This is a genomic window from Novosphingobium sp. TCA1 (assembly GCF_009811895.1).
Taxonomy (GTDB): domain Bacteria; phylum Pseudomonadota; class Alphaproteobacteria; order Sphingomonadales; family Sphingomonadaceae; genus Novosphingobium; species Novosphingobium panipatense_A.
Genome location: NZ_BLJH01000008.1, coordinates 1 through 57,671, shown reverse-complemented (window position 1 = coordinate 57,671; position 57,671 = coordinate 1). Strand labels below are relative to the sequence as shown.

The window sequence follows — 57,671 nt, the reverse complement described above, 5'->3', positions numbered from 1 at the left end:
TGTCGCGTCTCGCCAAAACTGTATCTCAGCCCTTATACCGCTCGCCGGATGGCCTGTCCTATTTGCGCTGCGAGGGAGCAACCCGCCACAAAGTGTTGGAAAGGTCGTCTGCCACCAGCAGAGCGCCGCCGATCGGATCATACGTCACACCGACCGGTCGTCCGCGGGCATGACCTGCCTTGAGGAAACCTGTCAGAAAATCCTGAGGCTTGCCCGATGGCCGTCCCCCGGCGAACGGCACCCACACCACCTTGTACCCCGACAGATCCTGGCGGTTCCAACTGCCATGCTCGCCGACGAAGGCACCCTGCTGGTAACCACCCCCCAGTCCCGGTCCTGTAACGAATGACAACCCCAGCGCAGCGACATGAGACCCCAGCGCGTAGTCCGGCGTGATCGCCTTGCGCACCATGTCTGGCCGTTGGGGATGGACGCGCGGATCGACGTTCTTGCCCCAATAGCTGTAAGGCCAGCCGTAAAATCCGCCGTCGCGTATCGACGTGAGGTAATCGGGAACCAACTGCGGCCCCAGCTCGTCGCGCTCGTTGGCGACCGCCCAGAGCTGTCCTCCTACCGGATCGACCACAAGCGCAGTAGGATTGCGCACGCCCGAGGCATAAGTACGGCGCGCGCCTGTCTCGCGGTCGATTTCCCAGATAACGGCGCGGTCCTCTTCGACATCGAGCCCGCGCTCACCGACATTGCTGTTCGACCCGATGCCCACATAGAGCTTCGATCCATCGGCAGAGGCGGTCATCGCCTTGGTCCAATGGTGGTTGATCCGCGAAGGCAGCTTCACGAGTTCCTGCCCGGGACCGTCGGCCCGGGTCATGCCGTCGCGATAAGGGAAACGGATGATCGCGTCCTGGTTCGCCACGTAGATGTTGCCGCCGACATAAGCCAGGCCATAGGGCGCGTTGAGGCCGGTCGCGAATTCCGTGCGCAGTTCTGCCTTCCCGTCACCGTCGGCGTCCCTCAGGAGAGTCACGCGGTTGCCGCCTTTCACGGACGTCTTGCCCATCGATCTGATATAGCCGGCGATGACATCCTTTGGCCGAAGGGTCGGCGCATCTTGTCCGCCCATGCCTTCGGCCACCAGAATGTCGCCGTTCGGCAGCACGAGGACCTGGCGCGGCACTGCGAGCCCGGTCGCCATGGCCGTCACGGTGAAACCGGCGGGCGCTTTGGGCGCCTCTCCGTTCCAGCCCTTGGGTGTCGCGATTTTCATGGGCGGCAGCAGCGTCTGGCGTTGCTCGGGCAAATCCGGCTTGGAACCTGTCTGGTCAAGACCCGGATCGCTTTTGCCGCAGGATGCGAGCATGAACGCGCAAATGCTTGCGGCGAGCAGACCTGTCTTCATCGGACTGCCCCCACTGCCGTATCGCCTGATCGGGACCAGGCGGTCCAACCGGCCGCGAGCGCCAGTGCCGCGCTGACGGCGGACAATACCAGCCCCGGCATTCCCACCGAGGCCCAGCCGTCATGGCTATGCTGGAAGGCATTCAGCAAACCTGCGATCCACGCGGCGGCCAACAACAACGGGGAAGCCAAACGGCCAGGGCGCCGTGCCGCCCTGCCGCGCCAGAGAACCAACAGATCCCACAACAGCGCAAGACCGCCCGGGATCAGCGCTCCGACAATGAGCCAGGCCGAAAAGTTGGTCCACTGGATCTGCGAGGTCTTCAGGTAAGTGACGTCGGTCAGGAACGCACAGGGAAACAGAGCAACCGGAAAGGACAGCAGGAGAGAGTGCAGCGGCCGCAGAGGAGATCGTGCCGTCCGGGCGGTTATGGTTGCACTGGGCAATCGGGATCTCCTCGACGAGAAAAACGATGTCTCCGCAATGCCTGGCAATCCCGATTGTTTCCTGCCGACCGCACCGGGGCTCAGGGAATCCTTTTGCCCCGGCCAAAGAAGAAGCCAAGAACCAGGATCACGACCGCGACGAGCAGGAATACCTTTGCAAAGCTGGCCGACAGGCCAGCAACGCCGCCGAAGCCGAGCAGCGCCGCGATAAGTGCAACAACAGCGAAAATGATGGCCCAGCGAAACATGGGTTTCTCCCTAGGTACCGACGCTGCGTCGACCTTTTCGAGCAGCTCGGGTCTAGAACATCCGTTCTGGCCCTATGTTCCGCATATCCTGCAAAGACAGGCGGCAAGAACATGCCTGCTCATCGAGAGGCAAACCGTCACGCCCCGGCAGGCGTACCCGCATCCTGATCGGGCGGGAGGGCGATGGGCGTAGCGGCGCAGATGGTGCGCAGCGCCTGTTTCAGCCCCTCCTCCACGGTCGGGTGGTAGAAAGGCATGTTCAGAAGCTGCGTCGCGGTGAGGCCGCCCTGCACCGCCCAGGCCAGCATATGCGCCAGATGCTCGCCCGCAGGCGCGATCAGGTCGGCACCGATCAGCCTGCCGTCGGGCGCTGCGGCATAGAGGGTCAGGATCCCGCGATTGAGCCCGTCAACGCGCGCTCGGCCCTGGTCGGAGAAGTCTGCTGAACCGGTTACGGCCCCCTCCTTTTCCGCCTTGCCGATCGTAGCCAGCACCGGCTCGGTAAACGTGATCGCAAAGGGCGTATTGCGCTCGACAGGGATCGGCGCGGGAAAGGCGGCTGCGTTGCGCCCGGCGATGGCGCCCTCGTGCGAGGCTTCGTGCAGAAGCGGCAGGTCCGCCGCCGCGTCTCCCGCCATGAAGACAGAACTTTCCCCGCAGCGCATCGTGGTGCGCTCGTAGCGGGGGACGCCATGATCGTCGAGGTCAAGCCCGGCCTTGTCGAGATCGAGCCCGCCCAGCTGCGGCTTTCGCCCGACCGCGACGAGGACCTTGTCGAACAATGCCTCGCCCTCGCTCGCTCCTCTCCAGCTCAGGCGCACGCCATGGTCCGACGCATGCGGTGTGACGTCAACACCGAGATGCAGGGCGAGATCGTCCTCCATGACTTCGCGCAGCGCACCGTGGACTTTGTCGCAGCGAACCTTGGCCATGCGCGCGCCCTTGTCGAACAGCGCCACTTCGACGCCGAGGTGGGCAAAGGCCTGTGCCAGTTCTAGGCCGATGGCGCCCGAGCCGACCACGGCAAGGCGCCGGGGCAGGTCCTCCAGATCGAAAACCGTGTCGCTGGTGAGCGCAGCCGCGCCCAGCGCCGCGAAAGGCTCCGGCAGGATCGGCGCAGAACCGGTCGCGATGACGATCGTGCGCGCTTCCACCTTCCGCCCGTCGTCAAGAAGGAGGCGTCCCGGCCCCTCGAAACGGGCGCGGGCACGGATCGCCACGTCCTTCGGCAGCCGCGCGATGGCCTCGCGCGTCAGGCGGGCGAACCTGTCGCGCTCAGTCCGCACACGCCGCAGCACCGCAGGACCGTCTATCCGTACGCCCTCCACCTCGATCCCGAACAAGCCCGCCCGTTCGATGCGTGCGGCTTCCCGGCTTGCGGCGATCAGCAGCTTGGAGGGCATGCAGCCCACCCGCGCGCACGTGGTCCCGTTGAAATCGGGATCGATCAGCAGGGTGGAAGCCCCGTTCTTGCGCGCGGCGCGCTCGGCCGCGAGACCGGCAGTGCCCCCGCCGATCACCGCGACGTCGGTCTTCAGGACAAGTGTGCTGGCTGGATTGTCGTTCATGGTCTGGTGTTTCCGCTAGAATGGAGAGAGCGCGTCCGGCATCAGCCGTGGCGCGCGCGGTGACGGCCTAGTGTCCCCGCCGCAGCGGAGAGCGCATGCGTCACCTCGTTGCGCCAACCGCCGGGGCGGAGGCGGCGCACGGCCGAATGCGCGGCGCAGACGATCGGCGTTGCTGCCCAGTCGCGCGCAAGATCGCCGGCCCATGCGGCAAAATCGTCGGCGGCGCCGGGACGGTGCTGCAATGCCTTTCCCAGCATCGGATGAAAGCGCAGCCGCGACTGGGGCAGGACACGGCCGAGCAAGCCGGGCGCGGCCAGCACCATCAGCGTATCGTCGACATGGACGATGCCGCTCTCCCGGTGCCGGACGAGGACGGAAGCAGCATGGACGCTGTCGTCTCCGGTCACGAGATCGAGCCCGGCAGGAACGGAGAAGTCTAGTCCCTCGAACCGGGCCTGCGTGGCGGCGTCCTCTATCGGGGCGTCTTCCCAGGGAAGTTCGGGCGCCTGCTCGCGGTGCCGCCGGGTTCCGAACAGCCGCGCGCGGGGGGCCAGTTCGTGGGCTGCATTGCAATGCAGGGTGTGGAAGGGGTGGACGTTGACGATCGCGTCGATGGCTTCGCCGTTTCCGGTCAGCTTCAGCAGTGCATCGCGGTCGGCGCCGGACACGCCGTAGCTGTCGATCAGGGTGAAGCGCCCATCGGGCCTGCGCATCAGCGACATGTGGGTGCCGAAATCGAGGATCCCTGCCACCTTGAACGAACCGCGGAAATTCCAGAAATTCTCGGCAAGCTGCTGCATGTTCGGCCTGGCTCCGCCGTTGAGAGCGGATGACGATCCGCCGGGGATGCGAGTGCAAACCGCCGGAGCTGCCAACGTTCCTGCCAAAAATCCCGCAGACGGGCAGAATTCGCAAGACGCGCGGCGAACTGCGATCGATCCGGGCCGGAACGCCGCGCCGAAGTGCAACTCGTACCGGATGCCGCCGTTGTCATTTCAAGACCTTCGAACCACAGGAGCTTTCATGGCCGACCGGCTCACGATGCAGGATCCCCGCAGCCAGTACCCCAAGCCCCCCTTCCCTGAGCAGCCGCAACCCCGCCCCGGCATTGCCGGCAAGCTGGAGCCAAGGCCCGATCACGGCGAGGAAAGCTATGTCGGCGCGGGCAAGCTCGTGGGGCGCAAGGCGCTCGTCACCGGAGGCGATTCCGGCATCGGGCGCGCCGCCGCGATCGCCTATGCCCGCGAGGGCGCCGACGTTGCCATCGCCTATCTGTCGAGCGAGGAAGAGGATGCGCGCGAAGTCATCGCCCTGATCGAGGCGGCGGGGCGCAAGGCGGTGGCATTGCCCGGAGACGTGAGCGAGGAAAGCTGGAGCCGCCAACTGGTCGAGGACGCGGTAAAAGGGCTTGGCGGTCTCGACACCCTCGTCATCAATGCGGGGCGCCAGCAATTCCGCGAGAATGTGAGCGAAGTCTCGTCCGAGGATTTCGACAAGACGCTCAAGACCAACCTCTATGCAATGCATTGGATCACCCAGGCGGCGGTGCCGCACCTGCCGGTGGGCGCCTCGGTCATCACCACGGCATCGGTGCAGGCTTACGAGCCTTCGGACATCCTGCTCGACTATGCCACGACCAAGGCGGGCATCGTCGCCTATACCAAGGCGCTCGCCAAGCAGCTGATGAAGAAAGGCATTCGCGCCAATGTTGTGGCGCCGGGGCCGTTCTGGACGGTGCTTCAGGCCAGCGGCGGGCAGCCGCAGGAGAAAGTCGCCCATTTCGGTGAGCACAGCCGCTTCGGCCGCCCCGGCCAGCCCGTGGAGATCGCACCGGTCTATGTCCTGCTCGCCTCGCAGGAAGGCAGCTACATTACCGGCGAAGTCTACGGCGTTACCGGCGGAGCGGGCATCGCTTAGCCCGCAATCGCCCGGAGATGCGGGAATTTCAGAGCAACTTGTCGAGCGTAATCGGCAAGTCGCGAACCCGTTTCCCCGTGGCGTTATAGATGGCATTTGCGACCGCGGCTGCCGTGCCGGTAATACCGATCTCACCGATGCCGCGAGCGCCCATCGGCGTGTGCGGATCGGGGATGTCGGTCCAGATCACGTCGATCTCCGGCACGTCCATGTGAACCGGCACATGATATTCGGAAAGGCTGGGGTTCATCACCCGGCCATTGCGCTCGTCAACCTGGGTTTCCTCCATGAGTGCAAGGCCAAGGCCCATGATGATGCCGCCGCGGAACTGGCTTGCCGCGGTCTTGGGATTGAGGATGCGCCCGCAGTCGAACGATCCGAGGAAGCGCGTGACCCTCGGTTCGCCGGTAATCGCATTGACTTTCACTTCGCAGAACATCGCGGCATGGCTGTGCATCGACCAGTGCATGAGTTCGAGCGGTAATGGACCTTCGCCTGTCACTTCGATGGAAGCGCGCCCGGCGCGGGCAAGGATGGAGGCATAAGTCTCATGTCGCTCCGGCTCGTCCCGTACGCACAGGCCTGCGTCACGACATGCGACATCATCGGGTTTGACCCCCGCGAGGGGAGAATCGTTGCCGACGATATCAAGCAGTTCCTTGATGAGCAGGCGATGCGCGGCAATCACCGCGGCGCCGATGGCGGCGGTCTGCTGCGATCCTCCCGCAAGCACGGTGCCGGGAAGCCTGGAGTCCCCGTAGTGAAAATCAACCGCGTCGATCGGCAGGCCAAGACGTTCTGCGGTTACCTGCACTTGCGCGGTAGCCGTGCCCATGCCCATTTCATGCGCGGCAATCCCTACGCTGGCGCCGCGTGGTGTCAGGGTCAGCCGCGCCGCACCTCCCGGCATGCGATAATAGGGGTACGTGCCCGTAGCGCAGCCCATACCGACCAGCCATTCGCCCTCCCGCCTGCTGCCCGCCATCGGACTGCGCCGCGACCACCCGAACGCTTCTGCGCCCGCGCGCCAGGCATCGACGATCCGGCGCGAGGAGAACGGCAACCCGCTCAGCGGATCGACATCGGGCTCGTTGCGAATGCGCAGTTCGATGGGATCGAGGGCCAACGCTTCGGCCAATTCGTCCATGGCGGATTCCAGGGCGAAAGTTCCCACGGATTCACCCGGGGCGCGCATGAAGGTGTTGGCCAGCAAGTCCAACTCGACGCTATGGACATCGAGTTCGATCGCTTCGGCAGCATAAGCACTACGAGACGCGAGAATGAAAGGCTCCGGCATCACGTTCGAGGGGGTCTTCGCCGTCAGGCCGCGATGGATCAGAGCCTTCAGCCTGCCATCCGCATCCGCGCCCAGGCTCACCTGCTGCTCGGTAAGCGAACGGCCTCCGACCAGCCGGTAGACGCCTTCGCGTGAGAGGACTAGCCTTACGGGGCGTCCGCAAAGCTTCGCCGCCGCAGCAGCCAGGACATGGTGTTGCCACATGCACTTGCCGCCGAAGCCGCCACCGACATATGGCGAAGTAACGAGGACCTTGTCCTCGGGGATGCCGAAGATCTGCCCAAGCGACCAGGCCGTATGGCTGACCAGCTGGGAGGCATCATGAAGGCGCAGGGCACCGTCCTGCCATGCCACCGTTACGGCGTGCAGTTCGATGGCGTTGTGATTATGGCGCGGAGTTCGATATGTGGCATCGATGCGGATGGCAGAAGCGCTCAAGGCAGCCTCTGCCTTGCCCTTCTCGTCATGCAGCGGTTCACCCATGAATTCCGAAGGCCGGGCATGGGAACGAGCTTCGTCGAAGGCGGTAATAGCGGGCTCGGTCTCGTATGTCGCTTCGATCAGGGACGCAGCGTGGTTGGCCTGTTCCTGCGTCTCCGCGAGCACGACGGCTACCGGCTGACCGTTCCAGTGGATCCGGTCGTCCTGCATCACCGGCAGATTGTCTCCGCCCGCTGCCTTGGGGTTCGACATGAAGACGGGCGGCGGTGACAAGCGGGGGGCATTGTGGTGCGTCATCACTTCGACCACGCCCTGAGCCGCCTGCGCACGCGCCGTATCCAGATTGACGATGCGCCCCTTGGCGATGGTACTGAAGACGATGGCCGCGAAGACCATGCGCTCCATGGGAAACTCGGCGGCGAACCGGGCCGTGCCCGAGACTTTCAGCGGGCCGTCGATCCGGGATACCGCGCGGCCGACATGGCCGTGCTGACGGCCCATCAGTGGATCGGGTACGCCCCCCGGCACCCAGGCGTCGGGCGCCAGCGCGACAGCCTTGGCCATCAGCCCCTGCGCGGCACCCTGGATGAGACCCTTGGCATCCTTGGCAATGCTCATGGCCGTTCTCCTGTGAGTTCCTCGAGCACCGCAATGATCGTGCGGCGTGCCAGTTCGATCTTGAAGCCGTTGTCTCTCAGCGCACATGCCTCCGCCAGTTCGGCGTCTGCGGCAGCCGCGAAAGCAGCCCTGTCGGCAGCGCCGCCGCGCAGGATGTCCTCGGCACGGCGCGCACGCCAGGGACGGTGAGCCACCCCGCCGAGCGCAAGACGTACGTCGCGAACCCGCCCGCTCTCGACCTGCACCGCGCCTGCCACGGAGACCAGGGCGAAAGCGTAGCTCGAACGATCGCGAACCTTGCGATAAGTCGAGCGGGGCAATGCAGGGGGCAGCGCGATTGCGGTAATCAGTTCGTCCGGTTCGAGCATCGTCTCGATGTCGGGCCGATCGCCGGGCAGGCGGTGCAGATCCGCCACCGCTATCTGTCGTTCACCTTGCGACGTGCGGGTGAGGACAACGGCATCAAGCGCCGCCAGCGCCACGGCCATGTCCGAAGGATGTACCGCGACGCAGGCGCCAGAGGCGCCGAGGATCGCGTGGTTGCGATTGAAGCCTTCGCGTGCATCACAGCCTTGGCCCGGATGCCGTTTGTTGCAGCGCGAACCCTCCTCATCGTAGAAATAGGCACAGCGCGTGCGCTGAAGCAGGTTGCCGCCCGTGGTCGCCATGTTTCGGATCTGGGCGCTGGCGCCGGAGAGAATTGCGCGGGCAAGCACCGGATAGCGCTTTCGCACCACCGGATGCGCCGCGACGGCGGTGTTGCGCGTGGCGGCACCGATCAGCACGCCGCCGCCGCGGGATTCCTCGATCCCATTGGCAAGACCCGAAACGTCGACAAGCGCTTCCGGGCGCTCGATGGTCTCGCGCATCAGATCGACGAGATTGGTGCCGCCGCCAAGAAACCTTGCTCCGGCCTGAGCCTGAAGCACGGCGTCCTGCGCGTCGGCGGCACGCGCGTAGCGCAGCGGGGTCATTCCGCAGCCTCCGCTTCAGGCAGAGCCGCGAAGGTTGCAGCGATCGCCTCGACGATCCCGTTGTGCGCGCCGCAGCGACACAAGTTGCCGCTCATCCTTTCGCGTATTTCCTCGGCGCAGAACGGCATTGTCGGCGCGTCGAGATCATCGGTGACATGGCTGGGCACGCCGCGGCGGATTTCTTCGGCCATGCCGATCGCCGAGCAGATCTGGCCCGGCGTGCAATAGCCGCACTGAAAGCCGTCATGCTCGATGAAGGCCTGCTGCAACTGGTGCAATTCGGTGGCCGTGCCGACGCCCTCGATCGTGGTGACGGAACGTCCATCGTACTGAACCGCCAGCGCGAGGCACGACAGGATGCGCTCTCCGTCAGCCAGCACCGTGCAGGCCCCGCAAGCGCCCTGATCGCAGCCTTTCTTCGTACCGTGAAGATGAAGGCCGTCACGCAGGAAATCCAGCAGGGAAACACGGGGATCCAAGGGAACTTCGGCAGGCAATCCGTTTATGATCATGCTCATTGCGCAGACCTCCCGGTACGGGCGAATTCTTTCAATCGATGTTGCGGGTAACGCCAGGACCCGCCCTGAGTGCCCGCTCCAAGCCACAGTGGTGCCGCCGTCAGCCGAAACGATGGAAAGGCCCGGGCCACGGATGCCGAGGCGGCGGCAATCGCAGTTTCTAACAGAGCATAACGGGCATTTTTGCTCGCCCTTTGCCAAGTCGGCAGGCCACAGCCACCGCAAAAGCAGAGCCATCCATGCGCAGGCCCTACCAAACCAATATTCTGAGTATTCTCGGGTTCGGCGCAGCCCTTTTGGTCGCGGCGACTGGCCTGCCACCCATCGCGCAGGCACGAACGTCCGCCTCCGATATTCCCGCGACTTTCGTTCCGCCTGCGATCGAGCGCGACTATCGGCGCCGTACTTACGAGATCCCTATGCGTGACGGCGTCCTGCTGCACACGGTCGTCATCGTCCCGAAAGGACTGACGTCGGCGCCGATGCTGCTCGACCGCACGCCTTATGGCGCCGACGCGATGACGACGCAGCAGGACGGCCCAAAACTCGGCGATATCCTGTTCCCCAGCTATGCCGACCTGGCGCGGCACGGCTACATCATTGTGGTGCAAGACGTTCGCGGCAAGTTCGCGTCCGGCGGCGATTACATAGTCAACCGGCCTTTGCGCGGCCCGCTGAACCCGGCGCGGACCGACCATTCGACCGATGCCTGGGACACGATCGACTGGCTGGTGCGGCATATCTCCGAAACCAACGGACGGGTCGCCACGATCGGCGGCAGCTACGATGGTTTCACCGCACTGATGAGCCTCGTCGATCCGCATCCGGCACTCAGGGCTTCAGTGCCGATGAACCCGATGGTCGACACCTGGAAAGGCGACGACTGGTTCCACAACGGCGCTTTCCGTCAGGAGATGCTGAGCTACATCTACAACCAGACGGCAGACAAGCACTCGGCCGCGCGCTGGCCAGTCACAGCGCGGGACGATTACGACGCGTATCTGCGATACGGCTCGGCAGGGGCACTGGCCGGCGCCATGGGCATGGAGCAGCTGGCGTTCTGGAACCGGCTTGCGGCGCACCCGGACTACGACGCTTACTGGCAGGGTCAGGCGCTCGACCGCATTCTGGCGCGCAAGCCGCTGACAGTGCCGACCATGCTCGTGGATGGGCTCTGGGATCAGGAAGACAATTACGGCGCACCCGCCGTCTATCAGGCGGTAAAAGCCGAGGCCCGCGAAGTGCATCTGGTGCTGGGCCCGTGGTATCATGGGCAGCAGAACGGCTCGGGCGCCCGGCTTGGCCCGCTCGACTGGGGCCAGCGCACTGGCGAATGGTTTCGCGCACATGTCCTGATTCCTTTCCTCGACGAACACCTCAAGGACGGTGCGCCGCAAGCCGATATCGCGCGGGTCGTCGCCTTCGCCAGCGGAGACAACCGTTGGGAGAACCTGCCCGACTGGCCCGTAGCGGGAGGCGGTTCGCTTCCGCTGTATCTCGGTACCGGCGGCAGGCTGTCTATCGGCGGGCAGGAGGTGTCGTTCGGCTATGACGAGTACGTCAGCGATCCGGCCAAGCCGGTGCCCTATCGCCCGCAGCCGGACCTTTCCATCTACGGCCCGGATTCGAACTGGGATACCTGGCTGGTGGACGACCAGCGGTTCGCTGCGTCACGCCCCGATGTCCTGACATACACGTCGCCCGTGCTCACGGCACCCAAGCATATTGCCGGTCGACCGGTCGCCCGTCTCTATGCCTCTACCTCCGGCAGCGATGCGGATTGGGTGGTCAAGCTGATAGACGTCTACCCGGACGCCATGCCCGAGCAGCCTGCCATGGGCGGCTACCAGTTGCCGATCTCCATGAACATCCTGCGAGGACGCTATCGAAACGATCCCGCGCGTCCCCAACCGATCACCCCGGGCCGGGTCGAACGCTACGATATCGTCCTGCCCGATGCGAACCATGTCTTCCTGCCGGGGCACCGGATCATGGTGCAGATCCAGTCGAGCTGGTTCCCGCTCTACGACCGAAATCCGCAGAGCTACGTCGCCAACGTGTTCCGCGCCGCGCCCGGGGATTACGTCAAGGCCACGCAGCGCCTGTTCCATGCACCCGATGCGCGCAGCGCGGTTCTGCTGCCACTCGCCGCAGGTTCCTGATGCTGTTCATCCCTTCCCTTTGAAAGACCAACTTCCCATGAAACAGGACATTGCATTCACGAGCGCCGGCATGACGATTGCCGCGTGTCTTTACACATCGAAACTGCCGAACGGGCGCACGCTCATCCTCGGGCATCCCGGTAGTTCCACGAAGGAACAATCGCCGGCGCTCTATGCCCGCAAGCTGTGCGAACAGGGCTTTCATGTGCTGACGTTCGATGCCGCTCATCAGGGCGCCAGCGGAGGAGAACCGCGTGGATTGGAAGACCCCGCCCAGCGTGTGGAGGATTTCAAGGCGGCCCTGTCATGGCTGCGGATCCGGCCCGACCTGTCGCCGGAACGGATCGGCGTTCTCGGCATTTGCGCGTCGGGCGGCTATGTCATTCAAGCCGCGGCCGGGGATCGGCGCATTGGCGCGGTGGCGACAGTCGCGGCAGTGGACGTTGGCCGACAAATTCGCGTTGGCGGCGATGGGCAACAGGATTCCGCCGTCCTCGACGCATTGCTCGCCAGCGCCGCGCAGGCCCGTTCCGAGGCGGCACGAAACGGCGAGATCGGCGCATTCCCGATCTTCCCTGCCGACGAAGCCGCGGCACGCGCCGGCGGAGAACACGTCTTCGAAGGCTGGCACTATTACTGTACGCCGCGCGGCGACCACCCGCGCGCGGCCAAGACGCTCACTTGGGACAGTATCGACAGGATGGCGACATTCGACGCCTTCCGTTTCATTGGCATGATCGCGCCGCGCCCGCTGCTTATGATCACCGCTGAAAGGGCGGTGACGGCGTGGATGACACACGAAGCCTTCGATCAGGCAAAGGAACCCAAACGCCTTCACACGATCGAAGGCGCCACACATGTCGATCTCTATGACCAGAAGCGCCCGGTAGAAGAGGTAGTCTCCGTTATTTCGGACTTCTTCACGAGATGGCTTTAACCGTCAAACAACATGATGACGCAGTTCTAGGACTGACACATCTCCCAGGTTAATTCCAGCTTACTACAACTTCAGCCGTACCCCGGCAAGAAAAGCGCGGCAGATAGGGTCGTCGCTGAGTGCGAAACCGTCGCGCAGGCCTGCTCGTGTGCCGTTGCCTGAATAAGCGCCGGCCGGTGGTTTGGCGTCGAAGAGATTCGTGACGTTCACGTAGAATTCGGCCTTGCCGGTAGTGGTGCCAAAGTCGGCTCCGGTGTCGAAGGTCAGGGTCAGGTTGGTGGTGGCGAAGGAGCGGATGTGGTTGCCTGCCCAGACCTGCGTGGGATCGCCGCCCAGCTTCATTGCGCTGCGCCACCGCTCGAGCACATCCACGCTGAAGTGCTCGGCGGGTTGGAAATGTGCGAAACCGCTGATGCGCCAGGCCGGTCCGGCGGAAAGTCCCAGAGGGCCGAAGGCGACGCCGCCCTGATCGATCGTGGTCGTACCGGGCTGGCGATAGTAGACATGCGGCTGCCATGCCGTCAGCACGCGGAAGGAGGCAGGACGCTCGAAGAGGCTGGTGGTATAGTTGCCCTCCACATCGACGCCCCAGGTCTCCACTTCGGCGAGGTTCATGTAGAGCGTGTACCAGGCCGTCACTGCATTGGCCGCGCTCGTGTCGGTAAAGCCGTTCGGGCGTTCCTGCAGCGCACAATAGATCGAGGTGCCGCCACTGGCGTAGCAGGCCTGCTGGTAGGCCGTCGTGGACCCTGCGATCTGCGTCACCGCGTCGCTGATGGTGATGTGGTAGGCATCCACGGCGATACTGGCCCGCGAAGACGGGCTCCAGACGATGCCGCCGGTCAAGGTATTGGCGATTTCCGCCTTCAGGTCGGGGTTGGACAGGTCCGTCTGCTGGACGCGCGGGCTCTGGCCGGTGAGCAGGTCGGTCGGGTTGACCGGGATCGAATTCGGCGGCGCGAAAAGTTCGTAAAGCGTAGGCGCGCGAATGTCCCTCGATCGCGTGCCGCGTATCCGCAGGGTATCGGTCAGGTGCCAGTCGAGGCCCAGCTTCCAGGTCCAATACGTGCCGCTGGTGTTGTAATGTGTGTAGCGCGCAGCACCGTTGACGTTCAGCGATTGAACGAAGGGCACATCCTTGAGCAATGGTATGTCGGCCTCGACCGCGATCTCCCTCACGGTCTGGCTCACCGTGTCGGTGCTGGCCAGGCTGTTGGTCCAGAGTTTGGAACCGACGGCGCAATTGTACCGCAGTCCGGTGCAGTCGGCGAGCGCCCCCGGTTCACCGTCGCTGGTTGCCGAGAAGCCGACCTTGCGCCATTCGGCCGAAAGCGCCACATTGAGCGGACCTGCCCAGGTATCGACGGGAGAACCCGCCACGCTGCCGGATATGTCGTTCATGCGAGTCTGCGCGCGGTAGTGCGTGCTGGGCATGACATAGGCCAGCGCATCGGCGCTCGCGGCCCCGGCGCCGAAGGGGTTGAGCGGAACGCAGCCCGGATAGCGGCCCGGATCGGTCAGGCTGACGCGGCAGACCACATTGCCGGTGGCAGGGTCCGTAACGGCATCCAGCGCGGCGGCGAGGTTCTGCGAATTGACGTTGTTGTTCAGTGTGGTCTTGAGCGTGGTCACGCCCCAGACGTAATCGAGGTTCCAGTCGAAGCTGCCGAGCTTGCCGTTGAGGCCCGCGTTCGCAGTCCACTGCTCGGTATGCGAGACCGGATTGAGCCGCGGCGTATCGTTGCCGAACAGCTCGCTGAATGTGAAGGTCTGCTGTCCCGCCGCCAGCATCTGGTCGCGATAGACTTGCGGCAGGTAAGGGTTGCTGGCCAACATCGTCACGCCGGAAAGCCTTAGCGGATCCGCGTAGTTCTGGTTGGTCTTGATGTCACCGGCGACTTGCGCATGGAAATGCACGCTGTCGGTCACGTCGAAATCGAACCGGCCGAAGATCTGGTTGAATTCCAGCGGAGAAACCAGCGAGGAATCGTAATAACCGCCGTCCCCACCGATCTGGACGCCGCTGGTTCCGGTGGCCGTACCGTTCACGAACGGCCGCAGAGTGCCGTCCGGGTTGAAAACCTGTCCTCTAAGCACGCCGTTGGTGATGAGGCCGCCGAAAGGCGTCGTCGCCTGCCGGACGTCGTGTTGCAGGACATAGGGATTGGCGGCTGTGCCCGCCCCGGTCACGCCGATGCTGTCGAGGTAGGCGCGCTTGCTGCGATAGTCGATGCCGCCTTCCTTGCGGTATTCGTAGCTTGCCTCGATATGGCCGCGTCCACCGAACAGGTCGGTGCCGGCGGCAATGCCGATGTCGTATTGCGAAGCGTCGCCGCGCTGCGAGATGCCGGAACTGGCCTGCATCTTGAGCCCTTCGAACTTCTTGTCGATGATGTAGTTCACCACGCCACTGACGGCGTCCGACCCGTAGACGGCCGACACACCCCCGGTCACCGTATCGACGCGCTGCACCAGCATTTGCGGAATGATATCGACATCGACCACACCGTTGAGCAGCGTCGGCGGCACCCGCAGTCCGTCCATCAGCACCAGGGTGCGGGTCGGGCCGAGATTGCGCAAGTTGAGCTGGTTGGCCGAGCCATTGCCCGCACCGCCGCTGCCGGTGGAAGTGGGGTTGCTGGTGCGTCCGCGTGCCCCTGCAAAGACCGGCAGCGTGTTGAGCGCATCGGCCAGCGTGCCGGGCTGGACTGCCAGCATCGTCGAAGGCTGGATCACGGTCACCGGAGAGGGCATGCTATCGCCGTTGCGAACAGCGCGCGATCCGGTGACGATGATATCGGCCGCGCTGACCTCGTTCGGGCTGACCTCGTCCGGGCTGCCTTCGGTGCGGCCCGCCGTATCCTGCGCGAAGACTTGCGGCGCGATACACGCCAGACTTGCGCCGCACAGCCACGCGGAAATCCTGCCGACTTTCGACATCCTCGTTCTCTCCCAGTTTCTAGCGATGTTCTACGGCGGCCAACCGGGGACCGCTTTACGGATACGTCGAAGTTCCGGGACGATGCCTAGATATATTTATTTCAATTCTGTAATCGGATTGTTTCTGGAGGTGATAACAATAGGGTCGGCGGCACAATCGCATCGCAAACCTATCGCCCGACCCCCGGCTTCGATAGGCCTGAACGGATCGCTTGCCATAGGGAGGCCAGTCGCAGCCGAGCGACATGACGAGCGCCGAACGGCAAGGACTGGATGATATCATGAGCGATACCTCTCTCGGCCGCAGCGCCTTTTCCTATCGCAACTTCCGCCTGTTCTGGATCGCGCGCAAGGCCTCCATGCTATCGCAGAGCAGCCTGGTCATCGCGCTGGGCTGGCTCGTCTACGATGTCGCGCGGCGATCGATGGACGTCCGGGAAGCGGCTCTCCAGCTTGGGCTGATCGGGCTCGTGCAGTTCGTGCCAATGTTCGTGCTGACGCCGCTGACCGGCTGGATGGCGGATCGTTACGACCGAAAGCTCATGGCCGGCTGGTCCTGTGTGGCACAGCTTGCGGGAGCGGCTTTCCTGGCCTGGCTGGTCCATGACGGCCGGGGAACCCTGATCCTCTACTTCATGATCGCCACGCTCACCGGGATCACCCGCGCCGTCTATCGTCCCGCCATCACGGCCCTTGCCCCCAATACGGTGCCCCGCGCCCTGCTGCCTCGCGCGGTCGCCGCCAACGCAGTCGCGGGTCGCATCGGTGCCATCCTCGGGCCGGTACTGGGCGGCTACGCCTATGCCGCGGCGCCCTATCTGGCTTTCGCGCTAAGCGCAGCGCTCTTGCTGCTCTCGTCTTGCGCGCTCTTCGCCATGCGGGGGATGGAACGACAGCCGTTCGACCGCAATCGTCATCCACTCCGGCAGATGATGGACGGGCTCACGTTCGTCATCCGCCACAAGCTGGTGCTCGGTGCGATCAGCCTCGATCTCATCGCCGTGCTGCTGGGCGGCGCAACCGCGCTGCTCCCCGTCTATGCCCGCGACATTCTCCATGTCGGCCCGGCAGGTCTCGGCAATTTGCGGGCAGCGCCCGCCATCGGCGCGCTGGCCTCTGGTCTCTGGCTTTCGTGGCGGCCGCTCCAGGGACAAGTGGGCGTGAAGATGCTCGCCTCCGTCGCGATTTTCGGCATCGCCACGATCGCCTTCGGCTTGTCCCGGTCACTGCCGCTCTCGCTCGCCTGCATGGCGATTCTGGGCGCGGCCGACATGATCTCGGTCTATGTACGCCAGTCGCTGATGCAGATTGCCACGCCGGACGAGATGCGCGGCAGGGTCGGGGCTATCTCCTCGCTGTTCGTTTCGGCCTCGAACGAACTGGGCGAAGCGGAAAGCGGCTTCCTCGCCGCCGCGATCGGACCGGTCATGGCAGTGGTGCTGGGCGGAGTGGGCACGCTGGCCGTGGTCGCCCTCTGGGCCCGGTGGTTCCCCGCCTTGCGCAAGGCCGACAGCTTCGACCACGAGCCCGCCCGCTGAACGAAAAAAGGGGCCGCGCTGTTCGCGCGGCCCCTTTTTGTGTCACACCCGACGGCATCAGGCGCCCAGGCTTGCCGTCACCTCGTCGAATAGCGCGTCGACAGTGATCTTGTGGGGGATGATCTTCTGCTCGAAGGCCCAGTCGATGGCCAATTCGATCCCCTTGCGATTGGCCTCAAGGCCGACGGGCGGGAACGGATCGGGCAAACCGCCTTCGGTAAGATCGCGGCTCTCCACCACCATGCGGTAGAGTTCACGCACCACGTCGGGGCGGTTCTTCGTCAGGTCCTGATGCACCACGAACATGTGATTGATCGGCACCACGCCCTCGCGCGCGAACCAGTCCTTGGCGGCGTTGAAGGGATCGGGGATCAGCCGTTCCACGCGCGGATCCTTGGGCAGATCGACGCCCTGAAGCGTGGCCACCAGTTCACCGTCCAGCATCATCTGGCCGATGTCCGAACCCTTGGGCAGGCGCACGCAGTTCGCCGGATCGGTGTATTCGAGGAGGTGGCCGTCGCCCACGGTCATCCACGTCACCTTGTCGAGATCGACGCCGTATTCATGCTGCAGCACACCGCGCACCCAGAGGCCGGTGGTCTGCGCATACGTCCGCACGCCGACCTGCTTGCCTTCGATATCCTTGGGATCGAGATGGCCCAGCTCGCGATTGAAGCCCGCGCAGTGGTGCTGGAAACGGCCCGAGATCGGCACCGGCAGCAGCACGAAGGGCTTGCCGTAGATCTTCGCCTGCAGGCAGGTGACGATCGCCAGTTCGCCGCAATCGAAGGCGTTCTCACGCAGCATGGCCTTGAAGCCATTGTGCGCCTTTTCCGGCCCGCAGAAATCGAGCGCAACGATATCGGAAGAGACGCGCCCGTCCTTCAGCGCCTTGGTTTGCGGATAGTCCTGTACGTTGGCCTTTAACGTCAGCACTTCGGTCATGGTCATGGTTTTCCTTCTCCCGATCAGTAGAGCTTGACTTCGATCAGGCAGGGGCCGTCCATCTCCGTGGAGCGGGCCATCGCCTTGTGGAAGTCCTCGGCATTGTCGACCTGCACGCCGGGCACGCCCATGGACTTCGCCATGGCGACCCAGTCGATGGTGGGACGGTCGATATCGATCATCGCCATGGCCTGCGGGCCGGGCTGCTGGCCCGCTCCCATATTCGTGTATTCGGCCTTGAGGATCGCGTACTGGTTGTTCGCGAAGATGATCGTGGTGATCGGCAGCCCTTCGCGCGCCTGCGTCCAGAGCGACTGGATCGTGTACATGGCCGAACCATCGCCCACCATGCAGAAGGTCCGCCGATCCGGGCAGGCCATTGCGGCGCCGGTGGCGACGGGGGTGCCGTAGCCGATCGAACCGCCCATGTTGTTGATCAGGTCGTGCGGACGCGCGCCCATCGTCAGGCCCATGGTCTGGCGGCCGGTGGTCAGCGATTCGTCGACGAGGATCGCGTTGTCCGGCAGCGCGGCGGAAAGGGCCTGCGCGATGCTTTCGGGATTGAGCGCGCCACTGGGCGCCGCAGCCTCGATCCGTTCCTGCACCAGCGGCGCGGCGCCCTTCAGGCCCAGCGCATCGATCAGCATTTCGAGGCCGAGGGCGCTGTCCTCATCATCCGCGACCAGCGAGTGGACCACCGTGCCCGGCGCCTTCAGCAGGCTGGGTTTGCCCGGATAGGCGAAGAACGCGACCGGCTCCTTGGTCTCCAGCGTGACGATGTGCTTGAAGTCCTTGAGGAAGGCCTGCCCCAGCGGCACCGCGTAGGGAATGCGCTCCAGCGGCGTGCGTCCCGCGCCGCGCTCGATCCGCGCGGTGAAGAACTGCGAGCCGAGGCGGCAACCCGTTCCGGCCGCAACCACGCCGGCGAGGTCCAGCGCACGGCCGCGCGTGGCCTTGTTGCCGAGGATCAGCAAGGTGGGTTCGCCCGAGCGGAGCACCTTGGCCACTTCATCCACGCGCGCCTGATCGGGCGCGGGACGGGCGCGGGTCAGGCCCTGCGGCACGACCGGGGTGCCCGCGTCCTTCCACGCAGTGTCGCCCGGCAGGATCAGCGTGGCGATCTGGCCGGGGTGCTCGCTGGCCTTGGCGCAGGCGGTGGCCGTATCCCAGGCGATGGTCGTCGCGGATTCGGCGCGGCGCACCCAGTGGCTGAGCGGGCGGGCCAGCCCTTCGATGTCAGAGGTCAGCGGCGGATCGTACTTCAGGTGCGATGCCGAATGCTCGCCGACGATGTTGACCATGCCGGACGAGGCGCGCTTGGCGTTGTGGATGTTGGACAGGCCGTTGGCGAGGCCCGGCCCCAGATGCAGCAGGGTCGATGCCGGCACGTCCTTCATCCGGTACCAGCCATCCGCCGCGCCGGTGCAGACGCCTTCGTAAAGGCACAGCACCGACTTCATGCGCGGATTGTCGAGCGCCGCCAGGAAGTGCATTTCCGAGGTGCCGGGGTTCGCGAAGCAAACCTCCACACCGTTGTCGACCAGCGTGTTGACGAGGGTTTCTGCGCCATTGGCCATGGTCAGTATCCCGCCAGTTCGCGGCCCTGACCGACCACGCCGTAGCTGCGCGTCGGCGCGGACATCAGGAAGCGGTAACCTTCGCCGATCAGGCGCTCGACATTCTTGGCATTGGTGTGCGGGTTGCCGACGACGACGTTGTGCTTCTTGCAGACCTCGACGATCTTGTTCATCGCGCTGACCACTTCGGGGTGATCGTACTGGCGCGGGTAGCCGAGTGCCTGCGAAAGATCGCCCTCACCGATCAGCACCAGGCCGATACCGGGAACGTTGGCGAGAATGTCGTCGAGGTTCTCGATCGCTTCGGGGCTCTCGCACATCATGCCCACCAGCAGTTCGCCATGCGGGGCCAGCGGCCAGACGTCGGCCTTGGCATAGTATTCCGGCTGCGACAGGCCCCAGTAGCGCGCGGCCGTGGCCGGACCGTCGCCGCGAATGCCCTTGGGCTCGTAGAGCGCGGCGCCGGTCGGCTTCGCATAGCGGGCGGAGGCGACCATGTTGTAGGCCTGCTCCACGGTCGAGACGTGCGGCGTGATCACGCCATAGACGCCGCGGTCCAGCACCTGCTTGGCCTGGAACTGATTCATCTCGCCGCCATTGGCCGGAATGCGCGCGATGGGCGTGACCGACGGCGCGACCGAGCCGCTTTCGGCGATCTTCTTGCGATTGAGCATGTACTGCAGCGCGTCGCCCAGCGCGGCGACGTCGTAGGGATTGTGCTCCATCTCGAAGACGATGCCGTCATAGGGGGCATCGGTCAGTTCCTGCGCGGTCAGCTTGTCGACCTTCGAGAAGCAGGTGAAAGCGGGCTTGCCGGCTTCGAGAGCGCGGATGATGCCGTTGAGGCGCGTCTGGGTCATTGCTTGGATCTTTCCTTTCGGGCTTGCTCTGCCCGTACCTCTTCCCGGACGGTCGCACCCGATTGATCCGGCGACCGCCGCCATAGAAAAAACCGGCCCGCCTTCAGGAAAGACGGGCCGGTTCGAATTTACTCTTCAGGCTGCCAGTACATGAAGCCCATGCCCTCGCCCGTGCCGGCCTCCGTGCGCCAGCACGGCACGTAGTCCACCAAGGTCATCTTCGCGCCGGTGTGCTGGAGCGCCATCATCACGATCGAGTAGATCTTCACCTCGCTCGTACCGGATTGGTAGTAGCCGTCCGGGATCGCCGCGAGGCCCTCGTAGTCATAGCTCGCCAGCTTCTCCATCACGTCGCGGTCGAACGCCTCGTCATTGACGAAGTGCGACAGGCCGCCGCTGGCGATCACCGCCACGCGGACGTCTTCCGGCCATGCCTCGATCGCCTCGCGCAGTACGCGGCCGAACTCGATGCAGCGCGCCATCGAGGGCTGCGTCGGCGGGTAGAACAGGTTGAACAGCACCGGCACATGGCGCGGCACATCGTCACCCATGATCTGGTGGTAGACGAAGCTATAGGCATGCGGGACCACCGGATAGTCCGGCGCGTAGCCCTGCCGCGATTCCATCCAGCTGTTCTGCGGCCACTTCTGCAGATCGTTGAGGTCGAAGTTCTGTTCCTGGAACGTCTTGATCAGATAGGTCGCGAAGTCTGGGTAGGCCTGATGCACGACATGATGGTCGGGCGCATAGACCGGGCGCTGCGGCGGGCCGTTGTGCACGTCCTCGCCGGTGTAGATGGTGATCGAGGGCGACTGGTCGGGCCAGATTTCCTTCTGGTCCTTGCCCAGCACGATGGCGACATCGACATGCGCGCGCTTGTAGGCCTCCGCCATCTCGTCCAGCGCCGCGCGGCAGCGGGTGGCACGCTCGGTGCGTTCCTCAAGCGTCAGGAACGGGGCGAAAGCGGCGCCGCGCTCGGCTTCCAATTCCGGGTAGGTCCAGGTGCGGTTGCGGTACCAGAGTTCCGGGTTCTTGCGGTCGCGATCGCCGTTTTTCAGCCAGTCCTCGGGGGCCTGACCCAGCATCCCACTGTGCGGAACGGCCATGCCGAATACGATCTGCGCCATTGCATCCTCTTTCAGTCAAAATCTGTTGCGAACCTGTCGCAGAACTAGGGAGCCGCCGCCCACACGGCCAATCCAATCTACGCTCCGGGTGATGCAACCCGCCCCCACGGGTCGGCATCCCCCGGATGCGCAGCTCACTCGCCTGCTGCGAGCGAAATCTTCGGTGCCCACTCGGGGCGCAGCACCAGCCAGGTGGTCAGCGCGCCGATCACGAGGAAGACGAAGATCACCATCATCGGCAGATCGTAGCTGCCCGAGACATGAAGCAACCAGCCCGAAAGGCTCGCCGCGACGCCGCCGGCAAGGCTGGTCGCCACCTGCTGCACGCCGGTGACAAGGCCCACGGCAGGCGCCGGGATCAGCGTCAGGCGGCAGAGCGCAAGGTTGTTGGCCGTGGCAAGGCCCAGGAACGAGAGCGAGAACACGTTCCAGAACAGCGCCGCGTTCAGCGAGTCCGCCTTGGCGCCCAGCAGCACCGTGCAGGCACCGACGAAACCGGCGATGACAAAGGCCTTGCGCACGAACACCGGATCCCCGCCGCGCGCGATCATCTTGTCCGCCAGCCATCCGGCAATGACCGCGACGATGGCGATGCCGGCAAAGCTGAAGAAGGTGAACAGGCCGGATTTCTCAAGGCTCAGCCCGCGCTCCTCGACCAGATAGCTGGGCATCCAGGTCATGCAGAAGAAGGTGAAGTAGCCGTAGCAGAAGTTCACCACCAGCGTGCCCCAGACCAGCGGGCTGGACAGGATGCTGGCGAAAGTTACGGACGAGGCCTTGCGCCTGATCGCCGCCATATCCTCGCGGCGCGGCAGGTCGTTCTTGACCAGGAACATCCACGGCAACAGCCAGACCAGGCCGACCACGCCGGTGGCGATGAACATCACCCGCCAGTCGTAGGCGGTGATCAGCCATGCGGCGATCGGCGCGCCGATGGCAGGGCCGAACTTGTTGCCCATCGCGAAGATACCGACGGCGGTGCCGCTCTGCCCTTCCTTGAAGTTGTTGCGGATCCAGCGATAGCTGGCGGGCATCACCACCGCCTCCGCCGCGCCGACGATCACGCGCATCAGCACCAGCGCAAACAGCGTCGAGATCAGGCCGGTCACCGCCGTTGCCAGACACCAGAGCACGAAGCAGATCGTGTAAGGCGTCTTCACGCCGTAACGGTCGACGATCCATCCGGCCGGAATCTGGATCAGGCCATAGGACCAGAAGAACGCCGCATTCACCCAGCCCCGGTCGATATCGGTCATGCCGAAGTGCTGGATGAACGGCGCATCCGCGAGAGCCGACGAGATGCTGGTGCGGTCGACGAAGGCGATCATCACGCCCAGCGCCAGCAGCAGCAGCACCGCCCAGGCGGCCGCGCTTGCCGGCGCGGCTGTACTCGCCGCCCTGCCTGCCCCGCCCCGTTCGAGTGCCTTGTCCATCTCGTCTCTCTCCACTTTATGTCACCTGTTTTCGCGAACGGTTTTTCAGTCGTCCAGAGCCGGGTAGAGTTTCTGCGCAGTCTTCGCGAAAATCCATTCGCGGTTGGCGTCGGTCAGGCAGGCAAGGCGGCTTTCGGCAGTCGCCTTGATCTCGGCCAGCGTGCCGGGCGAGGTCGGATAGTTCGAACCCCAGGCCATGCGCTGCGCGCCGAACACCTCCACCAGCTTCGGGAACAGCGTCTCGGGCGTGGCCTCGCCCTTCGTCGAATCGCCCATGATGCGCGGCGTCAGCTTCAGATAGATGCTCTCGATCGGCGCAAGGTCGAACAGGCTCTGTGCATTCGCGTAAGGCGCGCCATCGGTCACATCGGGACGCCCGAGATGGTCGAGGATGATCGGCACGTTCGGGAAGCGGCTGGCCAGCGCGGTTACGGCGGCAAGGCCGACCGGGCCGGTCTGGATGCACATGGTCAGGCCGAGGTCGCCCAGCAGTTCCCACGCCGGATAGGCGCGCGGATCGTCGAGTTCGCTGGGATCGAATTCCTTGGTCGACCCGCCGGTGAAGACGCGCAGGCCCTTGAGGCCCTTGTCCACCCACGAGCGGATGGTGTCGACGGCGTCGGGCGCCAGTACGTCCACCGAACCCACGGCGATCAGGCGGTCGGCATAGCGGTTGCAGGCGTCGACCACGTAGCTGTTATCGAAGCCGTAGGTGGTGGACGAATGGACAACGGCGGCCTTGGCAACGCAGGCTTCATCCATTGAGGCGATCAGGGTCTCTACGGTGCTCGGCCGCTCCTGCGACCAGTCGGACCGTTTTCCGAACAGCGGCGCCGGGGGATAGGCTCCTTCGTCGTCGGAAATGACGTGGGGATGGATATCGACAAACTTGGACGTCATGCACCTGTCTCCGCTGCCGGAAGCGTGCATCGCGCTGCCGGGGCTCTGTTCTGGTTGCTGTCAGTGTGCGGGGTGGACGGCGGCGGCGGGAGTTGATTGTCAGCCGTGAGGCATAACTTCCGCCGCTGCCAAATTCGTCATCCCGGACTTGATCCGGGATCGCTGGCCGAACCGCGCCTTGCTCGCGAGTAAGCGCCTAAAGAATTGCCAGCGGTCTCGGATCAAGTCCGGGACGACGGTATTGTCAAAGTCCCTTGGCCTTCAGCCGCGCGTCGAGGCGCGGATAGACCTTGCGGGCATTGCCTTCGTAGATCGCGAAACGGTCGTCATCCGACAGCGCCTCGCAGGCATCGACGTAGCGCTTGGTGTCGTCGAAATAGTGGCCGGTGTTGGGATCAGTGCCGCGCACCGCGCCGATCATTTCCGAACCGAACAGCACGTTCGAAGTCGGCACCACCTTGGTCAGCAGTTCGACGCCGGGATGGTGATAGACGCAGGTGTCAAAGTAGATGTTGTCCAGCAGCCCTTCCAGCGGACGGTCCATCATCTCCAGCGACATGCCGCGATAGCGGCCCCAGTGATACGGCACCGCGCCGCCGCCGTGCGGAATCACAAGGCGCAGCGTCGGGAAGTCCTTGAACAGATCGCTCTGCAGGATCTGCATGAACACCGAAGTATCGGCGTTCAGATAGTGCGCGCCGGTGCCGTGGAAGTTCGGATTGCACGATGCGGCAACGTGGACCATGCCCGGCACGTCCAGATCGCACATCGCCTCGAACAGCGGATACCATTCCTTATCGGTGAAGGGCTTGCCGGTCCAGTATCCGCCGGTGGGGTCGGGGTTCACGTTGACGCCCACGAAGCCCAGCTCCTCCACCACGCGGCGAAGCTCGGGGATCGAGTTTTTCGGCGGGGCGCCCGGGCTCTGCGGCAGCATGGCAACCGGCACGAAGTTGTCCGGGTACATCTCGGTAACGCGGTAGACGAGGTCGTTGGAGACGCTCGCCCACTCAAGGCTGGTGCGCTCGTTGCCGAGGTGGTGGCTCATCAGGCCGGCGATCGGCGAGAACAGGGTGAGGTCGCTGCCGCGCTCCTGCTGGAGCCTCAGCTGGCCGCCCTCGATGCCTTCGCGGATCTGGTCGTCACTGACATGGGCGTCGGCAACGAGCGGCGCATTCGCCACATCGTCCGCCGCCGCGACTTGCGCGCTGCGCCATTCGCGGAAGTGCTTGGGGACCGTCGTGAAGTGACCGTGACAGTCGATAATCATCGTATTCTCCGTGGAATTCAGCAGGCAATCACGAGTGGGCGTCTCCCTTCGTCATTGCGAGGGCCGTAAGGCCCGTGGCAATCCAGTGCGACCCAAACCGCCCTGGATTGCTTCGCTACGCTCGCATTGACGAAACAGATGGATGCCCCTATGGGCTATGGGTTCAAACGCGAACCGGCGCCTTGGCGGGATCGACGAACAGCTCTTCCATCGTCATGCGGCGCGGCGTCAGGCCCTGCTTGAAGGCGGTCTGCTCCAGCGCCTCGATGGTCGCGCGGTTTTCCTCGATGCCATAGGGCAGCGGGTCGGCGCCGACGATGTCCTGCAGCGCGCGGTACTTTTCCGCACCCTTGCCGGTCGCCTCGCCCGAGTTGAGCTTGGCCAGCCACTCGTCCTTGGCGCGGGTGAAGGCATCGTTCAGCGAACGCGCGATCCACGGGTGCTGCTCAAGGATCTCGTCCTTGACAACGATGGTGCCGTGCATCGGATAGACGCCGGTGCGGGCATAGTATTCCGCCTCGGCCTCGGCCGCATTGGGGATCAGGTCGACATACATGCTGGTGTCGACTTCCTGCCAGCCGCCGGTCGGCGCACCGGTGCGGCCGATACCGGCAGCAGCTTCGACGCCGGCCTGAATCTGGTCGCTGTCCATCATGTCCGCCAGCGACACATCTTCGGGGGTGTGCTGCACATTGGCGGGAAGCTGCAGCTGGGTCACGTGCTCCTCATCATCGACGATCCAGGTAACCTTGTCGTTATCCATGCCGTATTCGTCGATGAAGACCTGGCGGATCCACACGCCGGTGGTCACCGAATAGGCGCGCACGCCGACTTTCTTGCCTTCAAGGTCCTTGGGGTGGCGGATGCCCGAATCCGGCTTCACCAGCATCCCGCCGTGGTGGAAGCGGCGGACCACGAAGATCGGCAGCGCCTTGAACGGGCGGCCATAGGCGCGGGCGATGATGTAGGTGGTGGGCGCCAGTTCGCAGACGTCGAACTCAAGATCGCGGACCATGCGGCGGAATGCGCCGATCTGGGGCTTCACCGTCACGAATTCGGCGTCGACGCCTTCGATCTCGATGCTGCCGTCGCGGATCGCGGCGGTGTGCGGATGGTCGGCAATCGCCAACTTCAGGCGGACTTTCTGGCTCAAGGTCGCTCTCCTCGGGAATGAGTAAAAACGGCTTTCGGCGTTTGCTGCAACGTCCGATGCCGGTTGACCCGCGAAAAGCGCCCTGCCCGGTTCCAAGTCAACGCGGCCCCCATCCGAACCGGTCGGCGCGAGCGCACAACTTATAGAGGTCCAGCCTCTCCACCGCCCGCCAAGCGATAGAATCTATGCCGCCAGCGCTATAAATCCAGCGCCGCGCGCAATAGGTTCGTAGGCAGGACTGTCGCAGGATGCCGCAACGCGGACTCCTCCATCGCGATGGCGGTTCACCAGGATAACGACTGTATTCCCGCAACTTTTCGCTGAGTCTGCAATCGGTCGATCGCCCAAACTCCCCGCATCATGTCGCAACCGCGAAGGCTGGGGTGATAGCCAGGCCCGTTGCGGACCCGATAAATTTCGCGCTAGGTCTGGAGTGGAGAGAGGACCTGAACATGGCCAACGAAACGAGACACAAGACCCCGGGTGCCGAGCGCGCCCAGAGCCTGAGCTTCCGCCAGCTTCGCCTGTTCGAAGCGATCGGCGATCTCAAGAGCGTGCGCCGCGCGTCGGAGGCATGCAGCCTGTCGCAGCCGGCCGTCACCCAGGCGCTGGCCAAGATGGAAGCGCAGCTTGGCGCCACGCTGGTCGACCGGCGCGCCAGCGGCAGCTATCTCAACGAATTCGGCATGGTGTTCCATGCCCGCGTGAAGCGCTTCTTCGAACAGACCGAGCGCGCCGTGATCGAGATCGGCGCCGCTATGAATGCGGATGGCGCCCGCGCCATCGTCAACCGCCTCACCCGGTCGCAACTACGCACCCTGGTCGGCGTGATGGAACACGGATCGTTCGAACTCGCGAGCGAGAGCTTCGACATTTCCGCCGCCTCGCTCCAGCGCGCCGCGCGCGATTTACAAGGCAACCTGCGCGTCTCGCTGTTCTACCGAACGGCAGCGGGGATGCTGGTCAGCCCGCAAGGCATGAAGCTGGGCTCGATGGTCAAGCTTGCACTGCAGGAGATCGAGTGGGGCGTGATGGAGATCGATTCCGCGCTGGACGGCACGGCCACACCAGTGGTGATCGGCGCCATGCCCTTCGGCGGCAGTGTGCTGCTCGCCTCGGTGCTCGACCGTTTCCTCGAACGCCACCCCAGCGCCGATATTCGGATCATGAACGAGAGCGCCGTGGAGATGACCAAGTGCCTGAGGGCAGGCGAGGTCGATTTCGTCGTCGGCCTGCTTCCGGCGGAAACACCGGCCGAACTCGTCTGCGAGCCGCTGATCGAAACGCCTTACGCCGTCGTCGCACGGCAGGGCCATCCCCTGACCCGTGCGGGCAAGGTCACGGTGGAGGAGCTCATCGCCTACGACTGGATTACCGGCACGCCCGGCTCCAGCCGCCGCGCCTGCTTCGATCGCATCTTCGCGGGCACGAAAGGGCCGCAAACCCATGTCGCCACTTGCGCCCTGCCCGTCATTCGCCATCTGCTCAAGGGCAGTGACCGCCTGACGCTGATGACGTCCTACGAGATCAGCTTCGAGGACGGCCTGCGCGCCCTGCACTGCGGCCCGATCGATCCGGTGCCCGCCATCGGCATCACCACGCGGGCGGACTGGATGCCGACGCCTGTGCAATCCGCTTTCATCGATGTTATTCGCACGCACGTTTGCGCGCCGCCGCCGCTGCTCCGGCAAGCGGGCTGAACCCCGCCCTGTTCAAAAAACGGGGAGGATGCCGCTACGGCATCCTCCCCGAAGTCCGTCCCGTCAAGGGAGAGCTGTCAGAGCAGGGACTTGTCGATGTAGAGCGGCATCGAGTCCTCCCACTTGCTGTCGGTCAGCAGGCGCTGGTTTCCGCCATCGGCATCCATCACGTAGATCTGGCCGTACTGCTGGAAAGTATTGTCGTAGAGCGCTGCCTCGTCCCGGAAGCCATGCTCCGAACCCGACCACATGATGCGCCCGTCCGGCGACCAGACCGCATGGCCGTCACTTGCCTTGCTCTTGGTAAGCTGGCGATAGTCCGAACCGTCGGGGCGGATCGTGCAGACCTGATAGTCCTTGTCGTCCACCTTGCGGGTGAAGACGATACGCTGGCCGTCGGGCGACCAGCCGGGCAGATTGTCGAGATCCTCGGTCAGCACGCGGACCTGCTTCGTTTCCAGGTTCATGATCCTGAGCCCGCGCTCTTCGCTCTGCCCCCAGACGCGGTAGACGATGTCCTTGCCGTCATGGGAAATGCTCGGAAAGCCGGAATGGACGGTGCCGTCGGTCAGAACTTCCAGATCCGTGCCATCCTTGCGCACCCGTACCACCACGGCCTTGGCATAGCTGCGCTCGGCGAACCAGGTGCCGACACCGAAGGCCAGCCATTCCCCGTCCGGCGACCAGCAAGGCTGGAACGCACCCGCAAGGCCCTTCTTCACCATCTCGGGATTGAGGCCGGACCTGCTGTTGTCGAATACGACCCGGCGCTGCGACCCGTCAGGCCTGCATGTCATGATCGAGGACGTGCCGGTCTGCTTCTCGGTAAAGGCCAGCATGCCCTGGTTGGAGAGGATCGGGAACACATCCATGAAGCGATAGTCGTACTCCGGGTCCCAGCTATAGAGCGGCTTGTCGAGCGCGCGCACCGGTCGGAATGCCTGGACTTCGTAGATCAGGGACTTTCCGTCGGCAGTCCAGTGCGGCGAGCGCAGGCCCGCGCGCTTGAAGCCGGGACGGTCTGACGTGTAGGCCACGCCCTCGCCCGGGCCGCCCTTGACGACATAGCCGATCTCATCCTGCGTGACATATTGCGGCGAGACCTTGAGCCCGGCGCCCTGCGTGTGCTCGATCCGCGTTCCGGTCTCGACATCGACCGAGATGATCTGCGATTCCACGCGGCCGATCCATTCGGGACGGCGTGCGCCCCAAGTGGCCTCGGTGGTCAGCTCGTAGAAGACGATTCGCTTGCCGTCGGGCGACCACGATGGCGAACCCTGGCACCAGTTCTTGCGCGAGCAGACTTTGGCGAAGCCGGTACCGTCGGGCCGGATCTTGTAGATCGAGAGTTCCTGGGTGTGCTCCCAACCGCGATTCTCGTCGTGCCCGCGCCAGCTTGTGTCGCGGTCGCTGGAGAAAGCGATCCACTTGCCGTCGGGCGACCAGGCGGGGCGGAAATAGCAGTCCGGGCTGTCCGGGTCGCCCTTCACGTCGCCGATCCCGGTGAGCTGGCGCACTTTGCCGCTGGCCAGATCCATCACCCAAATATTGGCCTTGTAGCCGCCGCGAGTGGACACGAAGGCCAGGGACTTGCCGTCCGGCGAAATGGCGGCGGCATCGTCCACGCAGGAACCGTCGGCCACGGCCTTGATCCCCGTGCCGTCCCCCTTGGCGACGAACAGGCTGGAATTGCCGTCGCCCAGCCGTTCGGAAGTGAAGGCGATCCGCGAACCATCGCGCGAGAGGCGCGCGTTGTAGTCGTAAGCGCTCTCGGCCAGCACCTTGCGCTCGCCCGTGCCGTCCAGAGCGGCAACATGCAGTTCGGACACCGAAGGGGCGATGCGGTTCATCATCATCACGCCTTTCTTGGCGGGCCCTGCCTTTGCCGATACCGGCCTGGCGATCCCGACCTGGCTGAGCAGCACCGATGCGGGAACGACCGCCAGGAAATCTCTACGCTTCACTCTTGTCTCTCCCTGCCAATCCCGGGCCCGCATTCATGGAAGCGCGTTTTCCCGGTACGGACTTTCCGGCCCGTTTCCCGTGCAGGCATTCTCATTAGAAGAGGCGCAGAGCCATTGCACGAGCGGCATCGCCGAAATTATCGGCCCGGTTCGAGTGCCTATATCCGCTGCCCCACCTTCCCGGACTACATCGAGGCCGTACCGCCCCTGCCGACGAAACGGCAGATGATCGGCGGTGGGGGAAATTCACCGGCTCGCCAAAAGGCCGGAACCTGGGAGGAAGACCGTGACGAACATTCCGACATCCGTGAGCCCGGCGCTGCGCCACGCGCTGCTGGCAGGCGCCGCCGCGATGGCCTGCACGCCGCAGTTCGCCCTGGCGCAATCGACGGACCGGGGCGGTGTCGAAGAGATCATCGTCACAGCCCAGAAGCGCGACGAATCCGCACAGGACGTGCCGATTGCCATTACCGCCCTGGGCAGCGATCAGTTGAAGAGCGCAGGCGTGACCAGCACGGTCGACCTCAAGGCGGCCGTCCCCGCGCTCAACATCACGACCGGCACCGGCGGCATCGGCCTGCCCCGCATTCGCGGCATCGGGGCCACCGGCCAAGGCCCGGGCATCGAGAACCCGGTCGCGGTCTATGTCGATGGCGTCTACTACGGCGCCTCGTTCGGCATTCTCCAGAACTTCTTCGATACCGACCAGGTGACCGTCCTCAAGGGACCGCAAGGCACGCTGTTCGGCCGCAATGCCACCGGCGGCCTGATCCAGATGTCCACGCGAGGGCCCGACTTCGACTGGAACGGCAAGGCGGAGATCGGCTACGGAAATTACGATACGGTCCATTCGGCAGCCTATGTTTCCGGCGGCCTGACCGATACCGTGGCGATCAGCCTTTCCGGGCAGTACGACAACCAGCAGGACGGCTTCGGCAAGAACCTGTTCACCGGCAACGACATCCAGACCAACACGTCCTGGGCCGGTCGTGCCAAGCTGCTGTGGAAGCCGAGCGCGCTTACCAAGGTCACGCTGGCTGGCGACTTCAACGGTCGCAACTCGGCGGCGCCCGCCTTCCGCAACTTCACCACGAACGCGCTCGGCCAGAACGTGCCCGCGCAGATCGAGGCGCTCGGCGGGGATCCGCACCGCGATATCCTGGCCGATGTCGATCCCTACATGACCACCCGGGCCTGGGGCACCAGCCTGACCGTCGAACAGGACTTCGGCAGCGTCTCGCTCAAGAGCATCACCGCCTACCGGCACTCGAAGTTCAACTACAATTTCGATCCCGACGGTACGACGGTCAAGCGCATCGAGGTGGACAACCACCTCTACGACAAGCAGTTCACCCAGGAAGTAAACCTCGTCTCCGAAGGCGAAGGCCCGTTCAAGTGGGTGCTCGGCGGCTTCTACATGCACGGCAATGCCGGTAACGACGGCTCGCGCACGACCGGACTCTTCACCTTCGGCAACAACGGCTATGTCGAGGACTACAATTCGATCAAGCTCGACAGTTTCGCCGGTTTCGCGGAAGGAACCTACAGTTTCGGCGAGAACACGCACCTCATCGCCGGTATCCGCTACACCAGCGACAAGCGCAGCCTCTCCGCCTACGATGTCTCGTTCAACGGCAATGTCCCCCCGGCCGGGCTGACCACGATCAGCGACACCATCAACGAGGGCAAGACTTTCAACAAGGTCACCTGGCGGCTATCGCTCGACCACCGCTTCTCGCCGGAACTGCTGGCCTATGCCAGCTACAACCGCGGTTTCCGCTCGGGCACTTTCATCACCCAGTCGGACCCGATCGTGCTGCTTCAGCCGGAACTGGTGGACGCTTATGAAGTGGGCATCAAGTCCGACCTGTTCGGTCGCCGCGTGCGCTTCAATCTCTCAGGCTACTTCTACGACGAGAAGAACATCCAGGTCATGCAGGTGATTTCGGGCGCGCAGACCGTCTACAACGCGGACGGCGCCCACATCTACGGTATCGACGCCGACCTGACCTGGCGCGTGACCAGCGACTTGCGCCTGTTCGGCGGCTTCAACTGGACCCACGCCCGCTACACCGACTTCGATACGGCGATCATTACCACGCCCTATCCGCTGCCTGCCGGCTTCACGATCCCGACCGGCCAGACCTGCCTCGGCACCAATGGCAACCCCTATGCGCAGCTTGGCGGCAATTGCCTGCTGATCGGCGATGCCTCGGGCAACAAGCTCCAGAACACGCCCAGCTTCACGGCATCGATCGGCGGGGCCTACGATCTGGAAACCGGCATCGGCAAGTTCACCCTCGCGGGTAATTACTACTACAATTCGGGTTTCGTCGGTTCGCCGGATGAGCGGGTAAAGCAAGGCGCGTACAACACTGCAGACGCGTCGCTGACCTGGCGCTCGGCCAGCGACAACCTCTTCATCCGCCTCTGGGGCAAGAACCTGACGAACGAATTCTACTGGAGCCAGATCGGCGCCTCGAACAGCGGCGACAACGGCACTTACGCAGCGCCGCGCACGTATGGCGTAACCGCTGGCTTCGACTTCTGACAGAAGGACCATCGACGAGAGGACCCCGCCCGGCGGACTTGCCGGGCGGGTTTGTTGCGTCCGGCAAGGCCGTCTCGATCAGGTGTCCTGCTTCAGCGCATTCAGTTCCTTGCGAACTTCCATGTACTTGGGCAGCACGCTGCCGGCATAGGCCGCGAAGACCGGCAGGCGTGCGCTATCGAGCCCCGCTTCGGCGGCATAGTGGGCGATGATGGCGTCCGAATCCTTCATGAACCGGCCCGGCTCGTATTGCACGGTCGGGAAAGTGACCTTGTCGAAATGCAGCGCCAGTTCCGCGCGGATCGCGGCTTCCGCATCGTCACCCTGGGTGAAGATGCGCTGCTCGAAACGATCGAGAAGCCCAGCCTCCAGCAGGAATATCCGCAACTTCAGGCAATGCGGGCAAGTGGACTTGAGGTAAAGCACGGGACGGAAGGGGTCGGTCATGGGAACTGTCCTTTCAGCGATCCGTAAACGCTACCGAGGTCGGCTTGCCAAGGTCCAGTCGCTTGTCCGTGGCCGTCAGGAGACCGCTGGCGCTGTCCACTGCAAAGACAGAGAGGTTGTTTGAACCCTGGTTCGCCACAACCAGCCACCGGCCGCTTCCGTTCAGCGCAAAACTCCACGGCACCAGGCCGCCGCAATCGATGGCCTGCAACAAGCGCAACTCACCGTCAGATGCGACGGAATAGACCTGGATTCGGTTCGCCGCGCGGTTTCCCGCATAAAGAAACCGGCCGTCCCGAGACACCGCCAGTTCGGAGCCGCTGGGCGCTCCGGTAAAATCCGCCGCATCGAGAGCCGCATGGGAGAGTTCGGTCAGCGATCCCTTCCTCGCGTCCCATGCGTAGCTGAAGACCGTGCCGCCCATCTCGGTCATCAGAAAGGCCTGCCGCCCATTCGGCGCGAAGACGATATGGCGCGGCCCGGAACCGGGAGGAAGCGCCGCGAAAGGTGGGTTCGCCGGCGTCAGCATATCGCTGCCCCGCCCGAGCTTATAGACATAGACGCGGTCGGTCCCGAGATCGGGCGAGAGCAGATATTGCCCCGACGGATCGAGCGTTACGCCATGAGCATGAGGCCCTTTCTGGCGGCGATGCGGACCGGCGCCTTCATGGGCTGCAACGCTCCCGGCTTCGGTCGCGAGCCTGCCGCTCGCATCTACCGAAACCGCCGCGACCGTGCCGCTGCCATAATTGGCGACGAACACCGCTCCGCCACCGGGCGCCAGCGCGAGATGCGTCGGACCGCCTCCCCCGGAATCGGCGCGTTCACCCGGCGTCAAAGCGCCGCTGAACTCATCGTAGGTGAAGCTCAGAACCGAGCCGTGACCGGTTCCATCGTTGCCAACCTCGCTGACGGCGAAAAGGCGCTTGTGAACCTTGTCGGCAAGAACCCAGGTGGGTCTTTCGACCTGCGCAACCACACCTAACGATGTCAGCGCGCCGCTGGCCTCATCGAGCTTCACGGCCACAACGCCAGCGTCAGGCCCGCTACCCTGATTGCCGACATAGGCCAGCCTCTGCACGCCGGTCGCGGGTGCCGTCTGGCATCCGGTCAAAGCCAGGGTAACGCTTGCCAACAACAGCCAGGACCTGGGGTACATCGCATCTCTCCGTCGGTTTCCCGATATCTAGGCGCATCCCTCCCCGCCGGACCATGGTGCGGGGCGGATCTGATAGAGCCTTGCGCACAATCTATAGACCTGCCGCCCCATCGACATAAGCGATTGCCCGTCAATCGATCGGATACACCTTCCTGCCTCGCGGCTTCCATCGCCTCCCCCAAACCCCGGCTCCTGGAATCCGCATATCGGCAAGGTTGTCGTCACGATCCAGAAAAGGCGAATTCGGATGGCTGTGCGTTGGAGTGAAGCAAGAAAGGTGTCGTCGGAACAGACGAAGGAGCCCAAACCCGCTACTTGTGAACGCTTCGCCGACTATAGCCGGTCCATCTTCAGCCACCTGCGGTCACCGGACCAGGCACGCTGAAAAGCCGCATCGGCGGCAGCAGCCTCCGCCTTGCGGCCAAGCGCGCGCTCGGAAGCGGCAAGGCCGTATAGCGCCCAGCCATTCCCCGGCGACTGGACAAGCGCAGTGTTGAACGCGGTTCGGGCCTCCTCGAAGCGCCCCATCTGATAGAGCGCAGCACCCAGCGATTGCTGGACGGGATAATACCAGAAAGGAGGCTCCATGTACGGGATGCCTTCTTCTATCGCGATCGCCTCCCGGTAATGCGCCGCAGCTTCGGCAGGGCGCCCGCTCGCTTGTGCCCAGCGAGCATGCGCCACGCGTTCCGCGATCCGCAGCAGGTCAGGCGCCGGCACGCCCTGGTCGACCATGCCCTTCATCGCGCCGCTTTCGCCGAGTGCGCGCAAGGCCGCAAGCGCACCATCGAAGCCGGTCCGGTCATGCTGCCGCGCAAAGGCGATCGCGCGTGCATAATGGCGCATGGCGGTTGCATAGGGGAGCCGAGCATCCGGCTCCCGCATTGCCAGTACTTCCTCCGGCCGTGCGAACTGTGCGGCGGCGAAGTAAGGTGCGGCGCTGATTGCCTGGATCCACGCAATTCTGGCGCTGGTCTCTGGATCGAGTAGCTGCTCGAGTCGCTTTGCCTCACGCGTTGCCGTTTCCAGGTCGCCCGCCATTTGTGCGGAGGTGACGATGAAATGGACGTTATGCGGATAATATCCGTAGCGAACCAATCCCCTGTCGCCGCTGGTCCTGATCCATTCCTCGTCGGCGCGCGCGGCAGCGACATTGACGCGTATGGAGTCCTTCCACCGTCCGATCCGGTGATAGATGTGCGCCGGCATGTGGACGAGATGGCCGGATTTCGGCGCTAGCGGCGCGGCAAGCCTGTCTGCGGCGGACTCCGCGCGCTTCGGATCTGGCCCGTTCTCCATCAGGTGAATGTAGAGATGGGGCGCTTGCGGGTGGTCCGGGCTGCGCGCGAGGACCGTCTCCACCAGCCCGACGGCCTCGCCGATCCGGGGGTTCGGCGTTCGCCGATCGGTCTGCCAGTAATCCCACGGCCGGGTATCCATCACGGCTTCGGCGGCGAGCAGCGCGATATCGTCATGAGCGGGAAAAGCCCTTGCCACGGCCAGCATGGCATCGGCGTAGGCAGCGTCCAGTGCCGCACGTTCGACCTTGGAATCCGCGGAATAGCGCCGCAGCATTGCCGCTGTCAGCGCCTGTTCCAGCCCGGTGCTGCCGAAGGCCAGGCTGTCGGCACGACGCGCCAGTTCGACTGCGCGCGCGTTCACGCCTTCCTCCATCGGCGCGTTGATATTGGGGCCGTGGACCAGCGCCTCGCCCCAAAAACACAGGGCACAAGCGGGATCGAGCCGTTGCGCCTCCCGAAACGACGCGCCCGCCGCCGCGTGGTTGAAACCATAGGCGAACGACAGGCCCTGGTTGAAATAGCGCTGCGCCTGAGGACTCTTGGTCGTTATGCGAAAATGGACTTGGCCCAACTGATCGAATAGCGGGGGGACTGCCATAGGCATTGCCTGCACGACAGCCGCCGCGGTCATCAGCCTGGCGCGCATCGAGCCGCTTTCCCTATTCCCGCCGCAAATGCTTGCAAGCCTCAGTGTCGGATCGAGAAAGGTCAGAAGCTTTGGCGGATAGCTTGCCGAAGACGCGGGGCCGACGCCCATCAGTATTCCCACGACGATCAGTTGCGCCAGGGAGCGTATCATCGTTCTCATCACCACCTCCATTCCAGAGCCGGTTGAGAATGCACCATAGCATGATCTGCTCACGGCGTCAGGGCGCTATCCCAGCTTTGAGCGAAGTAGATTAGCCGGAGCCGGAGCCGGCGCACGCGCTCGGTGACTTAGCCATCCGTCGACAAGGTAAGGCTCTCCCACTCATCGATTTCGCTTTCCATTTGCGTCAATCGGTCACGCACAAGGCGCAAGGCATCGCTTCCCAACAGCAACTGCGGTGGCGGAGCATCTGCATCGATCAGGCTAAGGACAGCCTTGGCAAGACGGGCGGGATCGCCAACCTGCTTGCCGTTCTTCTCCTCCCGCGCGGCCCGTATAGGGTCGAACTGTGTGTCGTAATCGGCGATCGCGCGCGGGCTCCTCACCATCGATCGCCCCGCCCAATCGGTGCGGAAGGATCCCGGGCATAGGGTCGTCACGCGGACACCAAATGGTGCCATTTCGGCGCGCATCACTTCCGAGATGCCCTGGAGCGCAAACTTGCTCCCGCAATAATAGGCGATTCCCGGCATCGTTATCATCCCTCCCATGGACGTCACGTTGACGATGAAGCCGCCCCGGCGTTTGCGAAAGCGTGGCAGAAATGCCTTGGCAACTGCCACTGCTCCAAAGACATTGACGTCGAACTGGCGGCGCATTTCCTCGAGCGGGGATTCCTCGAGGACGCCTTCATGGCCATACCCTGCATTGTTGATGAGGACGTCGATCGGACCATGTTCGCTATCGGCACGATCGACGATGCCGGCAACGGCATCGAACTGCGTGACATCGCACAGGACGGTGACCACCTCGGGCAGGCGCTCGGTCAAACGTGCCCTGACCTCCTCGGATCGGACCGTGCCGATAACCCGGTGGCCCGCATCGAGAGCCGCCTTGGCGATGGCGAAACCGAAACCCGAATTGGCACCGGTTATGAAAAAAGTGTGTCGCGACATGACCTTGCTCCAACGGGTTGGATTTACGCCTTGTCAAATGCTACAATCGCCCCGACACGAAAACGGCAATTTCTCTGATTTCCTTGCTCAATCCTATCACGCCATCCCCTGAACTGGCTCCCCTCGTTGAACTGGCGGCCAAGCTCGCACCACTTCACGGGTATAATTCGACCAACCTTCCCGGCGTTCGCATATTGCGCTCGGAGGCCATGCTTGAGGATGTGCCCGTGCTCTACCGCCCCGGAGCGGTCTTTGTGCTGCAAGGATCGAAGCAGGGCTTTCTCGACGGCGACGTGTATCGCTACGATGCCGACCACTACCTTGCCGTCTCGGTCCCCGTGCCATTCCGCATGGCCTCGCAGGCGGCCCCCGATTGTCCTTTGCTCGCCATCTATTTCGATTTCGACCGCCACCTCGCTGCAGAGATTGCCGCCGTGATGGTCAAACCGGACAACTCGCACAGCCGCGAGCAGGCCCGCAGTCTCGTCTCGAGCCCGATGGAGGCGCCCATTCGTGATGTCCTGCAACGGCTGCTGGTGGCGCTTCGCACCCCGGAGGAAAGCACCATCCTGGGGCCAGGCCTGATTTGCGAATTGCATCTTCGGGTGCTGATGGGACCGCAAGGCGGGCCGCTAATGGCTGCGCTGCTGCGCGAGGGCGCTTCGGACCGGATCGTGAAGAGCCTGTCTGTGATCCGCGAAAGCTATCACGAGAAGCTCACCGTTCCCGCACTGGCCCAGGCCGCTGGAATGAGCGTGCCTTCGTACCACGCTGGATTCAAGGCACTCACCGGAAGTTCGCCGATGCAGTATATCAAGGCTATGCGTTTGCACGAGGCTCGCCTGATGATCGCCCGACGCGAAGCGCCTATCGCGACGGTCGCGATGCAGGTTGGCTACGCCAGTCCGGCGCATTTCAGCCGCGATTTCAAACGTCATTTCCATCGCCATCCAAGCGATGAGGCCCTTTGGCTGCGCCAGCACATCGGTGACGCTTCGTAAGGGCGGGTGACGGCCACAGACCTTTCCGGCCACTAAGCCTCGCATAATCTTCCCTGTTACGGCCTCTAATACGGGAGAGCCGGATGGTCCGCCGCGCCAGGCGACAGTCCATCCGGCCAGGGGATCGACGGTCAGATCTGCGCTTGACCGCCATCGACAAAGAGTTCGACGCCGTTGACGAAGCTGGCGTCATCGGAAGCGAGGAACAGCACGGCTTTGGCGATCTCCTCGGGCTGGCCGACCCTGCCCGCCGGGATCAGGTTGGCGAGATAGTCCTTCGTCCCCTGCGCCTGCTCGCCGCCGCCGAAAAGATGATCGAGACCAGCGGTTTCCGTAACGCCGGGACTGATGGCGTTCACGCGAATGTGCCGATCCTTCAGATCGAGGATCCAGTTCCGGGCGAAGTTGCGCACCGCCGCCTTGGTCGCGGAATAGACGCTGAAGGCAGGCGTGCCCGAAATGCTGGTGGTCGAGCTTGTCAGGATGATCGAGGCCCCGTCCTTCAAGAGCGGTAACGCCTTTTGCACCGTGAAAAGGACCCCCTTCACATTGGTGTCGAAGGTGCTCTGATAATGCGCCTCGGTGATTGAACCGAGCGGGAGCATCTCACCGCCGCCCGCATTGGCGAACACGACGTCGATCTGCGCATGCTGCTGCTGGACGGTATCGTAAAGCCGGTCGATATCGGCCAGATTGGCCATATCGCCCTGTACGCCCGTGATCCGGCAGCCGATCGCCTTGACGGCAGCATCAAGTGCCTCCTGCCGCCGCCCGCTGATAAATACCGAGGCTCCGGCGTCCGCGAATGCCTTGGCCGTCGCCAGACCGATGCCGCTTGTGCCGCCGGTCACGACCACCACCTTGTTGTTGAACTTGTCCGTCATCGTCTGTCTCCTTCGGGTTTTCGGCGAAGCGCCGTTGCCCGTACGAGATGCATCCAGAACGATGATGCATGTAGTCGGCAAATATGGCACTCAGCGTTCCATTGGAGGAACGATGATGAGAGTCGATCTGAATGACTATGCCTATTTCGCCGAGGTCGTGGCTCATGGCGGTTTTGCAGCGGCGGGGCGCGCCCTGCGGGAGCCCAAATCCAAGCTGAGCCGCCGCATCGCAGGGCTGGAGGAGCGTCTCGGTCTCCGTCTGATCGAGCGGTCGAGCCGACGTTTCCGCGTGACGGATACGGGGCTTGCCTTCTACGAGCGGTGTCGGGCCATATTGGCCGAGGCGGAGCAGGCCGAGGCACTGGTCCTGCAAGCGCAGGCGGAACCCCATGGCCGTATCCGCTTCAGTTGTCCCACCGGCATGATCGAGCCGATATCGGGCCTGATATCTTCTTTCCTCGCCCGCTATCCCAAGGTGCGATTGCAGCTTGTGGCAACCGACCGGCCAGTAGACCTGATCGAAGAGCGGATCGATCTGGCCCTGCGGGTGCGCGCCGCACTGACCAGCGATGCTTCCCTCACCATGCGGTCGCTCGGCAGATCAACCCGTATTCTCGTTGCCTGTCCTCAGTTGGCAAGCCAGGTTACGGACGTGGCCCAACTCGCGACACTTCCCACACTTGCGACGCACGACGCCGCAGACGATCTCGAATGGCATCTGGAGACCGAGGACGGCCGCACACATGTCATTCGGGTCGAGCCTCGGATGGGATGCACCGATATGGCCGCAGTGCGCAACGCGGCTGTGGCCGGACTCGGCATCGCGATCCTGCCCGACCATGTCTGCCGCGACGCTCTACGCGCCGGCAAGCTTGTCCATGTGCTGCCTGCCTGGCGCGGGGTTCAGGGAATCGTGCATCTGGTCTTCACCACACGTCGGGGGCTGCCTCCAGCCGTGCGTGCGCTGATCGATCATCTTGCGGCGGGGTTTCCCCGCGAAATCGTGGCACGTACATCCTGGGATTAGGTTCGGACGAACTGGGAGGCCATAGCCAGCCCTGAGCGACATTCGGCGGACTGGCGATATCGCTCAGTCCCTATCCCCAGAAGCTTAAATCGACCATCTGCGACTGCAGTCGGGTGGTGAGCTTTCTGTCAACACGCCAAGGTAAACATCTTCACGCGCGCCGATAAGCCGAAGGTCCGCTTACGCTACCTCGCTCCGACCGGCAGCCACCAGATAGGCGTGGCAGGCCTCCGGCAATTCGCGGCGCAATCGCGCGAAATTCTCCTCTGAAGGGGCCGCCTCCATGACGACCCTGACGGACCCGCCCAGCAGCGCCGCGAGCATGAAAGCCACGGACTGCCGATCGGCGAAGTGCGCATCGCAGGCGCTGGCGAGCAGCGCATCGATCGACGTCGTCATGGTCTGCGCCGCCCTGCTCATCAGTTCCGACAAGTCAAATTCGGCAGAGATGCCGTAGATCGCGCGCGAAGCGACCATGTCCGCCATCTTCGCGTCCAGCCAGGCCGTGGCAACGCCATGCGCGATCGTCCTGAGGTCTGTGCCCATCAATCGGGTTGTCGCGTCCCGCATCGCCGTTTCGATGAGGTTGAACTGGCGCTCGACCAGAGCGAAGAGCAGCGCCTGCTTGTGCGGATAATATTGGTACATCGTCCCCACGGAAACGCCGGCACGCTCGGCAACCCGCGTCGTGGTCAGGCGTCCGATACCCCCTGTCAGCAAAACCTGAATGGTCGCGCAGTGAATGGCCTCGATCGTCACGGCGGACCGCGTCTGCTGCGGCGTCTTGCGCGGTTTCAGAAGTGCAGGTGTTGGGCGGCTCATATGCGAATACCAAAGCTGAAGGATCATTCATATCTAAGGGTGACGAACGATCCCCTGCAAGGAGTTTTACGATGAAGACCGTCCTCATCACCGGTTGTTCGGCCGGCTTCGGTCGCGAGACTGCCGTTCATTTCCTCGACCAGGGCTGGCGCGTCGTGGCGACCATGCGCAACCCGGCAGCCAGCACGCTGCCGATGTCGGAGCGGCTACACATCCTTCCCCTCGACGTGACGGATGCAGACAGCATTGCGGCTGCGATGGAGCAGGCCGGACCGATCGACGTGCTGGTGAACAACGCCGGTTTCGGATGGCTGAACGCCGTCGAGGGTTCGCCCCTCGAGACGGTGCGCGAGATATTCGAAACCAACCTGTTCGGGGCAATCGCCATGATGCAGGCCGTCCTTCCCGGAATGCGGGAACGGCGTTCGGGCGTGATCGTCAACGTCAGTTCCAGTTCGCTCTACAGGCCCCTGCCCTTGCTGTCGGTCTATCGCGCCAGCAAGGCGGCCATGAATGCACTCAGCGAATCCGCGGCGCACGAACTGGCGCCGTTCGGCATTCGCGTTCGCGTCGTCATGCCCGGCATGGCACCCTCGACCAGCTTCAGCAGCACCGCCCAGAGCCATGTAACCGGTTCCGGCGGCTTCCCTGAACCCTATGCGGACTATGCACAGCAGACACTGGCCGCGATGATGGCAGCGGCCAATGGCCCGGTTACGGTGGCCCAGGACGTTGCCGACGCAATCTTCCGTGCGGCGACCGACGCGGACTGTCCGGCAGTGCTGCCGGCGGGGGCGGACGCCGTCGCCTGGGCAAATGGAGAGTGATCCCTGTGAAACGACGCCCCATGTCATCCCCGAACCGCTATTACTCCGGTCCGGTCTCAGCCCACTTCGACGGGCACCGTTTCACGAACCCCGCAGGAGAGCCGGAAACGGACCGGTCGCTGCGCGATATCCTGCGTTGGTATCGCACTGCTCCCCGGACCAGATGGCCGAAATCCATGCCGGTGTCCCCCACCGTTCCGGCGGAACGGGTAGAGGGCTTGTCCATCACCATGGTCGGCCATGCCTCCCTGTTGATCCAGACGGGCAGGCTCAACATCCTGACCGATCCGGTATGGTCCGACCGTGCCAGCCCGATCGCCTTTGCCGGGCCCCGCCGCGTGACCGCGCCGGGTATCAGGATGCGCGACCTCCCGCCCATCGACGCGATCCTGCTGTCCCATAATCATTACGACCATCTCGACGTTGCGACCCTGCGGGATATTCAGGCGCGGCATGCCCCAAGGATCATCACCCCGTTGGGCAACGACAGCATAATTCGCCGCCATATTCCCGAAGCTCGCGTCGAAACGGGGGACTGGTTCGACAGCTTCGACATCGCCTCAGGTGCCGAAGCGCATATCGTGCCGGCCTTGCACTGGTCATCCCGCGGCACCCGCGATCGCCGCATGGCCCTGTGGGGCGGCTTCATGCTGAAGGTCTTCGGCAGGACCATCTATTTCGCCGGGGACACGGGCTATGGCACAGGTGCGATCTTTCGCGACTTGCGAGCACGCTTCGGGCCTGTCGATGTCGCGATCCTCCCGATCGGTGCCTATGCACCGCGCTGGTTCATGGCAGCCCAGCATACCGATCCAGACGATGCCATCCAGATTATGCTGGATCTCGAAGCCCGAGCGGCCGTCGGCATGCACTGGGGGACATTCAAGCTGACGGACGAACCCTGGGACGAACCCGCCCGGCGCCTGGCGGCAGGTCTGCACGCACGAGGCATCGATGCCGCGAGATTTATCGCCATGCGCCCCGGTGAAACAGCCGACTTCGAATAGCTGCATGCCGCGCTCGTCTCCGCCGTTGCCCCTTCTCAGACGCTCAGCGACCCGCGCTTTTGCTGCGAAGAAGGATCGGATCGGTTTCGATGAGTTTCAGGGATCGCACCATTCCGGCGGTGCCATTCTTGTATTTGAGAAAGTGCGGCGTTTTCAGATGCGCCTCATAAGCGGCTTGGTCGGCGTAGACCTCAAGAATGCGGATCTGCGCCGGATTGTCCTTCACCGAAACGGCATTCAGTGAAAGCACGCCCGGCTCCGACCGAACAGACGCGTCGATCTCCTCGCGCAGAAGCGCTTTATAGGCATCGAGTTCGGCAGGAACGATGTCGAGTTCCGCAATGCGGACGATCGGTTCGGTCACCGGCGCTGCCATGCCATTGCCTCCCGACAAGACCAGCGCAGCCGCGCCCATGAATGCCGAGAACAGGCGTGGGGGCCAGGCGCCAGGCACTCAGGCACCCGCTTCTGCGAAGACTTGCTTCAGGATCGGAAGCGCCGTCATCGCGGGAGGCCATCCGGCGTAGAAGGCTATCTGCGTGACCGCCTCGACGATCTCGTCCCTGGTCACGCCATTATCGAGGGCCTTCCTGATGTGGAACGGCATTTCGTTGATCCGGTACATCGCGATAAGGCAGGTGATCGTCACCAGGCTGCGATCGCGAGGTTTCAGCGCCGCATTCTCCCAAACGTCGCCGAACAACACTTTATCGGTGATCTCGGCAAGGTGCGGCGCGATGTCGCCGAAGGAATTGCGGGCGTTGGTCGGTTCGGTGGGCATCGTCTCTGCTCCTGCGGTGAGCGGCCACGGCATAGCGGCCATGGCGGCCATAAAGATCGCGCTTCGCCGGCTGAACTGGGCGTCCGGCGTCATCAGTGCGCGGTAAAGCCGCCGTCGACAGGCAGCGCGGCACCGATCACGAAGCTTGCCGCCGGACTGCACAGCCACAGCACTGCGGCGGCAATCTCGTCGGAATGTCCGAGACGGCCGATGGGCTGTTCTTTCATGATCTCGGCCATCGCCTCCGGTTGTCCTGCCAACATGTCCTGCACCATCGGCGTGTCGATCGTGCCGGGGCACACAGCGTTGATGCGGATGCCGCGCGGCGCATATTCGACCGCGGCGCTTCGCGTCATGCCGATCACCGCGTGCTTGGTGCCGTGATAGGCAGCGCGCTGCGGCAGACCGACAAGACCGCCAAGCGACGAGCAATTGACGATCGCACCGGAGCCTTGAGCGCGCATCACCCGCAGTTCATGCTTCATGCAGGCCCAGACACCGCGTTGGTTGACGCCGGTGACGCGCTCGAAGTTCTCAAGCGGTTCGTCGGCTGCGTCAGACGGCGGCACCTGAATGCCTGCGTTGTTGAAGGCCATGTCGAGCCGGCCGTAGCGGGCGATCGCAAGATCGATCATCGCCGCTACCTGGGCTTCGTCGGCGACATCGCAGGTCGTGCCGATCGCCGAGCCATGCTCGCTGACAATCCGCTGCGCCTCCTGCGCGGCCCGCTCGCCGTCGATATCCGCCAGCACTACCGCCGCACCATTTGCGGCAAAAGCGCGTGCCGCCGCCAGCCCCATTCCTTTGGCGGCTCCGGTGACAAGCGCAACCTGCCCTTTGAAATCATAAACGGGGTTCATGGATCAGCCTTCTTTGTTCGCGATCTTCTGCCCCGGGCCATAGCCCGGCACTTTGGTCAGCGTCGCCCATCTGCCCTGGATGTCCGGCTCATAGACAAGCGAAGACCAGTCGCCTGGCTGGACTTCCTCGAACCCGACAGACACCGCCTCCTCGCCGTAATTCAGGACGCGCATGACATCGCTGACGATCGCAGCGGACAGGTCCCGTTTCTGCGCCTCTGACTTGCCGGGATAGAGCTTCACCACGATGTGGGGCATGGCTCAATCGCTCTCCAACGGGGCGAGATACTCCTCGTCGGTCACCTTCTCCAGCCAGACGACATTCTTGCCATCGACCGTGTCCTGGATGGCAATGTGCGTCATGCCTTCGTGCGGTGTGGCGCCGTGCCAGTGCTTGTGATCGGCCGGGCACCACAGGATGTCGCCGGCATGGAACTCGTACTTCCCGCCGCCCTCGATCTGGGTCCAGCCCACGCCTTCGGTCACGATCAGCGTCTGACCCGCCGGATGGGTGTGCCACGCGCTGCGCGCGCCCGGCTCGAAATGGACGATGGCGCCGCTGACACGCGACGGGGCCGGGCGCTGAAACTGCCCGGTTATCGTAACCTTGCCCGTGAAATATTCGGATGGCGCATCAACGGTCTTGAGGTCGGGCTTGCGTGCGATGTCCATGGTGGTCGGTCCTTCCTGAGCGGATGCGACATCTGTGAGCGCCATGAGAACGGCAAGAATGATTGCGCGCTTGATCATGATGATAGGCATCCCGTTCGCGATCGCCCGTAATGGCTGCCCGTACTGGCTGATCCACGTGCCCCCTATCTAGGCCGCCTGGACCAGCGTGATTAGCGCCTTGGCATGCAATGAACTGATGAATGCAGCTCAACAGCGTGATAGGGAGAGCGGATGCAGATCAGTCGTGCCGACCTCGCGGATTTTCTCTATTTTCTCGCCATTGCACGCCATGCCAACTTCCGGCGGGCGGCTCTTGAAATGGGCGTTACGACCTCGGCACTGAGCCATGCCATGTCCGGTCTGGAAGCGCGGCGCGGCGTGCGATTATTGAACAGAACCACTAGAAGCGTGACGCTTACTGCTGCCGGAGAGGAGCTGCGGGCCTCGATCGAAGGGCCGTTGCAGACCGTCAGCGATGCGGCGGAAAATCTCAACCGGTTTCGCGATGCACCGACCGGCCGGGTCAGGATCAACGTCCTCGAAGATGCAGTGCCGCTTCTGCTCGGCCCCGTAATGCCGCTCTTCGTCGACCGCTATCCAGAGGTGGAAGTCGACATCAGCGTCAGCAACCGGCTGATCGATGTCATCGCCGGCGGGTTCGACGCGGGCATACGGTACGGCGGTACGGTGCCGGAAGACATGATCGCGCAGCGCCTCTCACCCGACATCCGCTGGGTCGCAGCCGCATCCCCCGCCTATCTCGAACGCTTCGGCACCCCGGTCTTGCCGCAAGACCTCCAGGATCATCGCTGTATCCGCATCCGGCTCGGAAACGATCAAGTTTACGACTGGGAGTTCGAGCGTGGCGAAGAGACAGTCTCCGTCGCGATGCCCGGGCCTTTGACCGTCGATAGCAGCCTCCCTGCCATGAATTTCGGTCTTGGCGGCGCCGGCATCATCTACGGTGCGGAGCCGATACTCATGCCTTATTTGCGGAGCGGTGCGCTGCAGCTCGTGCTGAGCGATTGGGCATCTATGGGCGAGGGATTTCACGCATACTATTCCGGGCGGCGCCAAGTGCCGACCGCTTTGCGTCTGCTCATTGATCTCATCCGAGAGGTAAATCCGCTTTCCGGCTCATAAACGGGTTACCATGCAGGACTGGCCGACACTCCGTCAGAACCCTACGTCCCGGAAAGGTAGATCGGGTTGGAATAAAACCACAAATCGCTCCAGGGATCCTCTCCGGCGATGTCGGGTTCCGGCTCGCCCTGTTCCGTGTTCGTACCCCGGACACGCAGATAGGTTATCGCCTCCGAAACTTTCAGTTGATGCGAGACGACCAGGCTGTCGCCATCCGGCCTGAAGTCGCGCGCTGTGAAGCGCCTGACAATCCGGGTACTGCGGTTGCCGTCCTCCTCGACGCCCGAAGCGCCGCCCACGATCAGGTCGACGTGATCGAGCTTCGGCCTGGCACCGTTCGGCGTGCGCGCGGGACGGAAGCGGATAGTGACGGTTACCTTGTCACCACCGCCTACATCCAGCGTTTCCCCCATCGCCGCCGACCTAGAATCTGCCTGTCCGACCGCCGCCGTCACGTCCAACCGGTCGATCAGATTGCCGGTAGCGACAAAGACGCGCCCCTTTCGCAGACCATCGAGAATGTCCGAAGCATTCGGCGCGGCAAGAACCCATGTCCTGGAATATTCCCCCGGCCAGAAATCAGCGCCGCCCTCACGCCAGTGGCCGTGTGAATCCGAGTTCGCGGTGACGGTCCAGTGCAAGCCCTTCCCCAGAAGCGCGTCCCACGCGCCTCCCAGACGAGCGACCATCTGATCGAAACCGCCCATGGTCGGGAAGCCACCATAGAGCCCGCGGGAGCCATGCGCCTTGTCCTTTCCCGCCTCCGGTCGTGCTGCTTGATGCCCCGGTGCGCCCTCCATGCCGATCACGACATTCGGAGCAGCCTCCTGCCAGGCCTGATACTCGGCAGGCGTATGCAGGCCCCATTCGCCATAGCCGGTCGCCGTCCGGGAAGGATGGTTGGCGATGAGCACCGGCGGAACCGGCAGTCCGGCCATGTATCGCAAAGCTTCGAGCATGTTCGGCTTCGTATTGCGCGAAGGATCCGCAGGGAACGCCTCGCGTTTTCCGAAACGGGATTCGATATCCCGCAAGGTGGCGCGCTCGCTCGCGTCGGTCGGCAGGATCAGACTGGCATGCTCGCCGCCCGGAACGTCGAATTCCATGCCGTAAAACAAGACGAGGTCCGGCACCGCCTTGCGTGCCGCCTCGACATCCGGCCAAGCATGGTCATGGTTGAGCGCGGAATGCCTGGGGCCGCCGTGGTCCGTGGTGACCATCCAGTCCAGACCGAAGCTGCGCGCCATCTGGGCGTTCTGTAGAATCGTATGGGAAGAATCGCCGCCTATCACGGGATCCGGTACGCGCTCGGGATGTTCGGAATCCGCTTCGTAGCGGGCGCTGTAGACACTGTGGACATGATGATCGCCCGCTAGCCAGCGCCGTTTGCCCGTTCCTTCAGCGTGCGCCAACGGGGCATGTGCAAGCACGATTGCCAAGGGAAGAAGCCGAACCGGAGACATCATCGATTGCATGGACCTTCAACGGGAATGCCGACACCGCGCCGGAACTTCGGCGCGGTGTCGGCGGATCAAGAGGGTAACGGGTTCAGAACTTGGCGCGGACGCCGAAATTCACGGTCCGCCCGAAAGTGTGGATTTCGCTGACTTCGCTTTCGCTGCCCGCGAACGAGACCTGCCGCTCGTCAAGGACGTTCACGGCCTGCATGAACATCTCGACATTCGGCCTGATCTTGTAGCTGGCGCCGAGATCGACGATGCCGAAGCCTTTCTGGTAGTATGCCACGACATCCTCGGGGCTGGGCAGCGAAGTCACGTTGGCACCGGAATCGGTCATGTAGTTGCTACGGTAGGTGTAGCTGACGTTGATCTCGAACGGCCCCGTCTCGAAGAAGGGCGTGATCGAGTAACTGACGTCCGAAACGCCCTGTATACCCGCCGACTGGATACCGACACCGGTGGTGTTCAGCTCAAGCTTGGAAGTCGCGAAAGTCGCGGTCGCCGTGACGCCAAGGCCGAACGGCAGCTTGTTCGTGTAGCCGAACTCGACACCGGAGATCGCCGCGTCACCCACGTTGGTCGGGGTCGCGACCAGGATGTCCACCGGCAGCGTGGAACCGTCGTTGACGGCGAAGGCCAGCGTGCGCGTCTCGAAGTCGGATGCGATGTAGTTGCTGATATCCTTGTGGAAGGCGGCAACGGTGAACGCGCCGAACGTGTCGAAGTACCATTCGAACGAAGCGTCGAAGTTCCACGAGGTATAGGGACGCAGGTTGGGATTTCCGCCCGATGCCTGCAGATTGAGCGTCGGGTCCTCCAGCGCCGCGGCGCCCTGATTATAGATGCTCGTCACGGTGACGCTGTTGGTGTTGATCGAATTGCGCAACTCGGAGAGCGACGGGCGCGTCATCGTGCGGGCCACGCCCAGGCGCAGTTGCACATTGTCTGAGAACTTGAACATCGCATTGGCGCTGGGCAGGAACTCGGCATAAGTGGCGCGCGTGGTCGTCGGCAGGACTTCGGTGGTCACGCCTCCCGCACCATCCGCGACAGGCGCGATGGTGGTGCCGTGCACGTCGGTTTCGGTGCGCACATAGCGCAAGCCGAAATTGCCGGAGACCGGCACGTCTCCCACGTCGGATTCGAAATCGATGCGGCCATAGAGGGCCTGGATCTTTTCGCCGATGCGGTAGGAGTTCTGCAGGTCCGCAGCCGTCGGCTCCAGGTCCGATGCGTCGGGGCTGACGCCATCGTATTCGCTGCCGAGCGTATAGGCCTGGTTGAACAGCCCCCAATCGACATTGGTCCACGGCTGTCGGTTCAGGATCGACTGGTCGAAAGCCTTGCCGGGCACCGGGTATTGAAGGAAGGCATCGGTGCGCGTGAAGCCGTCGCGCAAGGTTGCATTGTTGCGGTCACGGCGCTGATAGTCGCGATATCGATCCGAAACCTGCCCCCCGAACCGCAGCTTCGACAGGCGGATGCCGCCCACGTCGAAGTTCATCTGACGCGATACGTTGAGGATGAAGCTCTTGTCCTCGTCGATCGAATTGATCGGGCGGACGGCGAAGCTCTCGAACGGCATGAGCGAAGGATCGGTCAGGTCGAGATCGGTATAGAGCGATGTGACGCGGCCCTTGTTCAGGACATCACCGCTGAAATCGAACGTGAGATTACCGCCCCGTCCGTTTGCCGTGCGGTACTGCACGCGCTGGATCGGCGTGTCGAGATCGCTGCTGGCGCGCGCATAGCTGACGCGCGGTTCGATGTGCCAATCGCCCAGATCCAGCTTGAACGTGGTGTTGAGCTGAAGGTTCTGGTGCGACTGGTCCATGTATTCGCTGTAGTTACGGACCCGCGCACCGCGGATCGTGCCCGCGACAAGCCTGCCGTCCTCGACCACTGCGGTGGACAGGTCGAGCCGTGAAAGCTGGCTCGGGATATAATAGGTCAGGCGGCGCTCGGTCGTCTCGTTGTTGAACTGCGAGAACAGACCGTCGACATCGATCTCGAAGTTGGAGGACGGACGCCACTGCAAGCCGACGACGGCACTGATGCGCTCGCGATCCTCGGTTTCCAGATAGGGCTGCGCATCGCCGGGGACACGCAGCGTCCCGAGGCCTTCCACTTCGGCATCCTGCCATCCCATGCGCAGGCGGTCGAACTGGACCTTGCGGCGCGAATAGGACAGGCCCGCCAATACGCCGAAGGTCTTGTCCTCATTGCGCCAGCCGGCGGAAATCGTGCCGTTGGGATTGACCGTATCGGTGCGTTCCTCATAGCGCGCATAGGCATTGGCGGCGACGAAGGACTCGCGATCAAGCGGCTTGATGAGACGGATATCGACGGTCGAACCGATGCCGCTCTCGACCAGATCGGCTGTGGGCGACTTGATCACGACGACGCTGTCGATCAAGGTGGCCGGCAGCACCTGAAGGCGGAACTGGCGCCCGGACTGGCCGGAATTGCGGATGTTCTCGTTGTAGGCGAGCGGCATGCCGTCGAACGTCACCGCCTGGAAGTTCGGCCCAAGCCCGCGCACGCTGATGAATTGGCCTTCGCCGGCTTCTCGCACGATCGTGACGCCCGGCACGCGTTGCAGCGCTTCGGCGACATTGAAGGCCGGCAGCTTGCCGATATCGGCGGCGACGACTGCATCCGCGATCGAATCGGCGTTGCGCTTCACGCCCAGCGAACGCTCGACACCGTCTGAAAACGGCGCGGTTACGACGATTTCACTGGCCGGGGCCGGCTCGCCGGTCGTGATTTCGGGCGTTTTCGCGGCCGCCGCCGCCAGAGGGCGGACGATGAGAGCGCCCGAGCGGTCGCGCACGACCGTCAGCGACGTGCCCGCGATCAGTCGGCGAACGGCCGTCTCCGCATCGAACTCGCCCGAAAGCGCTGGTGTGTTGAGACGCGCCACTGCATCGCGCGTGAACAGGATGTCCTGCCCGCTCTGGCGCGCAAGCTGCTCCAGCGCCCGATCCATCGGCTGCGCAGCAATGGCAAGGTGTACCTGCCGTGACTGGGCATATGCAGAAGTCGCCAGAGACGCGCCTGAAAGAACCAGCGCAAGCGCCGCCGTCCGGCAAAGCTGCCGTTTGAAAGAAGTCATGTATGATACCCCGTCCAGACGCCCGTCGTGAGCGCCCCTTACTGCGTCGTCGTTCGGGGCGAGCTTTTCCTCACCCCCGGACGCAAATAAAATTCAGCGGGCGGTCGCGATGCGGATCACATCCGGCTCCACGGCGATCTCGACCGGCAACAGAACCGATAGCGAACGCGCGAAAGCCTCTGGATCACCGACGCGGTAGACGCCGCTCAGGCGCAGGGCGGCGGCATGGGAGTCTGCGACGACCAGTTCACGCGTGCTATAGCGGTTCATCTCCGTCACCGCCTGCACCACGGTTTCGTCGCGGAATGCCAGTCGCCCGCTCTGCCATGCGACCAAGTCCTCGATCTCCGGTCGGTCGAACTTGTCCTGCCGCCCCGGCTGCATGGCGATGCGATGTCCAGCTGCCAGTTCGACACGAGCATCGGCCGATTGCACCTGTGCCTTGCCCTGGACCGCGGTGATGAGCACGACATCGCCGTCCCGGCGCAAGTCGAGCCGTCCCGATTGCGTGACCGCGCTTCTGTCACCCGCTTCGATGACGAAGGGCCGCAGATCTCTTGCGATCTCGACGTCGACGCGGCCCGATGTCAGCGTCAGCAGGCGCCGCGAGGGACTTGCCGTAAATCGCACGCGGGTGCTCGTATCGAGCATGATGCGCGTATGGTCGTCCAGCACGAAGCGGCGCTGTTCGCCGACACCGGTTTCGTACACACCCGCGCGGGCCTGCTGCCATCCGAGACCCAGTCCGCAAGTCAGGACCAGACCGGCCCCGCCCGCCATCACCGCACGCCGGGACACGCCCTCCGGCTGCCGCGAGGGCACAGGCCGCGGATCGTCGCGAAGACCGCCGACGGCGTCCCAGATCGTGGACGCATTCTCGAATGCGCGGGCGTGTGACGGATCGGCCTTCAGCCACGCATGGAATGCCGCCTCATCCTGGGAGGATCGGTCATCCGCGTGCAGTCGGGCCAGCCAGTCCGCCGCCTGCCGGTTCATAGTCTCCGGCTTGCTGCGGAAGATCACGTCACCATTTCTCCATCCACTCGGCCAGATGCGCCATCGCCTTGGCAATGTGCTTTTCGACGGCGCTTTGGCTGATGCCGAGTTCATCGGCAATCTCACGATATTTACGGCCGTCCAGCCGATACATCAAGAAAATCTGCCGTGTTCGAGGGCTTAGCGCTTCGATCCCCACGCGCAGGCGGTCCAGCCGTTCGCGAGCGATCAGGACCTCGTCCTGCAGCGGGTGGTTATCCGCAACGGTAGCTACATCCGTATCCCAGACGAAGGTTTCCCCAGCCCGTCGCTCACGACGGTGAGCATCGATGCCGCGATTGGTCGCGGCACGCGCCAGAAGCGCATCGGAATTCCGCGCAAGGGTCGAGCTGGTGGAGACCTTGACCCATGCATCATGCAGCAGATCCTCGGCATCGTCACGCCGCGTCATGCGTGCAACCTGATCCCGCAACCGAGCCCAACTGAATGCCGAACCCGGAGCGTATTTCGATGCGTTCGAGAACCCCATCGGGGCCATTTAGAAGGGCGAGGATACGGTTTGATGACACATTCAAACCTGAGGCAAGATGCCCCGCGCAAATGCGCGGCCCCAATTACGGGTGCTCGCGCAGTTTACGCGTTGCAGCCGGACCCTGAGGTGCAGACCGCCCGCAATCCGTCCAGACGTCGGGCGGCCTGTGCTTAGTCGAGGAACGCGCGCATGATGCGTGAACGGCTCGGATGCTTGAGCTTGCGCAATGCCTTGGCTTCGATCTGACGGATACGCTCGCGGGTAACCGAGAACTGCTGGCCGACTTCCTCCAGGGTGTGGTCGGTCGGCATGCCGATGCCGAAGCGCATGCGCAGCACACGCTCCTCACGCGGTGTCAGCGATGCCAGCGTGCGCGTGATCATTTCCTTCAGGTTAGCCTGGATCGCCGCGTCCACCGGGATGACGGCGTTCTCATCCTGGATGAAGTTGCCAAGGCTGCTGTCTTCCTCGTCCCCGATCGGGGTTTCGAGCGAGACCGGCTCCTTGGCGATCTTCAGGACCCGCTTCACTTTCTCGAGCGGCATCGACAGCTTCTCGGCCATTTCCTCCGGCGTGGGCTCGCGGCCCTGGTCATGGAGGAACCGGCGGCTGGTGCGCACCAGCTTGTTGATCGTCTCGATCATGTGGACCGGAATACGGATCGTGCGAGCCTGATCCGCGATCGAACGCGTGATCGCCTGACGGATCCACCAGGTCGCGTAAGTGGAGAACTTGTAGCCGCGGCGGTACTGGAACTTGTCGACCGCCTTCATCAGGCCGATGTTGCCTTCCTGGATAAGGTCCAGGAACTGCAGGCCGCGGTTCGTGTACTTCTTGGCGATCGAGATCACCAGTCGCAGGTTCGCCTCGACCATTTCCTTCTTGGCGATGCGCGCTTCACGCTCCGCCTTCTGGACCATGTTCACGATGCGGCGGAACTCGGGGAGCGCCATGCCGGTGGCGGCGGCGATGTCCGATACCTCCAGGCGGATGCGCTCGGCAGGCTCAGCCTCGTTCGCGGCAAAGGCAGCCCACTTCTTGTCCATCCCGGCCACTTCGGCGACCCAGGTGTCGTCCAGTTCGCGGCCGGTGTAGGCTTCGAGGAAATCGGCGCGCTTCACCTTGTGACGCTCCGCAAGGCGCAGCATCTGGCCGCCCAGCGTGGTGAGGCGGCGGTTGAAGGCGTAGAGGTTGTCGACCAGATATTCGATCTTGGTCGCGTGGAACTGCACCGATTCCACTTGGGCGGTCAGGTCTTCACGAAGCTGCTGGTACTGCTCTTCCTTGGCGACAGGAAAGTCGATGCCCAGCGCCATAGCGTCGAGTCGCTCGCTCTGCAGGCGTTCGAAAGTGCGGAACAGTTCCGTGATGAGCGCAAACTTCTCCAGCGCTTCAGGCGTAAGCGCGGCTTCCATCTGGCCGAGGGACAGGGTGTTGTCCTCTTCCTCGTCATCCTCACCCCGGCGCTTGGGAATCGGATTGCCGTCCTCGTCGACTTCCTCCGAATTGTCCTCGACGGAATCGTCTTCCTCCTTGAAGGTAGGACCAGCGGTGGCAGCGGAAATCTCGCCGTCGCTATCGCCGTCTTCATCGAGATTTTCCGGCTGCGGCTCCTTGGAGAGCATCGCGTCGAGATCGAGGATCTCGCGGAGCTGCATGTCGCCGTTGTTGAGCGCTTCGGACCACCCGATGATCGCGTGGAACGTCATCGGGCTTTCGCAAAGCCCCATGATCATCATGTCGCGGCCGGCTTCGATGCGCTTGGCGATCGCCGCTTCACCCTCGCGGCTGAGCATCTCGGCGGTGCCCATTTCCTGCAGGTACATGCGGACCGGGTCGTCGGAACGGCCGAGCGAGTCCGCCTTGCGGGTCTCGCCGGGACGGCGCCGGGAATTGCCCTCCTCGAACTCGGAATCGGAACCCGACTCGTCATCGCGACCATCGACGGCATCTACGCCATCTTCCTGCTCGCTCTCTTCATCGTCATCATCATCGTTCTCGATGATCTTGACGCCCATTTCCGAGATCGCGGCCATGATGTCCTCGATCTGATCGGTGGTCATCTGGTCCTGCGGCAGAGCGGCATTCAGCTCCTTGACCGAGATGACGCCCTGCTTTTTGGCGCGCGCGATGAACCGCTGGACAGAACCCTTGTCCAGATCGAGAAGAGGAGAGTCGTTGTCGCCGTTGCGATCGTCGTTAGTCATGCAATCCGTTGTCGTCTTATTGGCCTTTTCATGGCGATGGTTGCGCCAGGACAAGGCCAGGTTCTCAGATCATCAACCTGATGAAGCCGGTGAAGAGTGGCCTACAGCAGGAATGAACCACCGCTGGTATGGTGGTTCAAGCAATGTGGACGGCCATCAGTTCCAGGAGGAAGCCGATTCGCAAGCGCAATACGCCCGAATCGGGAACACCCGCCGCTGGGCCCGATCGTGATGCGATCCGGGAAAGCCCGAATGGGCCATGGCCACCTGCGGCAACCATGGCCAGATCACTCAGCGCTGGACCAGATTCACGGCCGACGCCTTGCCGCGGCGATCGATCTCGATCTCGAATTCCAGCTGATCGCCTTCCGAAAGGCCATGCAGACCGGAACGCTCGACGGCGCTGATATGCACGAATGCGTCAGGCTGGCCGTCATCGCGGACGATGAAGCCGAAGCCCTTGGTGCCGTTGAAGAACTTGACGGTGCCGGTGGCCTTCTCGCCGGTCGACTGGCGCTGAACAGGCGCACGCTCGCGACGTTCGGCCACGATGACCTCGCCAACGATGGTCAGTTCGGACGCGGAAACCTTGCCGTTGCGCTCAACCAGCTGGAATTCCAGCTGCTGGCCTTCCGCCAGCGTTTCCAGGCCGGCTGACTGCACAGCACTGATATGCACGAATGCATCGTCGCCGCCGTCTTCAAGCTGGATGAAGCCGAAGCCCTTGTCGGGGTTGAAGAACTTGACCGTGCCACGGCCCTGACCCACGACCTGGCCCGGGCCGCCACGCGAGCCGCCACCGCCAAAACCACCGCCACGCGAGCCACCGAAACCGCCACGCTGGCCGCCACCGAAGCGGTCACCGCCACCAAAGCGATCGTTGCCGCCGCCCCAGCGATCATCACCACCGCCGAAACGGTCGCGACCATAGCCGCGATTACCCTTGTCGAATGTCATCTTTTAGTACCTTAAGCTACGTCCGAAGAAACCTATCCTCGCGAGTGAACGTAGCACGCAAGGCCGCAGAACCCGTTTCAGGATGCAGGACAAACGACGATAGCACCTCTGCGACGCCTTGGCGACAAAAGTTCTGCGGGCGGCTTGATGCATAACGCGCAGGCGCCATGCGCACGACCTGGTCAGTGGAGCTGGGCCTTGAGAAAATCGCGCTTGATCTTCTTGGCGAGGCTCCACTTGTGAACCTCGGTCGGGCCGTCATAGATGCGGAAGGCGCGGATTTCGCGGAACACCTGCTCGACGATCGTGTCGCCGGTAACGCCGGTACCGCCCATCACCTGCACGCAATTGTCGGCTATTTTCATCAGCGCTTCGCTGACCGCGACTTTGGCCATGGAGCTTTCCGCCGTGCCGAGCGATCCGCCGTCGAGCACGCCCGCGCACCAGTCGATCATCAACTCGCACTGCTTCAGCAGGATCGCGTTCTCGGCCAGCATGAAGCCCACGCCTTCATGATCGATCAGCAGCTTGCCGAAGGCTTCGCGCTTGCAGACATAAGCCGTGGCGATTTCCTGCGCCCGCAGGCAGCTTCCCAGCCAGCGCATGCAGTGCGAGAGCCGCGCCGGGCTGAGGCGGACCTGGGCGTACTTGAACCCCTCTCCGCTCTGCCCGAGCATCTGACCCGCCGGGACGCGCAGATTATCGATCCGCAGCGTCGCATGGCCGCCGGGCATGGAACTGTCGATCGTATCGGGCACCACCTCGATCGTGATCGCCGGGTCGGGCAGGTCGACCAGGAACATGCAGGCGCCGTCTTCGGACTTGGCCATAACGATGCCGACTTTCGCACCCTGATAGCCGGTGATGAAGCGCTTGCGGCCGTCGATCACCCAGTGATCGCCGTCGAGACGGCAAGTGGTCTTCATCATCGAGGGGTCCGAACCCGCCCCGCCCTCCGATGCCGGTTCGGTCATCAGGAAGGCGGAGCGCGCGCGTCCCTCCACCAGCGGCTTCAGGAAATGCGCCTTCTGCGCCTCCGTGCCGACATGGCCAAGCAGGTACATATTGCCCTCGTCGGGCGCCATCGTGTTGACCGCCAGCGGCCCCAGCGGGCTGAGACCCGAGCGGATCAGCACGATGGCTGTCTCGCGCTGGGTCAGATGGCTGCCATCCGGCAGGATATGCGGGGTAAGGACACCGGCCGCGCGCGCCTTTTCGCGCATTTCCATGAACAGTTCGTCGGAAGGACCATGATGCCCCTTCGCGCGAGGGTCCTGCTCGTAGGGGATGACGACCTCCCGCACGAAAGTTTCCACTCTGGCGGCGATAGTTGCGGCGCGATCGGTCACGATTCTCTCCTCTTTATGCGATCTTGATCCTACATTATTGTGGAACAATCAAATGGAACTTGCCGTTCCAGGATCTGTCGCGGATAGAGAGGCGATGGACGATATCTCTTCCGGAACGGTACACCGCGTCTATCAGGGCCTGCTGGCCGACCTCGACCATGGCCGCATGGTGCCGGGCCAGCGGCTGGTTGAAACCGAGCTGGCGGCGCGGTTCGGCGCGGGCCGCAATGCCGTGCGGGAAGCGATCCAGCGGCTGGCGGCCCGCGGCGTGGTCGACCTTTCGCGCAACCGCTCTCCCGCCATCCGCAAGCTGGACGCGGCCGAGACCATGGAAGTGCTGACAGTGGCCGAGGCGATGACTGCCTTGGTCCTGGGTGCCGCTGCCCTGCATTTCGTTCCAACGATACATGGCAGCGCTCTGGACGATGCCCAGGCACAGATTGAAGCGGCGGCGGATGAGGATGAGATCGCCGACTTCGGCCGGGCGCGGCGGCAATTCTACCGGGTCCTGCTCGAGATCGGTGGCAATCGGGAATTGAAGCGGCTTTTCCCCGCGATCGGAATGCACATCGTCTATGCCCAGTATCGCAGCAGGCGGCTACGCGGCATCCGCCTCGCCGACTACCGGGCGATGATCGAAGCCGTCCGCCACGGGGGGCAGGAGCAGGCCGAGGCTGAAGGGCGGCGCCATGTCGGCCATGTCCGCGCCATCATTGCCGAGCAAGTCACGGTCGGCACGACTGAAGCACTCACAAGAAACCCCGGCCATTCCTGACCGGGGTTTCCTTGATTTTCAAATGTTCAACCGCTCAGAGCTTGCCGGTAAGCTCCGGCACGGCGGTGAACAGGTCTGCCACCAGGCCGACGTCCGCCACCTGGAAGATCGGGGCGTCCTCGTCCTTGTTGATGGCGATGA

48 protein-coding genes and 1 pseudogene are annotated in these 57,671 nt (G+C 63.7%); 12 read left to right on the top strand and 37 right to left on the bottom strand.

Annotated features, from left to right (window positions below):
• Positions 1–58: 58 nt before the first annotated feature.
• The 5 genes from NTCA1_RS11575 to NTCA1_RS11555 form a co-directional block, all read right to left on the bottom strand.
• Positions 59–1,360: a sorbosone dehydrogenase family protein gene (locus tag NTCA1_RS11575; protein WP_159830635.1), complete on the bottom strand. Its 1,302-nt coding sequence runs from the start codon at positions 1,358–1,360 to the stop codon at positions 59–61.
• The gene (locus NTCA1_RS11570) at positions 1,357–1,806 is read right to left on the bottom strand and encodes a DUF2231 domain-containing protein (protein WP_159830634.1); all 450 of its coding nucleotides are present in this window, start codon (positions 1,804–1,806) and stop codon (positions 1,357–1,359) included. The genes NTCA1_RS11575 and NTCA1_RS11570 overlap by 4 nt, the downstream gene beginning before the upstream one ends.
• 80 nt (positions 1,807–1,886) lie before the next feature.
• Positions 1,887–2,054, bottom strand: a complete 168-nt coding sequence (locus NTCA1_RS11565) for a DUF1328 domain-containing protein (protein ID WP_086491439.1) — start codon at positions 2,052–2,054, stop codon at positions 1,887–1,889.
• Positions 2,055–2,191: 137 nt separating this feature from the next.
• A complete protein-coding gene (locus NTCA1_RS11560) occupies positions 2,192–3,622 on the bottom strand; it encodes a dihydrolipoyl dehydrogenase (RefSeq protein WP_159830633.1) in 1,431 nt (476 codons plus the stop codon).
• Positions 3,623–3,663: 41 nt separating this feature from the next.
• Positions 3,664–4,422 carry a hypothetical protein gene (locus NTCA1_RS11555; protein ID WP_159830632.1) on the bottom strand — a complete coding sequence of 253 codons (759 nt, stop codon included), beginning with the start codon at positions 4,420–4,422 and terminating at the stop codon, positions 3,664–3,666.
• A 223-nt stretch (positions 4,423–4,645) separates the two neighbouring features.
• Here NTCA1_RS11555 and NTCA1_RS11550 point away from each other — a divergent pair, with 223 nt between their 5' ends.
• Positions 4,646–5,539: an SDR family oxidoreductase gene (locus tag NTCA1_RS11550; RefSeq protein WP_159830631.1), complete on the top strand. Its 894-nt coding sequence runs from the start codon at positions 4,646–4,648 to the stop codon at positions 5,537–5,539.
• Positions 5,540–5,567: 28 nt separating this feature from the next.
• On the opposite strand, the gene NTCA1_RS11545 is transcribed toward NTCA1_RS11550, so the two are convergent.
• The 3 genes from NTCA1_RS11545 to NTCA1_RS11535 are packed head-to-tail and all read right to left on the bottom strand — an operon-like array spanning position 5,568 to position 9,387.
• Complete coding sequence (locus NTCA1_RS11545) at positions 5,568–7,895, bottom strand: xanthine dehydrogenase family protein molybdopterin-binding subunit (RefSeq protein ID WP_159830630.1); 2,328 nt, start codon at positions 7,893–7,895, stop codon at positions 5,568–5,570.
• The gene (locus tag NTCA1_RS11540) at positions 7,892–8,869 is read right to left on the bottom strand and encodes a xanthine dehydrogenase family protein subunit M (protein ID WP_159830629.1); all 978 of its coding nucleotides are present in this window, start codon (positions 8,867–8,869) and stop codon (positions 7,892–7,894) included. Before NTCA1_RS11540 ends, NTCA1_RS11545 begins: the two co-directional genes overlap by 4 nt.
• Positions 8,866–9,387: a 2Fe-2S iron-sulfur cluster-binding protein gene (locus NTCA1_RS11535; RefSeq protein WP_159830628.1), complete on the bottom strand. Its 522-nt coding sequence runs from the start codon at positions 9,385–9,387 to the stop codon at positions 8,866–8,868. The genes NTCA1_RS11540 and NTCA1_RS11535 overlap by 4 nt, the downstream gene beginning before the upstream one ends.
• A 239-nt stretch (positions 9,388–9,626) precedes the next feature.
• On the opposite strand from NTCA1_RS11535, the gene NTCA1_RS11530 reads away from it, so the two are divergent.
• Both NTCA1_RS11530 and NTCA1_RS11525 read left to right on the top strand, forming a co-directional pair.
• Entirely contained in the window at positions 9,627–11,549 is a 1,923-nt protein-coding gene (locus tag NTCA1_RS11530; RefSeq protein ID WP_159830627.1) for a CocE/NonD family hydrolase, read from the top strand.
• Between the two features lie 37 nt (positions 11,550–11,586).
• Entirely contained in the window at positions 11,587–12,486 is a 900-nt protein-coding gene (locus tag NTCA1_RS11525; protein WP_159830626.1) for an alpha/beta hydrolase, read from the top strand.
• Positions 12,487–12,549: 63 nt separating this feature from the next.
• Here the strand turns inward: NTCA1_RS11525 and NTCA1_RS11520 are convergent, their stop codons facing one another.
• Complete coding sequence (locus tag NTCA1_RS11520) at positions 12,550–15,426, bottom strand: TonB-dependent receptor domain-containing protein (protein WP_159830625.1); 2,877 nt, start codon at positions 15,424–15,426, stop codon at positions 12,550–12,552.
• Between the two features lie 281 nt (positions 15,427–15,707).
• Between NTCA1_RS11520 and NTCA1_RS11515 the strand changes: the two genes are divergently transcribed.
• Positions 15,708–16,964, top strand: coding sequence for an MFS transporter (locus NTCA1_RS11515; RefSeq protein ID WP_159830624.1), 1,257 nt, complete (start codon positions 15,708–15,710; stop codon positions 16,962–16,964).
• 57 nt (positions 16,965–17,021) lie between these two features.
• On the opposite strand, the gene NTCA1_RS11510 is transcribed toward NTCA1_RS11515, so the two are convergent.
• The 8 genes from NTCA1_RS11510 to NTCA1_RS11475 all read right to left on the bottom strand — a co-directional run bounded on the left by NTCA1_RS11510 (position 17,022) and on the right by NTCA1_RS11475 (position 26,229).
• The gene (locus NTCA1_RS11510; RefSeq protein ID WP_159830623.1) at positions 17,022–17,915 is read right to left on the bottom strand and encodes a phosphate ABC transporter substrate-binding protein; all 894 of its coding nucleotides are present in this window, start codon (positions 17,913–17,915) and stop codon (positions 17,022–17,024) included.
• Between the two features lie 17 nt (positions 17,916–17,932).
• Complete coding sequence (locus NTCA1_RS11505; RefSeq protein WP_086491428.1) at positions 17,933–19,486, bottom strand: acetolactate synthase large subunit; 1,554 nt, start codon at positions 19,484–19,486, stop codon at positions 17,933–17,935.
• Between the two features lie 2 nt (positions 19,487–19,488).
• Positions 19,489–20,346 carry an HpcH/HpaI aldolase/citrate lyase family protein gene (locus tag NTCA1_RS11500; RefSeq protein ID WP_159830622.1) on the bottom strand — a complete coding sequence of 286 codons (858 nt, stop codon included), beginning with the start codon at positions 20,344–20,346 and terminating at the stop codon, positions 19,489–19,491.
• Between the two features lie 128 nt (positions 20,347–20,474).
• Positions 20,475–21,473 carry a protocatechuate 3,4-dioxygenase gene (locus NTCA1_RS11495; protein WP_159830621.1) on the bottom strand — a complete coding sequence of 333 codons (999 nt, stop codon included), beginning with the start codon at positions 21,471–21,473 and terminating at the stop codon, positions 20,475–20,477.
• A 134-nt stretch (positions 21,474–21,607) separates the two neighbouring features.
• Entirely contained in the window at positions 21,608–22,906 is a 1,299-nt protein-coding gene (locus NTCA1_RS11490; RefSeq protein WP_159830620.1) for an MFS transporter, read from the bottom strand.
• Positions 22,907–22,951: 45 nt separating this feature from the next.
• On the bottom strand, positions 22,952–23,806 hold the full coding sequence (locus NTCA1_RS11485; RefSeq protein WP_159830619.1) for an amidohydrolase: 855 nt from the start codon (positions 23,804–23,806) through the stop codon (positions 22,952–22,954).
• 244 nt (positions 23,807–24,050) lie between these two features.
• Positions 24,051–25,076 (bottom strand): amidohydrolase family protein, encoded by a 1,026-nt coding sequence (locus NTCA1_RS11480; protein WP_159830618.1) that lies wholly within the window; start codon positions 25,074–25,076, stop codon positions 24,051–24,053.
• A 163-nt stretch (positions 25,077–25,239) separates the two neighbouring features.
• Positions 25,240–26,229, bottom strand: coding sequence for an ABC transporter substrate-binding protein (locus tag NTCA1_RS11475; protein ID WP_159830617.1), 990 nt, complete (start codon positions 26,227–26,229; stop codon positions 25,240–25,242).
• Positions 26,230–26,681: 452 nt separating this feature from the next.
• On the opposite strand from NTCA1_RS11475, the gene NTCA1_RS11470 reads away from it, so the two are divergent.
• On the top strand, positions 26,682–27,929 hold the full coding sequence (locus NTCA1_RS11470) for a LysR family transcriptional regulator (RefSeq protein ID WP_159830616.1): 1,248 nt from the start codon (positions 26,682–26,684) through the stop codon (positions 27,927–27,929).
• A 77-nt stretch (positions 27,930–28,006) separates the two neighbouring features.
• Here NTCA1_RS11470 and NTCA1_RS11465 read toward each other — a convergent pair whose 3' ends face one another.
• Positions 28,007–29,893, bottom strand: a complete 1,887-nt coding sequence (locus NTCA1_RS11465) for a hypothetical protein (protein WP_236549256.1) — start codon at positions 29,891–29,893, stop codon at positions 28,007–28,009.
• A 286-nt stretch (positions 29,894–30,179) separates the two neighbouring features.
• On the opposite strand from NTCA1_RS11465, the gene NTCA1_RS11460 reads away from it, so the two are divergent.
• A complete protein-coding gene (locus NTCA1_RS11460; protein ID WP_159830614.1) occupies positions 30,180–32,444 on the top strand; it encodes a TonB-dependent receptor in 2,265 nt (754 codons plus the stop codon).
• Positions 32,445–32,522: 78 nt separating this feature from the next.
• On the opposite strand, the gene NTCA1_RS11455 is transcribed toward NTCA1_RS11460, so the two are convergent.
• The 4 genes from NTCA1_RS11455 to NTCA1_RS11440 all read right to left on the bottom strand — a co-directional run bounded on the left by NTCA1_RS11455 (position 32,523) and on the right by NTCA1_RS11440 (position 37,115).
• Positions 32,523–32,891 carry a glutathione S-transferase N-terminal domain-containing protein gene (locus tag NTCA1_RS11455; protein WP_159830613.1) on the bottom strand — a complete coding sequence of 123 codons (369 nt, stop codon included), beginning with the start codon at positions 32,889–32,891 and terminating at the stop codon, positions 32,523–32,525.
• A 13-nt stretch (positions 32,892–32,904) separates the two neighbouring features.
• The gene (locus tag NTCA1_RS11450) at positions 32,905–34,050 is read right to left on the bottom strand and encodes a lactonase family protein (protein WP_159830612.1); all 1,146 of its coding nucleotides are present in this window, start codon (positions 34,048–34,050) and stop codon (positions 32,905–32,907) included.
• A 333-nt stretch (positions 34,051–34,383) separates the two neighbouring features.
• Entirely contained in the window at positions 34,384–35,949 is a 1,566-nt protein-coding gene (locus NTCA1_RS11445) for a tetratricopeptide repeat protein (protein ID WP_236549255.1), read from the bottom strand.
• 338 nt (positions 35,950–36,287) lie between these two features.
• Positions 36,288–37,115: an oxidoreductase gene (locus NTCA1_RS11440; protein ID WP_159830611.1), complete on the bottom strand. Its 828-nt coding sequence runs from the start codon at positions 37,113–37,115 to the stop codon at positions 36,288–36,290.
• Positions 37,116–37,132: 17 nt separating this feature from the next.
• Between NTCA1_RS11440 and NTCA1_RS11435 the strand changes: the two genes are divergently transcribed.
• The gene (locus NTCA1_RS11435) at positions 37,133–38,116 is read left to right on the top strand and encodes an AraC family transcriptional regulator (RefSeq protein WP_306439286.1); all 984 of its coding nucleotides are present in this window, start codon (positions 37,133–37,135) and stop codon (positions 38,114–38,116) included.
• Positions 38,117–38,247: 131 nt separating this feature from the next.
• Here NTCA1_RS11435 and NTCA1_RS11430 read toward each other — a convergent pair whose 3' ends face one another.
• Positions 38,248–39,000 (bottom strand): SDR family NAD(P)-dependent oxidoreductase, encoded by a 753-nt coding sequence (locus tag NTCA1_RS11430; protein ID WP_159830610.1) that lies wholly within the window; start codon positions 38,998–39,000, stop codon positions 38,248–38,250.
• A gap of 61 nt (positions 39,001–39,061) precedes the next feature.
• Here NTCA1_RS11430 and NTCA1_RS11425 point away from each other — a divergent pair, with 61 nt between their 5' ends.
• On the top strand, positions 39,062–40,027 hold the full coding sequence (locus tag NTCA1_RS11425; RefSeq protein ID WP_236549254.1) for a LysR family transcriptional regulator: 966 nt from the start codon (positions 39,062–39,064) through the stop codon (positions 40,025–40,027).
• A 180-nt stretch (positions 40,028–40,207) separates the two neighbouring features.
• Here the strand turns inward: NTCA1_RS11425 and NTCA1_RS11420 are convergent, their stop codons facing one another.
• The gene (locus NTCA1_RS11420) at positions 40,208–40,849 is read right to left on the bottom strand and encodes a TetR/AcrR family transcriptional regulator (RefSeq protein ID WP_159830609.1); all 642 of its coding nucleotides are present in this window, start codon (positions 40,847–40,849) and stop codon (positions 40,208–40,210) included.
• Between the two features lie 71 nt (positions 40,850–40,920).
• On the opposite strand from NTCA1_RS11420, the gene NTCA1_RS11415 reads away from it, so the two are divergent.
• Positions 40,921–41,676 carry an SDR family oxidoreductase gene (locus tag NTCA1_RS11415; protein WP_159830608.1) on the top strand — a complete coding sequence of 252 codons (756 nt, stop codon included), beginning with the start codon at positions 40,921–40,923 and terminating at the stop codon, positions 41,674–41,676.
• A gap of 20 nt (positions 41,677–41,696) precedes the next feature.
• A complete protein-coding gene (locus NTCA1_RS11410) occupies positions 41,697–42,683 on the top strand; it encodes an MBL fold metallo-hydrolase (protein ID WP_159830607.1) in 987 nt (328 codons plus the stop codon).
• A gap of 43 nt (positions 42,684–42,726) precedes the next feature.
• On the opposite strand, the gene NTCA1_RS11405 is transcribed toward NTCA1_RS11410, so the two are convergent.
• The 5 genes from NTCA1_RS11405 to NTCA1_RS11385 form a co-directional block, all read right to left on the bottom strand.
• On the bottom strand, positions 42,727–43,059 hold the full coding sequence (locus tag NTCA1_RS11405; RefSeq protein ID WP_236549253.1) for a putative quinol monooxygenase: 333 nt from the start codon (positions 43,057–43,059) through the stop codon (positions 42,727–42,729).
• A 78-nt stretch (positions 43,060–43,137) separates the two neighbouring features.
• A complete protein-coding gene (locus NTCA1_RS11400; RefSeq protein WP_159830605.1) occupies positions 43,138–43,464 on the bottom strand; it encodes a carboxymuconolactone decarboxylase family protein in 327 nt (108 codons plus the stop codon).
• A 92-nt stretch (positions 43,465–43,556) separates the two neighbouring features.
• Positions 43,557–44,324 carry an SDR family oxidoreductase gene (locus tag NTCA1_RS11395; RefSeq protein ID WP_159830604.1) on the bottom strand — a complete coding sequence of 256 codons (768 nt, stop codon included), beginning with the start codon at positions 44,322–44,324 and terminating at the stop codon, positions 43,557–43,559.
• 3 nt (positions 44,325–44,327) lie between these two features.
• A complete protein-coding gene (locus NTCA1_RS11390) occupies positions 44,328–44,582 on the bottom strand; it encodes a tautomerase family protein (protein ID WP_159830603.1) in 255 nt (84 codons plus the stop codon).
• A gap of 3 nt (positions 44,583–44,585) precedes the next feature.
• Entirely contained in the window at positions 44,586–45,074 is a 489-nt protein-coding gene (locus tag NTCA1_RS11385; protein WP_159830602.1) for a cupin domain-containing protein, read from the bottom strand.
• Positions 45,075–45,227: 153 nt separating this feature from the next.
• On the opposite strand from NTCA1_RS11385, the gene NTCA1_RS11380 reads away from it, so the two are divergent.
• Positions 45,228–46,139, top strand: coding sequence for a LysR family transcriptional regulator (locus tag NTCA1_RS11380; protein ID WP_159830601.1), 912 nt, complete (start codon positions 45,228–45,230; stop codon positions 46,137–46,139).
• A gap of 41 nt (positions 46,140–46,180) precedes the next feature.
• Here NTCA1_RS11380 and NTCA1_RS11375 read toward each other — a convergent pair whose 3' ends face one another.
• The 7 genes from NTCA1_RS11375 to NTCA1_RS11345 all read right to left on the bottom strand — a co-directional run bounded on the left by NTCA1_RS11375 (position 46,181) and on the right by NTCA1_RS11345 (position 56,755).
• Positions 46,181–47,551: a phosphoesterase gene (locus tag NTCA1_RS11375; protein ID WP_236549252.1), complete on the bottom strand. Its 1,371-nt coding sequence runs from the start codon at positions 47,549–47,551 to the stop codon at positions 46,181–46,183.
• A 136-nt stretch (positions 47,552–47,687) separates the two neighbouring features.
• Positions 47,688–50,714, bottom strand: coding sequence for a TonB-dependent receptor (locus NTCA1_RS11370; protein ID WP_159830599.1), 3,027 nt, complete (start codon positions 50,712–50,714; stop codon positions 47,688–47,690).
• A 93-nt stretch (positions 50,715–50,807) separates the two neighbouring features.
• The gene (locus NTCA1_RS11365) at positions 50,808–51,737 is read right to left on the bottom strand and encodes a DUF4880 domain-containing protein (protein ID WP_159830598.1); all 930 of its coding nucleotides are present in this window, start codon (positions 51,735–51,737) and stop codon (positions 50,808–50,810) included.
• A 1-nt stretch (position 51,738) separates the two neighbouring features.
• Complete coding sequence (locus NTCA1_RS11360; protein ID WP_236549251.1) at positions 51,739–52,161, bottom strand: RNA polymerase sigma factor; 423 nt, start codon at positions 52,159–52,161, stop codon at positions 51,739–51,741.
• Positions 52,162–52,412: 251 nt separating this feature from the next.
• Complete coding sequence (rpoD, locus tag NTCA1_RS11355; RefSeq protein ID WP_159830596.1) at positions 52,413–54,449, bottom strand: RNA polymerase sigma factor RpoD; 2,037 nt, start codon at positions 54,447–54,449, stop codon at positions 52,413–52,415.
• Between the two features lie 291 nt (positions 54,450–54,740).
• A complete protein-coding gene (locus NTCA1_RS29050) occupies positions 54,741–55,406 on the bottom strand; it encodes a cold-shock protein (protein WP_159830595.1) in 666 nt (221 codons plus the stop codon).
• 182 nt (positions 55,407–55,588) lie between these two features.
• Positions 55,589–56,755: an acyl-CoA dehydrogenase family protein gene (locus NTCA1_RS11345; RefSeq protein ID WP_159830594.1), complete on the bottom strand. Its 1,167-nt coding sequence runs from the start codon at positions 56,753–56,755 to the stop codon at positions 55,589–55,591.
• Positions 56,756–56,849: 94 nt separating this feature from the next.
• Here NTCA1_RS11345 and NTCA1_RS11340 point away from each other — a divergent pair, with 94 nt between their 5' ends.
• The gene (locus NTCA1_RS11340; RefSeq protein ID WP_236549250.1) at positions 56,850–57,530 is read left to right on the top strand and encodes a GntR family transcriptional regulator; all 681 of its coding nucleotides are present in this window, start codon (positions 56,850–56,852) and stop codon (positions 57,528–57,530) included.
• 34 nt (positions 57,531–57,564) lie between these two features.
• Here NTCA1_RS11340 and NTCA1_RS11335 read toward each other — a convergent pair.
• A pseudogene (locus tag NTCA1_RS11335) lies at positions 57,565–57,671 on the bottom strand (electron transfer flavoprotein subunit alpha/FixB family protein); the annotation flags it as partial.

Bases quoted from the DNA above. Each gene is read 5' to 3' on its own strand.
- NTCA1_RS11575 (WP_159830635.1), bottom strand. From the start codon at position 1,360: ATGAAGACAGGTCTGCTCGCCGCAAGCATTTGCGCGTTCATGCTCGCA.
- NTCA1_RS11565 (WP_086491439.1), bottom strand. From the start codon at position 2,054: ATGTTTCGCTGGGCCATCATTTTCGCTGTTGTTGCACTTATCGCGGCG.
- NTCA1_RS11560 (WP_159830633.1), bottom strand. From the start codon at position 3,622: ATGAACGACAATCCAGCCAGCACACTTGTCCTGAAGACCGACGTCGCG.
- NTCA1_RS11555 (WP_159830632.1), bottom strand. From the start codon at position 4,422: ATGCAGCAGCTTGCCGAGAATTTCTGGAATTTCCGCGGTTCGTTCAAG.
- NTCA1_RS11550 (WP_159830631.1), top strand. From the start codon at position 4,646: ATGGCCGACCGGCTCACGATGCAGGATCCCCGCAGCCAGTACCCCAAG.
- NTCA1_RS11545 (WP_159830630.1), bottom strand. From the start codon at position 7,895: ATGAGCATTGCCAAGGATGCCAAGGGTCTCATCCAGGGTGCCGCGCAG.
- NTCA1_RS11540 (WP_159830629.1), bottom strand. From the start codon at position 8,869: ATGACCCCGCTGCGCTACGCGCGTGCCGCCGACGCGCAGGACGCCGTG.
- NTCA1_RS11535 (WP_159830628.1), bottom strand. From the start codon at position 9,387: ATGAGCATGATCATAAACGGATTGCCTGCCGAAGTTCCCTTGGATCCC.
- NTCA1_RS11530 (WP_159830627.1), top strand. From the start codon at position 9,627: ATGCGCAGGCCCTACCAAACCAATATTCTGAGTATTCTCGGGTTCGGC.
- NTCA1_RS11525 (WP_159830626.1), top strand. From the start codon at position 11,587: ATGAAACAGGACATTGCATTCACGAGCGCCGGCATGACGATTGCCGCG.
- NTCA1_RS11520 (WP_159830625.1), bottom strand. From the start codon at position 15,426: ATGTCGAAAGTCGGCAGGATTTCCGCGTGGCTGTGCGGCGCAAGTCTG.
- NTCA1_RS11515 (WP_159830624.1), top strand. From the start codon at position 15,708: ATGAGCGATACCTCTCTCGGCCGCAGCGCCTTTTCCTATCGCAACTTC.
- NTCA1_RS11510 (WP_159830623.1), bottom strand. From the start codon at position 17,915: ATGACCATGACCGAAGTGCTGACGTTAAAGGCCAACGTACAGGACTAT.
- NTCA1_RS11505 (WP_086491428.1), bottom strand. From the start codon at position 19,486: ATGGCCAATGGCGCAGAAACCCTCGTCAACACGCTGGTCGACAACGGT.
- NTCA1_RS11500 (WP_159830622.1), bottom strand. From the start codon at position 20,346: ATGACCCAGACGCGCCTCAACGGCATCATCCGCGCTCTCGAAGCCGGC.
- NTCA1_RS11495 (WP_159830621.1), bottom strand. From the start codon at position 21,473: ATGGCGCAGATCGTATTCGGCATGGCCGTTCCGCACAGTGGGATGCTG.
- NTCA1_RS11490 (WP_159830620.1), bottom strand. From the start codon at position 22,906: ATGGACAAGGCACTCGAACGGGGCGGGGCAGGCAGGGCGGCGAGTACA.
- NTCA1_RS11485 (WP_159830619.1), bottom strand. From the start codon at position 23,806: ATGACGTCCAAGTTTGTCGATATCCATCCCCACGTCATTTCCGACGAC.
- NTCA1_RS11480 (WP_159830618.1), bottom strand. From the start codon at position 25,076: ATGATTATCGACTGTCACGGTCACTTCACGACGGTCCCCAAGCACTTC.
- NTCA1_RS11470 (WP_159830616.1), top strand. From the start codon at position 26,682: ATGGCCAACGAAACGAGACACAAGACCCCGGGTGCCGAGCGCGCCCAG.
- NTCA1_RS11455 (WP_159830613.1), bottom strand. From the start codon at position 32,891: ATGACCGACCCCTTCCGTCCCGTGCTTTACCTCAAGTCCACTTGCCCG.
- NTCA1_RS11450 (WP_159830612.1), bottom strand. From the start codon at position 34,050: ATGTACCCCAGGTCCTGGCTGTTGTTGGCAAGCGTTACCCTGGCTTTG.
- NTCA1_RS11445 (WP_236549255.1), bottom strand. From the start codon at position 35,949: ATGGCAGTCCCCCCGCTATTCGATCAGTTGGGCCAAGTCCATTTTCGC.
- NTCA1_RS11440 (WP_159830611.1), bottom strand. From the start codon at position 37,115: ATGTCGCGACACACTTTTTTCATAACCGGTGCCAATTCGGGTTTCGGT.
- NTCA1_RS11430 (WP_159830610.1), bottom strand. From the start codon at position 39,000: ATGACGGACAAGTTCAACAACAAGGTGGTGGTCGTGACCGGCGGCACA.
- NTCA1_RS11425 (WP_236549254.1), top strand. From the start codon at position 39,062: ATGATGCATGTAGTCGGCAAATATGGCACTCAGCGTTCCATTGGAGGA.
- NTCA1_RS11420 (WP_159830609.1), bottom strand. From the start codon at position 40,849: ATGAGCCGCCCAACACCTGCACTTCTGAAACCGCGCAAGACGCCGCAG.
- NTCA1_RS11415 (WP_159830608.1), top strand. From the start codon at position 40,921: ATGAAGACCGTCCTCATCACCGGTTGTTCGGCCGGCTTCGGTCGCGAG.
- NTCA1_RS11410 (WP_159830607.1), top strand. From the start codon at position 41,697: ATGTCATCCCCGAACCGCTATTACTCCGGTCCGGTCTCAGCCCACTTC.
- NTCA1_RS11405 (WP_236549253.1), bottom strand. From the start codon at position 43,059: ATGGCAGCGCCGGTGACCGAACCGATCGTCCGCATTGCGGAACTCGAC.
- NTCA1_RS11400 (WP_159830605.1), bottom strand. From the start codon at position 43,464: ATGCCCACCGAACCGACCAACGCCCGCAATTCCTTCGGCGACATCGCG.
- NTCA1_RS11395 (WP_159830604.1), bottom strand. From the start codon at position 44,324: ATGAACCCCGTTTATGATTTCAAAGGGCAGGTTGCGCTTGTCACCGGA.
- NTCA1_RS11390 (WP_159830603.1), bottom strand. From the start codon at position 44,582: ATGCCCCACATCGTGGTGAAGCTCTATCCCGGCAAGTCAGAGGCGCAG.
- NTCA1_RS11385 (WP_159830602.1), bottom strand. From the start codon at position 45,074: ATGATCAAGCGCGCAATCATTCTTGCCGTTCTCATGGCGCTCACAGAT.
- NTCA1_RS11380 (WP_159830601.1), top strand. From the start codon at position 45,228: ATGCAGATCAGTCGTGCCGACCTCGCGGATTTTCTCTATTTTCTCGCC.
- NTCA1_RS11370 (WP_159830599.1), bottom strand. From the start codon at position 50,714: ATGACTTCTTTCAAACGGCAGCTTTGCCGGACGGCGGCGCTTGCGCTG.
- NTCA1_RS11360 (WP_236549251.1), bottom strand. From the start codon at position 52,161: ATGACGCGGCGTGACGATGCCGAGGATCTGCTGCATGATGCATGGGTC.
- rpoD (WP_159830596.1), bottom strand. From the start codon at position 54,449: ATGACTAACGACGATCGCAACGGCGACAACGACTCTCCTCTTCTCGAT.
- NTCA1_RS29050 (WP_159830595.1), bottom strand. From the start codon at position 55,406: ATGACATTCGACAAGGGTAATCGCGGCTATGGTCGCGACCGTTTCGGC.
- NTCA1_RS11340 (WP_236549250.1), top strand. From the start codon at position 56,850: ATGGACGATATCTCTTCCGGAACGGTACACCGCGTCTATCAGGGCCTG.